At 71.6% G+C, this 43,624-nt stretch carries 44 protein-coding genes, 1 other RNA gene and 1 riboswitch; of the genes, 24 read left to right on the forward strand and 21 right to left on the reverse strand.

Going from position 1 to position 43,624, the window contains the following annotated elements:
• The coding region (locus tag ACILRF_RS01075; RefSeq protein ID WP_395670412.1) for a phosphate acyltransferase at positions 1-1,236 on the forward strand (1,236 nt) is incomplete at its 5' end.
• Positions 1,233-2,546, forward strand: a complete 1,314-nt coding sequence (locus ACILRF_RS01080; RefSeq protein ID WP_395670413.1) for an Hsp70 family protein — start codon at positions 1,233-1,235, stop codon at positions 2,544-2,546. The genes ACILRF_RS01075 and ACILRF_RS01080, both read left to right, overlap by 4 nt.
• Here the strand turns inward: ACILRF_RS01080 and ACILRF_RS01085 are convergent.
• A complete protein-coding gene (locus ACILRF_RS01085) occupies positions 2,533-5,373 on the reverse strand; it encodes a M16 family metallopeptidase (protein ID WP_395670414.1) in 2,841 nt (946 codons plus the stop codon). The genes ACILRF_RS01080 and ACILRF_RS01085 overlap by 14 nt on opposite strands.
• Positions 5,374-5,599: 226 nt before the next feature.
• Between ACILRF_RS01085 and ACILRF_RS01090 the strand changes: the two genes are divergently transcribed.
• Together ACILRF_RS01090 and ACILRF_RS01095 are read left to right on the forward strand one after the other, a co-directional pair.
• A complete protein-coding gene (locus ACILRF_RS01090; protein WP_395670415.1) occupies positions 5,600-7,801 on the forward strand; it encodes a TonB-dependent hemoglobin/transferrin/lactoferrin family receptor in 2,202 nt (733 codons plus the stop codon).
• A gap of 20 nt (positions 7,802-7,821) precedes the next feature.
• Positions 7,822-8,769, forward strand: a complete 948-nt coding sequence (locus tag ACILRF_RS01095; protein ID WP_395670416.1) for a DUF6607 family protein — start codon at positions 7,822-7,824, stop codon at positions 8,767-8,769.
• 36 nt (positions 8,770-8,805) lie between these two features.
• On the opposite strand, the gene ACILRF_RS01100 is transcribed toward ACILRF_RS01095, so the two are convergent.
• On the reverse strand, positions 8,806-9,648 hold the full coding sequence (locus tag ACILRF_RS01100) for a small ribosomal subunit Rsm22 family protein (protein ID WP_395670417.1): 843 nt from the start codon (positions 9,646-9,648) through the stop codon (positions 8,806-8,808).
• A gap of 128 nt (positions 9,649-9,776) precedes the next feature.
• On the reverse strand, positions 9,777-11,672 hold the full coding sequence (gene acs / locus ACILRF_RS01105; RefSeq protein ID WP_395670453.1) for an acetate--CoA ligase: 1,896 nt from the start codon (positions 11,670-11,672) through the stop codon (positions 9,777-9,779).
• Between the two features lie 165 nt (positions 11,673-11,837).
• Between acs and ACILRF_RS01110 the strand changes: the two genes are divergently transcribed.
• Together ACILRF_RS01110 and ACILRF_RS01115 are read left to right on the forward strand one after the other, a co-directional pair.
• Positions 11,838-12,347: a hypothetical protein gene (locus tag ACILRF_RS01110; protein WP_395670418.1), complete on the forward strand. Its 510-nt coding sequence runs from the start codon at positions 11,838-11,840 to the stop codon at positions 12,345-12,347.
• Positions 12,348-12,366: 19 nt separating this feature from the next.
• Entirely contained in the window at positions 12,367-13,110 is a 744-nt protein-coding gene (locus ACILRF_RS01115) for a creatininase family protein (protein WP_395670419.1), read from the forward strand.
• Here the strand turns inward: ACILRF_RS01115 and ACILRF_RS01120 are convergent.
• Genes ACILRF_RS01120 through tsaD form a run of 4 tightly spaced genes read right to left on the reverse strand, consistent with a single transcriptional unit; the run spans position 13,107 to position 15,860 of the window.
• Positions 13,107-13,469: a Rieske (2Fe-2S) protein gene (locus tag ACILRF_RS01120; protein WP_395670454.1), complete on the reverse strand. Its 363-nt coding sequence runs from the start codon at positions 13,467-13,469 to the stop codon at positions 13,107-13,109. The genes ACILRF_RS01115 and ACILRF_RS01120 overlap by 4 nt on opposite strands.
• 22 nt (positions 13,470-13,491) lie before the next feature.
• Entirely contained in the window at positions 13,492-13,782 is a 291-nt protein-coding gene (locus tag ACILRF_RS01125) for a YciI family protein (RefSeq protein ID WP_395670420.1), read from the reverse strand.
• 3 nt (positions 13,783-13,785) lie between these two features.
• Positions 13,786-14,775, reverse strand: a complete 990-nt coding sequence (locus ACILRF_RS01130) for an NAD(P)H-dependent glycerol-3-phosphate dehydrogenase (RefSeq protein WP_395670421.1) — start codon at positions 14,773-14,775, stop codon at positions 13,786-13,788.
• A complete protein-coding gene (gene tsaD / locus ACILRF_RS01135) occupies positions 14,772-15,860 on the reverse strand; it encodes a tRNA (adenosine(37)-N6)-threonylcarbamoyltransferase complex transferase subunit TsaD (RefSeq protein WP_395670422.1) in 1,089 nt (362 codons plus the stop codon). The genes ACILRF_RS01130 and tsaD overlap by 4 nt, the downstream gene beginning before the upstream one ends.
• 72 nt (positions 15,861-15,932) lie before the next feature.
• Here tsaD and hemC point away from each other — a divergent pair, with 72 nt between their 5' ends.
• On the forward strand, positions 15,933-16,889 hold the full coding sequence (hemC, locus tag ACILRF_RS01140; protein WP_395670423.1) for a hydroxymethylbilane synthase: 957 nt from the start codon (positions 15,933-15,935) through the stop codon (positions 16,887-16,889).
• A 125-nt stretch (positions 16,890-17,014) separates the two neighbouring features.
• Here the strand turns inward: hemC and ACILRF_RS01145 are convergent, their stop codons facing one another.
• From ACILRF_RS01145 to tkt, 5 genes are all read right to left on the reverse strand, one after another.
• The gene (locus ACILRF_RS01145) at positions 17,015-18,037 is read right to left on the reverse strand and encodes a class I fructose-bisphosphate aldolase (RefSeq protein ID WP_395670424.1); all 1,023 of its coding nucleotides are present in this window, start codon (positions 18,035-18,037) and stop codon (positions 17,015-17,017) included.
• Between the two features lie 14 nt (positions 18,038-18,051).
• Positions 18,052-19,248 (reverse strand): phosphoglycerate kinase, encoded by a 1,197-nt coding sequence (locus ACILRF_RS01150; RefSeq protein ID WP_395670425.1) that lies wholly within the window; start codon positions 19,246-19,248, stop codon positions 18,052-18,054.
• Positions 19,249-19,258: 10 nt separating this feature from the next.
• The gene (gene gap, locus ACILRF_RS01155; RefSeq protein WP_395670426.1) at positions 19,259-20,272 is read right to left on the reverse strand and encodes a type I glyceraldehyde-3-phosphate dehydrogenase; all 1,014 of its coding nucleotides are present in this window, start codon (positions 20,270-20,272) and stop codon (positions 19,259-19,261) included.
• 184 nt (positions 20,273-20,456) lie between these two features.
• Complete coding sequence (gene purT / locus ACILRF_RS01160; RefSeq protein ID WP_395670427.1) at positions 20,457-21,662, reverse strand: formate-dependent phosphoribosylglycinamide formyltransferase; 1,206 nt, start codon at positions 21,660-21,662, stop codon at positions 20,457-20,459.
• A 31-nt stretch (positions 21,663-21,693) separates the two neighbouring features.
• Positions 21,694-23,664 (reverse strand): transketolase, encoded by a 1,971-nt coding sequence (gene tkt, locus ACILRF_RS01165; RefSeq protein ID WP_395670428.1) that lies wholly within the window; start codon positions 23,662-23,664, stop codon positions 21,694-21,696.
• Between the two features lie 188 nt (positions 23,665-23,852).
• On the opposite strand from tkt, the gene ACILRF_RS01170 reads away from it, so the two are divergent.
• The 6 genes from ACILRF_RS01170 to ACILRF_RS01195 all read left to right on the forward strand — a co-directional run bounded on the left by ACILRF_RS01170 (position 23,853) and on the right by ACILRF_RS01195 (position 26,527).
• Entirely contained in the window at positions 23,853-24,128 is a 276-nt protein-coding gene (locus tag ACILRF_RS01170; protein WP_395670429.1) for a DUF4164 family protein, read from the forward strand.
• 1 nt (position 24,129) lies between these two features.
• A complete protein-coding gene (locus ACILRF_RS01175; RefSeq protein ID WP_395670430.1) occupies positions 24,130-24,468 on the forward strand; it encodes a cell division protein ZapA in 339 nt (112 codons plus the stop codon).
• 49 nt (positions 24,469-24,517) lie between these two features.
• Positions 24,518-24,679: non-coding RNA, 6S RNA (gene ssrS, locus ACILRF_RS01180), on the forward strand.
• Positions 24,680-24,707: 28 nt separating this feature from the next.
• Positions 24,708-25,277: a 5-formyltetrahydrofolate cyclo-ligase gene (locus ACILRF_RS01185; RefSeq protein WP_395670431.1), complete on the forward strand. Its 570-nt coding sequence runs from the start codon at positions 24,708-24,710 to the stop codon at positions 25,275-25,277.
• Positions 25,278-25,300: 23 nt separating this feature from the next.
• Positions 25,301-26,122 carry a YmdB family metallophosphoesterase gene (locus ACILRF_RS01190; protein WP_395670432.1) on the forward strand — a complete coding sequence of 274 codons (822 nt, stop codon included), beginning with the start codon at positions 25,301-25,303 and terminating at the stop codon, positions 26,120-26,122.
• Positions 26,123-26,176: 54 nt separating this feature from the next.
• Entirely contained in the window at positions 26,177-26,527 is a 351-nt protein-coding gene (locus ACILRF_RS01195) for a phage holin family protein (protein ID WP_395670433.1), read from the forward strand.
• Here ACILRF_RS01195 and ACILRF_RS01200 read toward each other — a convergent pair.
• From ACILRF_RS01200 to groES, 3 genes are all read right to left on the reverse strand, one after another.
• Entirely contained in the window at positions 26,472-26,993 is a 522-nt protein-coding gene (locus ACILRF_RS01200; RefSeq protein WP_395670434.1) for an endonuclease domain-containing protein, read from the reverse strand. The two genes, ACILRF_RS01195 and ACILRF_RS01200, sit on opposite strands and share 56 nt — an antisense overlap.
• A 139-nt stretch (positions 26,994-27,132) precedes the next feature.
• A complete protein-coding gene (gene groL, locus ACILRF_RS01205; RefSeq protein WP_395670435.1) occupies positions 27,133-28,776 on the reverse strand; it encodes a chaperonin GroEL in 1,644 nt (547 codons plus the stop codon).
• Between the two features lie 48 nt (positions 28,777-28,824).
• Complete coding sequence (gene groES, locus ACILRF_RS01210; RefSeq protein ID WP_395670436.1) at positions 28,825-29,115, reverse strand: co-chaperone GroES; 291 nt, start codon at positions 29,113-29,115, stop codon at positions 28,825-28,827.
• 355 nt (positions 29,116-29,470) lie between these two features.
• Here groES and ACILRF_RS01215 point away from each other — a divergent pair, with 355 nt between their 5' ends.
• Positions 29,471-30,226 carry a TSUP family transporter gene (locus tag ACILRF_RS01215; RefSeq protein ID WP_395670437.1) on the forward strand — a complete coding sequence of 252 codons (756 nt, stop codon included), beginning with the start codon at positions 29,471-29,473 and terminating at the stop codon, positions 30,224-30,226.
• 155 nt (positions 30,227-30,381) lie between these two features.
• Entirely contained in the window at positions 30,382-30,966 is a 585-nt protein-coding gene (locus ACILRF_RS01220; RefSeq protein ID WP_395670438.1) for a GNAT family N-acetyltransferase, read from the forward strand.
• Between the two features lie 3 nt (positions 30,967-30,969).
• Here the strand turns inward: ACILRF_RS01220 and tadA are convergent, their stop codons facing one another.
• Positions 30,970-31,419 carry a tRNA adenosine(34) deaminase TadA gene (gene tadA, locus ACILRF_RS01225; RefSeq protein WP_395670455.1) on the reverse strand — a complete coding sequence of 150 codons (450 nt, stop codon included), beginning with the start codon at positions 31,417-31,419 and terminating at the stop codon, positions 30,970-30,972.
• 12 nt (positions 31,420-31,431) lie between these two features.
• On the opposite strand from tadA, the gene ACILRF_RS01230 reads away from it, so the two are divergent.
• Together ACILRF_RS01230 and rsmD are read left to right on the forward strand one after the other, a co-directional pair.
• Positions 31,432-32,604, forward strand: coding sequence for a pseudouridine synthase (locus ACILRF_RS01230; protein WP_395670439.1), 1,173 nt, complete (start codon positions 31,432-31,434; stop codon positions 32,602-32,604).
• A 3-nt stretch (positions 32,605-32,607) separates the two neighbouring features.
• Positions 32,608-33,174: a 16S rRNA (guanine(966)-N(2))-methyltransferase RsmD gene (gene rsmD, locus ACILRF_RS01235; RefSeq protein ID WP_395670440.1), complete on the forward strand. Its 567-nt coding sequence runs from the start codon at positions 32,608-32,610 to the stop codon at positions 33,172-33,174.
• 3 nt (positions 33,175-33,177) lie between these two features.
• Here rsmD and ACILRF_RS01240 read toward each other — a convergent pair whose 3' ends face one another.
• Positions 33,178-33,429: a hypothetical protein gene (locus ACILRF_RS01240; protein WP_395670441.1), complete on the reverse strand. Its 252-nt coding sequence runs from the start codon at positions 33,427-33,429 to the stop codon at positions 33,178-33,180.
• A gap of 63 nt (positions 33,430-33,492) precedes the next feature.
• Here ACILRF_RS01240 and ACILRF_RS01245 point away from each other — a divergent pair, with 63 nt between their 5' ends.
• Positions 33,493-33,909 (forward strand): hypothetical protein, encoded by a 417-nt coding sequence (locus ACILRF_RS01245; protein ID WP_395670442.1) that lies wholly within the window; start codon positions 33,493-33,495, stop codon positions 33,907-33,909.
• A gap of 3 nt (positions 33,910-33,912) precedes the next feature.
• Here ACILRF_RS01245 and dmeF read toward each other — a convergent pair whose 3' ends face one another.
• The gene (gene dmeF, locus ACILRF_RS01250; protein WP_395670443.1) at positions 33,913-34,863 is read right to left on the reverse strand and encodes a CDF family Co(II)/Ni(II) efflux transporter DmeF; all 951 of its coding nucleotides are present in this window, start codon (positions 34,861-34,863) and stop codon (positions 33,913-33,915) included.
• Positions 34,864-34,940: 77 nt separating this feature from the next.
• On the opposite strand from dmeF, the gene ACILRF_RS01255 reads away from it, so the two are divergent.
• On the forward strand, positions 34,941-36,020 hold the full coding sequence (locus ACILRF_RS01255) for a CobW family GTP-binding protein (RefSeq protein ID WP_395670444.1): 1,080 nt from the start codon (positions 34,941-34,943) through the stop codon (positions 36,018-36,020).
• 63 nt (positions 36,021-36,083) lie between these two features.
• Here the strand turns inward: ACILRF_RS01255 and ACILRF_RS01260 are convergent, their stop codons facing one another.
• Positions 36,084-36,527 carry a biopolymer transporter ExbD gene (locus ACILRF_RS01260; RefSeq protein WP_395670445.1) on the reverse strand — a complete coding sequence of 148 codons (444 nt, stop codon included), beginning with the start codon at positions 36,525-36,527 and terminating at the stop codon, positions 36,084-36,086.
• 155 nt (positions 36,528-36,682) lie between these two features.
• Here ACILRF_RS01260 and ACILRF_RS01265 point away from each other — a divergent pair, with 155 nt between their 5' ends.
• The 3 genes from ACILRF_RS01265 to ACILRF_RS01275 all read left to right on the forward strand — a co-directional run bounded on the left by ACILRF_RS01265 (position 36,683) and on the right by ACILRF_RS01275 (position 39,361).
• A complete protein-coding gene (locus ACILRF_RS01265; RefSeq protein ID WP_395670446.1) occupies positions 36,683-37,654 on the forward strand; it encodes a WD40 repeat domain-containing protein in 972 nt (323 codons plus the stop codon).
• 67 nt (positions 37,655-37,721) lie between these two features.
• Positions 37,722-38,399, forward strand: coding sequence for a monofunctional biosynthetic peptidoglycan transglycosylase (mtgA, locus tag ACILRF_RS01270; RefSeq protein ID WP_395670447.1), 678 nt, complete (start codon positions 37,722-37,724; stop codon positions 38,397-38,399).
• On the forward strand, positions 38,396-39,361 hold the full coding sequence (locus tag ACILRF_RS01275; RefSeq protein ID WP_395670448.1) for a glycosyltransferase: 966 nt from the start codon (positions 38,396-38,398) through the stop codon (positions 39,359-39,361). Before mtgA ends, ACILRF_RS01275 begins: the two co-directional genes overlap by 4 nt.
• Positions 39,362-39,393: 32 nt before the next feature.
• Here ACILRF_RS01275 and ACILRF_RS01280 read toward each other — a convergent pair whose 3' ends face one another.
• Positions 39,394-39,672: a hypothetical protein gene (locus ACILRF_RS01280; protein ID WP_395670449.1), complete on the reverse strand. Its 279-nt coding sequence runs from the start codon at positions 39,670-39,672 to the stop codon at positions 39,394-39,396.
• A gap of 79 nt (positions 39,673-39,751) precedes the next feature.
• Here ACILRF_RS01280 and ACILRF_RS01285 point away from each other — a divergent pair, with 79 nt between their 5' ends.
• Entirely contained in the window at positions 39,752-40,615 is an 864-nt protein-coding gene (locus ACILRF_RS01285) for a dienelactone hydrolase family protein (RefSeq protein ID WP_395670450.1), read from the forward strand.
• A 52-nt stretch (positions 40,616-40,667) separates the two neighbouring features.
• Positions 40,668-40,909: riboswitch (cobalamin riboswitch) on the forward strand.
• A 90-nt stretch (positions 40,910-40,999) separates the two neighbouring features.
• Positions 41,000-42,796 carry a TonB-dependent receptor plug domain-containing protein gene (locus tag ACILRF_RS01290; RefSeq protein ID WP_395670451.1) on the forward strand — a complete coding sequence of 599 codons (1,797 nt, stop codon included), beginning with the start codon at positions 41,000-41,002 and terminating at the stop codon, positions 42,794-42,796.
• On the opposite strand, the gene ACILRF_RS01295 is transcribed toward ACILRF_RS01290, so the two are convergent.
• Positions 42,793-43,624, reverse strand: an 832-nt coding sequence (locus tag ACILRF_RS01295) for a bifunctional regulator KidO (protein ID WP_395670452.1), incomplete at its 5' end; no start/stop codon positions are given. The genes ACILRF_RS01290 and ACILRF_RS01295 overlap by 4 nt on opposite strands.

A 43,624-nucleotide genomic window follows, 5' to 3' on the forward strand; every position in this document is an offset into this window, starting at 1 on the left:
GCCTGCGCCAACGCCCTGGCCGAGCTGGCGCGCGAGGACGTGCCGGACGAGGTGGCGGCGGCCTATCACGGCACGCAGCTGAAGTTCGGGCCGCAGTACATCATCCCGACGCCGTTCGACCCCAGGCTGATCTGGTACATCCCGCCGTTCGTCGCCCAGGCGGCGATGGACACGGGCGTGGCGCGCAAGCCGATCGAGGACATGGACGCCTATCGCGCGGCCCTGGCCCAGCGGCTCGATCCCACGGCGGCGTTCCTGCAGAAGCTGCAGGGGCCGGTGCTGGCCGGGCCGCGCAAGCGGATCGTCTTCGCCGAGGGCGAGGAGCCGAGCGTGATCCGCGCCGCCTATGCCTTCCAGACCGGCGGGCTGGGCGATGCGATCCTGGTCGGCCGCGAGGAGCTGGTCCACGAGAACATGCGGCTGGTCGGGCTGGATCCGGCCGCGGTGAAGCTGGAGATCGTCAACGCCCGCACCTCGCAGTGGAACGACGCCTTCGTCGAGACCCTGTATGAGCGGCTGCAGCGCGAGGGCTATCTGCGCCGCGACGTGCAGCGGCTGATCAACCAGGACCGCAACTCCTTCGCCGCCTCGATGGTGGCGCAGGGGCATGCGGACGGGATGGTCACCGGCGTGACCCGCAACTTCGACCAGGCGCTGGAAGAGGTGCTGCGGGTCATCGACCCGGCCCCCGGCGGGCGGGTGATGGGCATGAGCGTGGTGCTGGCCAAGGGCCGGACGCTGTTCATCGCCGACACCAACGTCACCGAGATGCCGGAGGCCACGGACCTCGTCGAGATCGCCATCGAGGCGGCGCGGGCGGTGCAGGCGCTCGGCTACAAGCCGCGCGTGGCGTTCATCAGCTATTCGACGTTCGGCAATCCGATGGGCGAGCGCAGCGAGAAGGTGCGCGAGGCGGTGGCCATGCTCGACGAGTACGAGCTCGACTTCGAATACGAGGGCGAGATGCCGCCGGAGATCGCCCTGGAGCCGGCGCGGCGCGGCAACTATCCGTTCATGCGGCTGAGCGGCCCGGCCAACGTGCTGATCATGCCGGCCATCCACTCGGCGGCGATCTCGACCCAGCTGCTGAAGTCGATGGGCGGGGCGACGGTGATCGGGCCGCTGTTGCTGGGCCTCGCCAAGCCGGTGCAGATCACGCCGCTGTCGGCCTCGGTGTCGCGCATCCTGCACATGGCGACCGTGGCGGCCTACGACCGCCAGCTGCTGGACGAGTGAGCGCCGCCCCGACCCCCTCCTCGCTAAGTCTGGGGATCGACTTCGGGACGACCAACACGGTGATGGCGCTGGCCGGGCCGGACGGTCCGGCGTCGCTGGCGAGCTTCGCGGCGCCGGACGGCGAGCGGTTCGCCGTCCGCTCGGCCCTGTCGTTCCACGCGCCGCCGGAGCACCCGCGCGAGCGGACGGTGGCGGCCGGGCCGTGGGCCATCGAGGCCTACGCCGAGGACCCGGCCGAGACGCGGTTCATCCAGTCGTTCAAGACCTTCGCCGCGCAGGAGAGCTTCTCGGAGACCCAGATCCTCGGCCGGCGCTACCGGTTCGAGGACCTGCTCTCGACCTTCCTGCTGAAGCTGCGCGAGTACGGCGGGGCGGCGAGCCTGCCGGCCCGCGTGATCGTCGGCCGGCCGGTGACCTTCGCGGGCGGCAGTCCCAACGAGGCCCTGGCGCTCTCGCGCTACGAGGCGGCGTTCCGGCGGCTGGGGTTCGAGGAGATCCTCTACGCCTACGAGCCGGTCGGCGCGGCCTTCTTCTTCGCCCGCGCGCTGACCGAGGACGCGACGGTGCTGGTCGGCGACTTCGGCGGCGGCACCTCGGACTTCTCGGTGATCCGGTTCGAACGGGAGGCGGGCCAGATCCGCGCGACGCCGCTCGGCCGGTCGGGGGTGGGCGTGGCCGGCGACGCCTTCGACTACCGGATCATCGACCAGCTGGTCTCGCCCGAGCTCGGCAAGGGGTCGAGCTATGAGAGCTTCGGCAAGGTGCTGCCGATCCCCAACCGCTACTATTCGGCCTTCGCGCGGTGGGACCAGCTGGCGCTGCTGGCCGCCGGCCGCGACATGCGCGAGATCCGCAAGCTGGAGCGCGAGGCCACCGAGCCGGAGAAGATCGCCCGGCTGATCGAGGTGCTGGACGAGAACTACGGCTACCGCCTCTACCGCGCCGTCTCGGACCTCAAGGTGGCGCTGTCGGCGCGGGAGGCGGCGGAGTTCCGCTTCGAGGCCGGCGGCATCTCCATCGTCCGCGACGTGGCGCGCGGCGCGTTCGAGGGCTGGATCGCCCCCGAGCTTCAGCAGATCGAGACGGCGGTCGACCAGGCCCTGGTCGCAGCGCGGCTGGACGCGGCGACCGTCGACCGGGTGTTCCTGACCGGCGGCTCGTCCCTGGTCCCGGCCGTGCGCGACATCTTCCACCGGCGGTTCCCCACCGAGCGGATCGAGACCGGCGCGGAGCTGGATTCCATCGCCTCGGGCCTGGCGCTGATCGGGCGCGAGCGCGACCTGGGACGCTGGACGGCTAGGGCTTCCTGAGGCTCGGCCGGTCGAAGTCGACCTCGGCGGCGGGGATCACCTCCAGGTTTGGGCGGCGGGTCTTCAGCGCGTCGGTGAAGGCCTTGGCGTCGCCGGCGACGATGACGTGGGCGTGGGTCGGGTCGAGGACGCGGCGGGTGAAGGCCTGGACCTGCTCGGCGGACACCGCCTCGACCTTGCCGGTGTAGGCCGACAGCTCGCTGAGCGGCAGGCCGTCGAGGGCGTAGCCGCCGAGGATGTTGGCCAGGCCGCCGGTGGTCGCGACCTCCCGGCCGAAGCCGCCGACCAGCACCGACTTGCGGGCCGCCAGCTCCGCCGCGCTCGCCGGCTGGGCCGCCAGCTTTGTCATCTCGGCGGAGATCAGGTCCAGCACCTCGCCGGCCGACTCGTTCTTGGTCTGGGCGCTGGCCGAGAACGAGCCGAGGTTGCGGCCGGCCGCGAGGCGGGCGCGCGCGCCGTACGACAGCCCGCGCTTGACCCGGATCTCCTGGTTCAGGCGAGCCGAGAAGCCGCCTCCGAGGACGGTCGCGGCCACCATGCCGGGGTAGTAGTCGGGATCACGCCGGGCGATCGCGGGGCCGACCACGTTGACCGCCGCCTGGCCCGCGCCCGGCAGGTCGATGGCGACCGCCCGCGGCGCGTTGGCCGGCGCCGCCTGCGGCGGTTTCGGCAGGGGGGACCCCGGCTTCGCCCAGCCGCCGAACGCCTGCTCGGCCAGGGCGAAGCCCTGGTCCGGGGTGATGTCGCCGGTCAGCACCAGGACGGCGTTGTCCGGCCGGAAGAAGGTCCCGTGCAGGGCCCGCAGGTGGTCGGGCGTCAGCTTGGCCAGCGAGGCCGGCGTGCCGGTGCTGACGTGGCCGAAGGCGGTGCCGGCGAACACCACCGGCGCGAAGGCGAAACCGGCGAGGCTGCCCGGATCCTGGTAGGCGACCGACAGGCTGTCGACGGCCAGCTGGCGCCGACGCTCCAGCTCTTCGGCGGCGAAGGCCGGGTTGCGGGTGACGTCGGCCATCACCGCCATGCCCGCCGCCAGCTTGTCCGGCATGGCGTTGAGGGTGACGGAGGCCGACTCCAGGCTGGCGCCGGACGACAGGCTTGCGCCCAGGGCTTCGACCTCGCGCGCCACCTGCTGGGCCGAGCGGGTCGCGGTGCCCTCGGGCAGCATGTCGGCGGTCATGGCGACGGCGCCGGCCAGGCCCTGCGGGTCGGCCCAGCCGCCGGCGTTCACGGTCAGGTCGGCGGTGACCAGCGGCAGTTCGGAGGACCTGGCGACGATCACCCTCAGGCCGTTGGGGAGCGTGCGCTCGACCGGTCGCGGCAGGACCGGGGCGACCGGCGCGGCGATGGCCGGCGGCGCGACCCGCTGGCCTTCGGGCGCCAGGGTGACGATCGGGCCGCGGTAGTCGGCGACCTTGGCCGGCGGGGTCGGCGGCGCGGGCGGCGCCTGGCCGGCCGGCCGCTCGCTCTCCGGGCGGTAGCGGATGGTCATGCGGCCGCTCGGCGCCAGATACCTGCGGGCGACGCGCTGGACGTCGGCGGCGGTGACGGCGGCGAGCTCGGCCAGTTCGCGGTTGGCCTGGGCGGCGTCCCCGTCGACCATGAGGGCGTAGCCGAGGGCGAAGCCGCGGCCGTCGATGGTCTCGCGCTCGCGCAGCTTGCCGGCGATCAGCTCGTTCTTGGCCTCGGCCAGTTCGGCGGCGGAGGGCGGGGCGTCGCGCAGGCGGGCGACTTCGGCCAGCAGGGCCTTCTCGCCGTCGGCCAGGGTCTTGCCGCTGGCCAGGATCGCCCCGACCGCGAACATGCCGGGCTGGGCCGGCAGGTCGGCGGAGGAGAAGGCCTCGGTGGCCACCTGCTGGCGGTAGATCAGGCTGTCGTAGAGGCGCGAGGACTTGCCGGCCGACAGGATGGCGTCGAGCACGGTCAGGGCGGCGGCGTCCGGGCTGGACGCGGCCGGCCCCTTCCAGGTGATCGCCACCGCCGGCAACGGCACGTTGGAACCGTAGCCATCGAACACGCCCGGCTCGGTGCGCGGCGGCTCGACGACGCTGACCCGGCGGATCGGATCGGCCGGCCGCTTCAGCGACCCGTAGTAGCGGTCAATCCAGGCGTTCAGCTGCGCCTCGTCGAAGTTGCCGACGACGATCAGGGCGGCGTTGTCCGGCCGGTAATAGGCCTGGTGGAAGGCCCGGACGTCGTCGAGGGTGGCGGCGTCCAGCTCCTCGATCGAGCCGATCCCCGGCCGCTTGTAGGGGTGCGCCTGGTAGGTGGCCTGCGGCAGGTAGAGGCCGAACAGCCGGCCGTAGGGGGCGGCGAGGATCCGCTGGCGCAGCTCTTCCTTGACGACGTCCCGCTCGGACTCGAAGGCGGTCTCGTCGATGACCAGCGAGCCCATCCGCTCGGCCTCGACCCACAGCAGCCGCTCCAGGTGATTGGCCGGCACGACCTCGTAGTAGTTGGTGAAGTCGTCGTAGGTGGAGGCGTTGTTGAAGCCGCCGACGTCCTCGGTCATCCGGTCGATGCTCTCCGGCGGCAGGTTGCGCGTCGCCTTGAACATCATGTGCTCGAAGAGGTGGGCGAAGCCGGAGCGGCCCTGCGGGTCGTCCTTCGAGCCGACGCCGTACCAGACCTGGACGGTGACGTTCGGGGTCGTCCGGTCGAGCGAGGTGAAGACCTTCAGCCCGTTGGCCAGCGTCCGGCTCTTGTAGGCGATCGGCGGGACCTGGTCGGCGGCGGTCTGGCTGGTCGCGGCCTGGGCCAGGGCCTGGGGCGCGAGGGCGGCGGTCGCCAGGAGTACGCCAAGGGCGGCGGCGCGGGCGGTGCGGATCATGGCGGCTCCAGGCGAGGCGGGGAGACACACCTAAGCCCTCGCGTGCGGCCGGAAAAGGACGCGGCGCGCATTCCCCGCCCGACTCGGCTTGGCCGGATCGCCCTCTCCATGAAGGGGGGGAGGGGGTCGGGGAAGCCGCAGGCCCAGGCCGGAGCTCACAACCTGCTATTGATTCTAAGAATCACTCGCATTAAAGCGGCGCCAGCTTAGCTTTTGAGGGGGCTCCATGCGGGTCGGACTTTTCGCGGCCGTGTCGGCCATGGCGTTCATCCAGACGACGGCGGCCGTCGGACAAGAGGCGACTCTGGCCGCGGCGGCGACGGTCGATCCGCTCACCGTCATCGGAACCCGCACCGAAAAGCCGGCCAGCGCCGTCCCGGCCAGCGTCAGCGTGATCGCCGCCGAGGAGATCGAGACGTCCATCGCCACGGACATCAAGGACCTGGTCCGCTACGAGCCCGGCGTATCGGTGCGCTCGAGCCCGGCCCGGTTCGGCGCGGCCCTCGGGACCACGGGGCGCGACGGCAACGCCGGGTTCAACATCCGCGGCCTGGAAGGCAACCGGGTGCTGATCCAGGTCGACGGCGTGCGCACGCCGGACGCCTTCGGCTTCGGCGCCCAGTCGGTCGGCCGCGGCGACTTCCAGGACCTCGACCTGATCAAGCAGGTGGAGATCCTGCGCGGGCCGGCCTCGGCCCTCTACGGCAGCGACGGGCTGGCCGGCGCGGTCAGCTTCACCACCAAGGACCCGGCGGACATCCTGCGCGGCGACGCCCGTTTCGGCGGCCGGGTGCGCGGGGCCTATGCCTCGGCGGACGACAGCTACGCCGGCAGCGTCATGGCGGCCGGGCGGCAAGGCGACCTGTCGGCGCTGATCGCCTATTCGCACCGCCAGGGTCACGAACAGGAGACGCAAGGGACCAACGCGGCGGCCAACACCGACCGCACGACCGCCAATCCTCAGGACGTCCGCTCGCAAAGCCTCCTCGGCAAGCTGGTGTTCGAGCCGGCCGGCGGTCACCGCCTCCGCCTGACCGCCGAGCACTTCGAGCGCGAGGTCCTGGCCGACGTGCTGTCGGGCATCGCCAAACCGCCGCTGGCCGCGACCAGCGTCGTTCGCCTGATGGCCGACGACGACACCCGGCGCGACCGGGTCGGCCTGGATCACCGCTGGCAGCTATCCGGCGGGCCGGTGTCGCAGCTGTCGTGGAGCGTCTACGGCCAGTGGGCGGAGACCCAGCAACTCACCTTCGAGGACCGCAACACCGCCGCCGACCGCATCCGCCGCAACACTTTCGACAACCGGGTGGTCGGCGCGGCGGCGGAGATCCAGGGCAAGGTCGAGGCCGCCGGCCTGACCCATGAATGGGTGGCCGGGGTCGACGCCTCGATCACCCGCCAGGAAGGCGTGCGCGACGGCGCCGTGCCGCCGGCCGGCGAGCCGTTCCCGACCCGGGCCTTCCCCAACACGGACTACACCCTGGTCGGCGTCTTCGCTCAGGACGAGATCGCCCTGTTCGACGGCAAGCTGAGCCTGTTCCCGGCCCTGCGCTACGACTGGTACGAACTGGAGCCGAAGACCGACGCCCTGCTGCCGGGCTTCGTCGCCGTGGCCAAGTCCAGCGACGGGCGGCTGTCGCCGAAGCTCGGCGTGCTGCTGAAGCCGCGCGAGGAGCTGGGCGTGTTCGTCAACTACGGCCAGGGCTTCAAGGCGCCGTCGCCCAGCCAGGTGAACAACGCCTTCGCCAACCCGATCCAGAACTACCGCTCGATCCCCAATCCGGACCTGGAGCCGGAGACCAGCAAGACCATCGAGGGGGGCGCCCGCTGGACCACTCGGACGTGGTCGGCCGAGGTCGCGGGCTTCGCCGGCGAGTACGACAACTTCATCGAGCAGATCCAGGTCGGCGGCACCTTCACGCCGACGGACCCGGCGACCTATCAGTTCGTCAACATCGGCCGGGTGAAGATCCACGGCGTCGAGGCCAAGGGCCGTTTTTCCCTCGACAACGGGTTCGGCGGCTTCGCCGGGGCGGCCTGGTCGAAGGGCGACGCCATCGCCGCGGCCAAGACGGCCCTGCCCAGCATCGATCCGGTCAAGCTGGTCGCCGGCCTGACCTGGCGGTCGGCCTCCGGCGCGTTCGGCGGCCAGGCGGTGGCGACCCATGTCCTTAGGAAGGACGAAGACCGCCTCGGCGTCGCCTGCACGCCGACCTGTTTCGTGCCGCCGTCCTTCACCCTGGTGGACGTCACCGGCTTCTGGCGCGTCGCCGACGGGGCGACCCTGCGGGCCGGGGTCTTCAACCTGACGGACGAGACGTATTGGTGGTGGTCGGACGCTCGGGGCCTTTCCGCGACGTCCGTCAGCCGCGACGCCTACACCCAGCCGGGACGCAACGTCTCGGTCTCCCTCGCCATTGATTTCTGACCGGTTCGGAGCATCTGCCGATGACCACCCGCCGCACCTGCCTCGCCGCCCTCGGCCTGGCCTTCGCCATCCATCTCCCCGCCGTCGCGGCGGGGACGGCGCCGGAGCGTGACCGCGCCTCGATCCTGGCCATGGCCGGGGACTACCGCGTGCGGTTCGACATGCGAGAGACCACGCCCTTCGTCGCCGACTACAAGCCGCTCGAGCCGAAATTGAGCGGCGGCTACGAGTCGGTGCGGGTGATCGAGGACCGCGACGGCTTCATCAGCCTGCAGCACCTGCTGGTCGCCGAAGGGCCGGACGAGAAAGCGATGGTGATCAAGCACTGGCGGCAGGACTGGACCTACGAGCCGTCCGAGGTGCTGGCCTACGAAAGCTCCGGCCGTTGGACGCTGAAGCCGGTCGCGGCGGCGGCCCGCAAGGGCGCCTGGTCGCAGACGGTCTGGCAGACGGACGACAGCCCGCGCTATGGCGGCGTCGGCCGGTGGGCCTACGACCACGGCGTCGCCCGGTGGACCAGCGACGCCACCCTGCGGCCCCTGGCCCGCCGCGACGCGGTCCGCCACCCGGCCTACACCTGGTACGTCGGCCAGAACCGCCACGCCCTGACCCCGGCCGGCTGGGTGCACGAGCAGGACAACGCCAAGGTCGGCCTGCGCGAGGGCCGGCCCGTGACCTACGTCCACGAGGTGGTGACCAACAGCTACACGAAGTTCGACGGCTACAACGTGGGCGCCGCCGATGCCTATTGGGCTGCGACCAAGGCCTACTGGGCCGAGGTCCGCAAAGCCTGGGACGCGGCGGCGCGGCGCCGCAGCATCGCCGTCCGCGAGGAGGCGCAGGCCGGCTCGGTGACCGGCCCCAAGCTCATGGGCCTCGCCGACGAGATCGCGGCGGGCAAGCTGACGACGACCGACGCGCTCCCGCAGGCTCGCGCGTTGATCGGCGAGGAAACCGCGCGCCGGTAGGCATCTCCCTCCCATGAACAGGAGGGAGCTGGGCGATCAGGGCAGCACGTCGCCCCAGTCCAGCCGCCGGGCCTGCGCGTGGGCGGGCTTGTCCCGACGGGGGATGAAGCGCGGGGCGATGCCCTCGGGCGTGCAGACGCGGAATTCGATGCCCGGCTTGGCGGTCTTTGGCGGCGTGAGGATGCGGGTGTGGCGCGGGCCGACGGCGACAGCGGGACGCGCCACCGCCAGGTAGGCGAACTTCTCGTCTTCGAACGGGGCGTCGGCGCCCTTGGCGAGGCGGTGGTCGCGGGAGCGGGGGACGCGGACCCGGAAGTGGCACCAGTCGGAGCCGGCGATCGGGCAGGCGCCCTCGTGCGGGCAGGGGGCGAGCAGGCCGCCGCCGGCGGTGGTCAGCGCCGCGCGGGCGGTCCGCAGGCGCGAAAAGCCGGCCGGCGTGCCGGGCTCGACCAGAACGAGGACGCCGGCGGTCGCCCGCCAGAGGCGATCCACCAGCGGGCCGAGCGCGGCGGGGGCGATCTCGGCCAGGGCGTAGCTGGCGACCACCAGGTCGGCGGCCGGCAGGTCGGCGTCGGCGGTGAGGTCGGCGCGGGTGCGGCGCGAGGCGCGAAGCTGCGGCGGGCCATCCGCCGCCAGCCGTCCAGCCAGGTCGAGGAACGGGGCGCTGGAATCCAGCCAGGCGACCTCGGCGATCGCGCCCCAGGTCGCAAGCGCCGCCCAGCTGGCCGCCGCCGGGCCGGAGCCGGCGTCGAGCATCGTGCGCGGCGAGAAGGCCGGCGCGACCGCGGCGGCCTCGGCGAAGGCGCGAAGGCAGGCGGCATAGGTCCCGGGCAACCGGGCCAGGGAATAGGCCAGGGCGTCCTCGAGCCCGGTGATCACCCCGGCCGAGGCCTGGCCGGCGCGGTAGGCCGCCGAGGTGCGGGCCGTGCGTTCGGCGAGGTCGCGGCGCGAGATCCCCTGAAGCTCGCGATCCAGCGCCGCGCGCAGGCCGGAGGGCAGTTCGACGCTCAGCTTGCGACCGCCGCGGTCCGGCCGGCGACCAGGTCCTCGACGACGGCGGGGTCGGCGAGGGTGGAGGTGTCGCCGAGGTTGGCGAGGTCGTCTTCGGCGATCTTGCGCAGGATGCGGCGCATGATCTTGCCGGAGCGGGTCTTGGGCAGGCCGGGGGCGAACTGGACGACGTCGGGGGCGGCGAACGGGCCGATCTCGCGGCGCACCCAGCCCTTCAGCTCGGCCTGCAGGATGTCGGTCGGCGTGACGTCGGCCTTGAGGGTGACGAAGCAGTAGATGCCCTGGCCCTTGACCGGGTGCGGGAAGCCGACGACGGCGGCCTCGGCGACGTTGGCGTTGGCGACGAGGGCGCTCTCGATCTCGGCGGTGCCGAGCCGGTGGCCCGAGACGTTGATGACGTCGTCGACGCGGCCGGTGATCCAGTAGTAGCCGTCCTCGTCGCGGCGGGCCCCGTCGCCGGTGAAGTACTTGCCGGGATAGGTGGTGAAATAGGTCTGGATGAACCGTTCGTGGTCGCCCCAGACGCTGCGCATCTGGCCGGGCCAGCTGTCGGCCAGGCACAGGCCGCCGGACGTCGCGCCGGTGAGCACCTGGCCGCCCGAGTCGACCAGCTGCGGCTGCACGCCCGGCAGCGGCCGGGCGCAGGAGCCGGGCTTGAGCGGCGTTGCGCCCGGCAGCGGGCTCATCAGGATGCCGCCGGTCTCGGTCTGCCACCAGGTGTCGACGATCGGGCAGCGGCCCTCGCCGACCACCCGGTGGAACCACAGCCAGGCCTCGGGATTGATCGGCTCCCCGACGCTGCCCAGGAGGCGCAGGGACTTGCGCGAGGTCGCCTGCACGGGCCCCTCGCCCTCGCGCATCAGGGCGCGGATGGCGGTCGGCGCGGTGTAGAAGGTCGCCACCTCGTGCTTGTCGATCACCTCCCAGAACCGCGAGGAGGTCGGGTAGTTGGGCACGCCCTCGAACATCAGGGTCGTGGCGCCGTTGGCCAGCGGCCCATAGACCACATAGCTGTGGCCGGTGACCCAGCCGACGTCGGCGGTGCACCAGAAGACCTCGCCCGGCCGGTGGTCGAAGACCAGCTCGTGGGTGTGGGCCGCCCAGGCCAGGTAGCCGCCGGTGGTGTGCAGCACGCCCTTGGGCTTTCCCGTCGAGCCGGAGGTGTAGAGGATGAACAGCGGGTCCTCGGCCCCCATCGGCTCGGGCTCGCAGGTGTCGGGCACGCCCTGCTTGAGGTCCGAATAGTAGGCGTCGCGGCCGGGCGTCATCGGCACGTCGGCGCGGGTGCGGCGCACGACGATGACGTCGGTGACGCCGGGGCAGGTCTTCAGCGCCTCGTCGACGTTGCGCTTCAGCGGCACGGTCTTGCCGCCGCGCACGCCCTCGTCGGCGGTGATCACCACGGTGGAGCCGCAGTCCTGGATGCGGCCGGCCAGGCTGTCGGGCGAGAAGCCGCCGAAGACCACCGAATGCACCGCGCCGATCCGGCTGCAGGCCAGCATCGCCGCCGCCGCCGCCGGGATCATCGGCAGGTAGAGGGTGACCCGGTCGCCCTTCCCGACGCCCCGCCCCTTCAGGACGTTGGCCCAGCGGCAGACCTCGGCGTGGAGCTGGCGGTAGGTGAAGGCGTCATAGACCTCCGGGTCGTCGCTCTCCCAGATCACCGCCACCTGGTCGCCGCGCTCGGCGAGGTGGCGGTCGAGGCAGTTGACGCTGACGTTGAGCACGCCGTCGGCGTACCAGCGGATGCGGAAATCCTCGGCGTCGAACGAGACGTCCTTGATCGCGGTCGGCGGCGTCAGCCAGTCGAGGCGGCCGGCGACCTCGCGCCAGTAGCCGTCGGGATCGGCCGACGCCCGACGCGCCGCGGCCTCGTACCCCGCCGCGTCCATCCGCGCGCCCTCGGACCACTCCGCGGGAACCGGGAAGACCTCGTTATCGGACACGCGACGCTCTCCTTCAAAAGCTTGTGGATCACTAAGCGGGAAGGGCGTGCGGGCGCAACACGGGTGCGATGGGACGTTGCGGGGCGGCGGCGAGGCGGCCATGTTCCGGCGATGGTTCGTTTGGGCAGGGCGCTGCTGATCGTGGCGCTGTCAGCAAGCGTCGGGGCGTGCGAGTCCGGCGCCCGCAAGGACGCCGCGGCGGCGGCGCAGGCGCTGTTCTCGGCCGTGGTGGCGCGCGATCGGATGGCCTTCGAAGCCGCCGTCGACCGCCGGGCCGTGCGCGAAGATCTTCGCGGCCAGCTGGTCGAGGTGGCCCGGGCCCAGGGACTCGAGGTCGACGGCGGGCCGTCCGAGTTCGCCCTCGACCGGATGATCGGGCCGGACGCCTTCCGGCTGATCGACGGGTCGGGCATGCCGCTGATGACGCCGCCGAGCGCCGAGGCGGTGACGCCGCTGGTCGAGCTGGAAGGGCGGCGGCGGGCCTGCGTCAAGGACGCGGCGGGACTCTGCCGGCTGGTGTTCGCGCGCCAGAAGTCCGAGGATGGCGACCACTGGCGGCTGGTCGCCATGCCGGCCGGCGACCTGGTGGTGCGGCTGGACCCGGCGGTCGCCGCCGACTGAGCCGCAAGGAGGCCCCGTCATGCTGCTGCACCTGTCCACCTGGGCCGAGATCGAGGCGCAGCTGGCGAAGTCCAAGGCGGTGGTGATCCCCATCGGCTCCAACGAGCAGCACGGCCCGACGGGCCTGCTCGGCACCGACTGGCTGTGCCCGGAGATCATCGCCCACGAGGCGCAGAAGATCGCGCCGGGGCTGCTGGTCGCGCCGACCTTCAACATCGGCATGGCGCAGCATCACCTGGACTTCCCGGGGACCATCGCGCTGCGCCCCTCGACCTTCATGCTGGCGATCGGCGACTGGTGCCGCAGCCTCGCGCACCACGGCTTCGAGCAGCTCTATTTCCTCAACGGCCACGGCGGCAACGTGGCGACCATCGAGGCGGCGTTCTCCGAGCTCTACGCCGAGGCGAGCTATGCCGGGCGCAAGGCGGGGTACGCCTGCAAGCTGAAGAACTGGTGGGACCTCAAAGGGGTGATGCGGCTGGCCGCCCGGCAGTTCCCCGAGGGCCACGGCAGCCACGCGACGCCGTCGGAGATCGCGGTGACCCAGTGGGCCTATCCGCACGCCATCAAGTCGGCGAACTACGCGCCGCAGATCGCGCCGACCGGGCCGATCCGCGAGGCGGCGGACTTTCGCGGCCGCTACGCCGACGGCCGGATGGGCTCGGACCCCGGCCAGGCGACGCCGGAAAAGGGCGGCGAGCTGGTGGCGACGGCGGCGGCGGCGCTGATCGAGGACGTGGCGGAGTTCGAGCGCGAGGGCTAGGCCGTCCAGACCTCGCCGCCGCGCAGTTCCACCGGCCAGGGTGTCAGGGCCTCGCCCTCACAGGGGCCGACCACGCACTGGCCGTCGAGGGTGAACAGCGCCCCGTGGCCGGCGCACAGGATGTGGCGCTGGTCCCGCGTCAGGTAGCGGTCGTCGAACGGCGCCAGCGGCCAGCCGGCGTGCGGGCAGCTGTCGACGAAGCCGGTGACGGTGTCGCCGCGCCGGAGGACGAAGCCGGCGAACAGCTTGGCCTCGGCCCGGAACCGGAAGCTTTTCCCGCCGGGATCGGCGATCTCGGCCAGCGTGCACAGGCGCACGCCGGCCGCCGGACGGGCCGGGTTTTCGCTCACGCCCAAAATCGCGGCACGCCCAAAATCGCGCCTAGAGTTGCGGGCCGATGACCGCGCGGAAGCGGCTGATCTCGACGCGGTCCCAGAGGCCGGCCTTCGTGTAGGGGTCGGAGGCGTTGAAGGCCTTGACCTCGGCCTTGCTGTCGGCTTCGACGATGAAGAACGAGCCGGCCATGGCGTCGTCCTCGGACAGCAGCGGCCCGCCGAGCTTGAGGGCGCCGGTCTTGTGCTCGGCGGCCCAGGCCAGGTGCGCCTCGCGCGTCGCCATGCGCAGGTCGAGGGCGCCCGTCTTGTCGTGGCAGGTCAGGATGTAGAGCGGCATCTGTCAGCTTTCTTCGCGGAGAGGTCTCGAGAGCAGGCCGCGGATGGCGGCGTCGACATCCGCCTCCCCGGCCAGGATGGCGGCGACGGCGTCGCAGATCGGCGCATCGACGCCGAGCTTGTGCGCCAGCTGGCGGACGGCGGGGGCGGAGGCGACGCCTTCGGCGACCGACAGCTTGCCGGCCAGGGCCTCCTCCAGCGTCTTGCCGGCCCCCAGCGCCAGGCCGACGCTCATGTTGCGCGACTGCGGGCTGGAGCAGGTCAGGACCAGGTCGCCGAGGCCGCAGAGGCCGGCGACGGTCTCCGGCCGGCCGCCGAGCGCGACGGCGAGGCGGGTCAGTTCGGAGAAGCCGCGGGTGATCAGGGCGGCGTGGGCGGAGCGGCCGAGGCCTCGGCCCTCGACGATGCCGCAGGCGATGGCCAGCACGTTCTTCACCGCCCCCCCGGCCTCGGCCCCGATCATGTCGGCGGCGAGGTAGGGCCGGAAGGTCGGGGTGGCGAGCGCCTCGACCAGGGCCCAGCCGAGCGCCTCGTCCGGACAGGCCAGGGTGACCGCCGTCGGCAGACCGCGGGCGACCTCGCCGGCGAAGCTCGGGCCTGACAGCACGGCGGGCGCGGCCTGCGGGCAGGCCTCGGCCAGCACCTCGGTCATCAGCTTGAGCGTGCTTTGCTCGACCCCCTTGGCGCACAGGGCGATCGGCAGGCCGGGCCGGGCGTGGGGGGTGAAGGCCGCCAGGGTGGCGCGCAGGTGCTGGGCCGGCGGGACCGCCAGGATCAGGTCGCAGCCGGCGAGGTCGACGAAATCGCCGGTGGCGCGGATCTGCGGGTCGAGGTCGACGCCGGGCAGGAACAGGCTGTTCTGGCGCTCGCCGTTGATGGCCTCGACCACCTCCGGCTCGCGGGCCCAGAGGGTGGTCTCAAGCCCCGCCCGGGCGCAGACGCTGGCCAGGGCCGTGCCCCAGGCGCCGCCGCCGATCACACCGGCCGTCTTCATGCTTTCGCTCCCTTGCGGCCCGGGACATGGGTCGGGTTGGCGGCCGCCGCCGCGGCGTCCAACGGCCAGCGCGGCCGGGCGGCTGCATCCAGCGGGTCCTGAAGGCCGAGCGCCAGCCGCTCGGCGCCGGCCAGGGCGATCATCGCCGCATTGTCGGTGCAGTAGGCCAGCGGCGGGGCGTGGAACGAGAAGCCGCGGGCCGCGGCGGCGGTCTCCAGCCGGGCGCGCACCGTGCGGTTGGCGGCCACCCCGCCGGCCACCACGAAGCGCAGGCCCCGCCCGGCGTGGGCGGCGGCGTAGGCGGCCATGGCCCGGTCGCTGCGCTCGGTCAGCTGGGCGGCGATGGCGGTCTGGACGGCGGCGGCCAGGTCGCGGCGCTGGGGCTCGTCGGTCAGGCCCTCGGCGATGCGGGCGGCGGCGGTCTTCAGGCCGGAGAAGGAGAAGTCGCAGTCCTTTCGGCCGAGCAGCATGCGCGGGAGCACATAGCGGTCGGGATCGCCGCCCTCGGCCAGCTTCTCCAGGGCGGGGCCGCCGGGATAGGGCAGGCCGAGGGTCTTGGCGATCTTGTCGAAAGCCTCGCCGGCCGCGTCGTCGATGGTCGAGCCGAGCCGGCGGCAGGCGCCGACGCCCTCGACCTCGAGCAGCTGGCAATGGCCGCCGGAGACCAGCAGCAGCAGGAAGGGATAGGCGACGTCGGACCCGAGGCGCGCCGAGACCGCATGGCCCTCCAGGTGGTTGACGGCGACCAGCGGCAGGCCGCGGGCGAGGGCGACCGCCTTGCCGAACGACAGGCCGACCATCACCCCGCCAACCAGACCCGGCCCGGCCGTGGCGGCGACCCCGGTCAGGTCCGCGTAGCCGACGCCGGCCTGGGCCATCGCCGCGCGGGCCAGCTCGTCGATCCGCTCGACGTGAGCGCGGGCGGCGATCTCCGGCACCACGCCGCCGAACGGCGCGTGCTCGGCGACCTGGGTTCCGACCACGGACGACAGGACCTCGGCCCTTCCGTCTTCCAGGCACACGACGGCGGCGGCGGTTTCGTCGCAACTCGTCTCAAGGCCAAGGACGGTTTGGGTCAGGGTCATCCGGTTGCCGGGGGGCGCCGGCTCCTGTAGCAGGCGCTTCTGTTCTTGAGGCTTGCAGGTAGACCGCCGACCGTGCCCACGCAACCGCCCGTCCGGATCGGGGCCCGAGGCTCCCGCCTGTCGCTCGCCCAGTCGGGCACGGTGCAGCGCCGCATCGCCGCCGCCCTCGGCGCCAACCCCGAGGATCCGGCCGAGGTCGAGCGGGTCGCCCCGCTGATCGTCATCACCACCACCGGCGACCGGGTGCAGGACCGCCGGCTGCTGGAGATCGGCGGCAAGGGCCTGTTCACCAAGGAGATCGAGGAGGCGCTGCTGGACGGCCGCATCGACTGCGCGGTCCACTCGCTGAAGGACGTGCCGGCCGAACGGCCGCCGGGCCTGGTCATCGCCGCCGTTCCGGAGCGCGAGGACCCCCGCGACGCCTTCCTGAGCCGCGGGCCGGAGCGCCTGGAAGACCTCCCGCAAGGCGCGCGGCTCGGCACCGCCAGCCTGCGGCGGCAGGCGCAGATGCTGCACCGGCGGCCGGACCTGGATGTCCAACTGCTGCGCGGCAACGTCGATACCCGGCTGGCCAAGCTGCAGGCCGGCGAGGCCGACGCCATCCTGCTGGCCTATGCCGGCCTGCGCCGGCTCGGCCTCGGCCATCTGCCGCAGAGCCTGATCGATCCCAAGGAATGCCCGCCGGCCCCCGGCCAGGGCGCGCTGGCGATCGAGACCCGCGAGGCCGACCAGGACCTGCCCTGGGTGCAGGCGCTGCGCCACCAGCCGACCGCGCTGGCGGTCGCCGCCGAGCGCGGGGCGCTGATGGCGCTGGAAGGCTCTTGCCGCACCGCCATCGGCGCCCACGCCTGGCTGGAGGGCGGCTCGTTGAAACTGATCGTCGAGGCGCTGTCCTCGGACGGCGCGCGCCGCTTCCGCCATGCCGGCGAGACGGAATACGCCCAGCTCGCCGACCCGTTCGGCTCGGCCCACGATCTCGGCTGGTCGCTGGGCCTGGCCGTGAAGGCCGACGCCGGGGACGCGATCTAGGGCCCGGAGCCCTCTCCCTCTCCCTCTCCGCTTCGCGGGAGGAGAGGAGGTAATGCGTGGCGCTGCCGCCTCCTCTCCCCCCGAGCGCAGCGACGAGAGGGAGAGGATGAAGGAGAGGGCCTAGATCAGGCCGCCTTTTCGAGCGCGCCTTCCCACTGACCGAGGCTGGCGAGGCCGTTCATCCGGGCGCGGTGGGCGAAGGCGGCCTGGGCGGCGGCGACGTTCTCGGTCTTGCCCGACCAGGCCTTCTGCGGCGCGGCCTGCAGGGCGCGGCCGTAGGAGAAGGTCATCTTCCACGGGAAGCCGCCGATGCGGTTCATGGCGTCGAGGTGGGCGGTGGCCTCCTCGTCCGACTGGCCGCCCGACAGATAGGCGATGCCCGGCACGGCCGACGGGACGGTGGCCTTCAGGGCGGCGATGGTGCGGGTGGCGACTTCCTCGACCGAGGCGCGCTTGTCGCACTTCTTGCCGCAGACGACCATGTTCGGCTTCAGGACGATGCCTTCCAGCGCCACGCGCTGTTCGAACAACTCCTGGAACACGGTCTGCAGGACCCAGCGGGTGACGTCGTCGCAGCGGCCGATGTCGTGGGCGCCGTCCATCAGGATCTCGGGCTCGACGATCGGGACGATCTGGTTGGCCTGGCAGATGGCGGCGTAGCGGGCCAGGGCGTGGGCATTGGCCTTGACCGCGCCCCAGGTCGGGATGCCGTCGGCGATGTCGATGACCGCGCGCCACTTGGCGAAGCGGGCGCCGCGCTCATAGTCCTTCTTCAGACGCTCGCCGAGGCCGTCGAGGCCCTCGGTGATCGTCTCGCCCGGGAAGCCCGGCATCGGCTTGGCCCCCTTGTCGACCTTGATGCCCGGGACCGAGCCGGCCTGGGCGATCAGCTCGACCAGCGGCGTGCCGTCGGCGGCGTTCTGATAGAGCGTCTCTTCGAACAGGATCACGCCGGAGACGTGGTTCTTCATCGCCTCGGTCGAGCGGAACAGCAGCTCGCGATAGGCGCGGCGGTTGTCCTCGGTGTTCTCCACGCCGATGGCGTCGAAGCGCTTCTGGATGGTGCCGTGGCTTTCGTCGGCCGCCAGGATGCCCTTGCCGGGCGTCACCATCTTCTCGGCGATGTCGTTCAGAGCCGCGAGATTCATCGAAGAGTTCCCCATCAAGAGCTAAGGGCCGCCACGCCGGGCAGCTCCTTGCCTTCCATCCATTCCAAAAACGCGCCGCCGGCCGTGGAGACGAAGGTGAAGTCCCCCGTGGCCCCGGCGGCGTTCAGCGCCGCGACCGTGTCTCCCCCGCCGGCGACGGCGACGAGCGCACCCGAGGCGGCCCGCCGCGCAGCTTCCTGCGCAGCTTCAACGGTCGCCTTATCAAACGGTTGCACTTCGAACACGCCGAGCGGGCCATTCCAGATCAGGGTCTTGGCCTCGCCCATGGCGGCAAGGATTTCCCGAAGCGTGTCGGGGCCGACGTCGAAGATCTTCTCGTCGGCGTCGATGGCGCCGCCGGCCAGGGGGGCGACGCGCGAGACGGCGCCGGGCGAAAGCTCGCGGGCGACGACGGCGTCGGTCGGCAGGATCATCTTGCAGCCGGCGGCCTCGGCCTTCTGCAGGATCTCGCGGGCGGTGTCGGCCATGTCCTTCTCGCAGAGCGAGGCGCCGATGTCGTAGCCCTGGGCGTAGCGGAAGGTGTTGGCCATGCCGCCGCCGATGGCGAGGAATTGCAGCTTGCCGACGAGGTTGTTGAGCAGGTCGAGCTTGGTCGAGACCTTGGCCCCGCCCACGATCCCCATCACCGGCCGCTGCGGCTTGCCGAGCGCCAGCTCCAGGGCCTCGAGCTCGCGGCGCATCTGCTCGCCGGCATAGGCCGGCAGGACGCGCGCCAGACCCTCGGTGGAGGCGTGCGCCCGGTGGGCGGCCGAAAAGGCGTCGTTGACATAGAGGTCGCCGTTGGCGGCCAGCGCCTTGGCGAACTCCGGATCGTTCTTTTCCTCGCCCGCCTCAAAGCGGACGTTCTCCAGCAGCAGGACGTCGCCGTCCTTCATCGCCGCGACGGCGGCGCGGGCGGCGTCGCCGGCGCAGTCGTCGGCGAAGGCCACCGGCGCGCCGATCAGCGCCGCCAGCGGGCCGACCACGGGCCTCAGGCTCATTTCCGGGACGCGCTTGCCCTTCGGCCGGTCGAAGTGGGCCAGGAGGATGACCTTCGCCCCGCCGGCGCGCAGCTTCTCGATGGTCGGCAGGGCGGCCCGCAGGCGGGTGTCGTCGCTGACGGCCCCGTCCTGCATCGGCACGTTGAAGTCGACACGGACCAGGGCGCGCTTGCCCGAGAGGTCCGCATCATCGAGCGTCTTGAAGGTCATCTCTCGCGGCTCAGGCGATCAGCTTGCCCAGGGCGACGGCGGTGTCGCTCATCCGCGTGGAGAAGCCCCACTCGTTGTCGTACCAGGACAGCACCCGGGCCAGCTGGCCCTCGATCACCTGCGTCTGCGGCAGGGCGACGGTCGAGGAATAGGCGATGTGATTGAAGTCCACCGAGACCAGCGGCTCATTGGTGACGCCCAGCACGCCCTTCAGCGGCCCGTTGGCGGCGGCGGCCTTCAGCGCCTCGTTAATTTCGTCCTTGGTGACGCTGCGGCCGGGCACGAACTTCAGGTCGACGACCGAGACGTTGGCGGTCGGCACGCGGATCGACGAGCCGTCGAGCTTGCCGGTCAGTTCCGGGATGACCAGGCCGAGGGCCTTAGCGGCGCCGGTCGAGGTCGGGATCATGGACATCGCCGCGGCGCGGGCGCGGTAGAGGTCCTTGTGCATGGTGTCCAGCGTCGGCTGGTCGCCGGTGTAGGAGTGGATCGTGGTCATGTAGCCACGTTCGATGCCGCACAGCTCCTGCAGGACCTTGGCCACCGGGGCCAGGCAGTTGGTGGTGCAGGAGGCGTTCGAGATGATGGTGTCTTCGGCGGTCAGGGTGTCGTGGTTGACGCCGTAGACGATGGTCTTGTCGACGTTGTCGCCGGGGGCCGAAATGATCACCCGCTTGGCGCCGGCCTCGAGGTGGGCGGCGGCCTTGTCACGGGCGGTGAACAGGCCCGTGCACTCCAGGGCGATGTCGACGCCCAGGTCCTTGTGCGGCAGCTCGGCCGGGTTGCGGACGGCGGTGACCTTGATCTTGCCGCGGCCCACGTCGATCGTGTCGCCGTCGACGGTCACCGTGCCGGGGAAGCGGCCGTGCACGCTGTCGTAGCGCAGCAGGTGGGCGTTGGTCTCGACCGGGCCGAGGTCGTTGATCGCCACGACCTCGATGTCCGTGCGCGCATTCTCGATGATCGAACGCAGGACCAGGCGGCCGATGCGACCAAAACCGTTGATGGCGACGCGAACGGGCATGTGGCGGATCTCCTCAGGGCCGCGTCGGCGCGGCCAAGCCTTGTTTTCGCGGGCGTTTCTTTAGGCCGTTAGACCCGGAGTCAACCCCGCGGCGGGTCGGAGGCGTATGACAGCGCAGGACAATCGCCGCCCCCGGACGATCCGCGCGTTCACAACCTCCCAAAGCGGCGCTTGTTCCGCCAGCTTAACCCGTGACGGGCTTTATCTTTCCAGCCGCCTCGGCGGCGCGGGCGCGGGCCTGATCGACGTCCGCGCCCCTGGCGACCGCGACGCCCATCCGCCGGCGCTCGTGGCTGGTCGGCTTGCCGAACAGGCGCAGGTCCGCGCCGGGCACGCTCAGCGCCTCGGCGACTCCGTCGAAGGCGATCCCCTCGGCCTCCATGCCGCCATAGATCACCGCGCTGGCGGCGGGATCGACGAGGCGGGTGTCGACCGGCAGTCCGAGGATGGCGCGCGCGTGCAGCTTGAACTCGCTCATCCGCTGGCTGACCAGGGTGACGAGGCCGGTGTCGTGCGGCCGCGGGCTGACTTCCGAGAACCAGACTTCCTCGCCCTTGACGAACAGCTCGACGCCGAAGATGCCCTGGCCGCCGAGGGCCTCGGTGACGGCGGCGGCGATGTCGCGGGCCTTGCGCAGGGCGGCGGGCGTCATGCCCTGCGGCTGCCAGCTCTCGACGTAGTCGCCTTTGACCTGTCGGTGTCCGATCGGGTCGCAGAAGCTGGTGGCGATGCGCCCGTCCACCAGGCTGCGGACGGTCAGGAGGGTGATCTCGAAGTCGAAGGCGATGCGGCCCTCGACGATGACCCGGGGCTGCTCGACCCGGCCGCCCTCCAGGGCGTAGCGCCAGGCCGCGGCGATGTCCTGCGGCCGCTCGACGTAGGACTGGCCCTTGCCGGACGAACTCATCACCGGCTTCACGAAGCAGGGGAAGCCGGTCACCTCGGCGGCCGCCTGGGCCAGCTCGGCCTCGGAGGAGGCGAAGGCGTAGGCGCTGGTCGGCAGGCCCAGCTCCTCGGCCGCCAGCCGGCGGATGCCCTCGCGGTTCATGGTCAGCTGGGCGGCGCGGGCGGTCGGGATGACCGTCGCCAGGCCCTCGGACTCGATGCGGACCAGCTCGTCGGTGGCGATGGCCTCGATCTCCGGCACGATCAGGTGCGGGCGTTCGGCCTCGACGACGGCGCGCAGGGCCGCGGCGTCGGTCATGGCGATGACGTGGGCGCGGTGGGCGACCTGCTGGGCCGGGGCGTTCGCGTAGCGGTCGACGGCGATCACCTCGCAGCCGAGCCGTTGCAGCTCGATGGCCACTTCCTTGCCGAGCTCGCCCGAGCCCAGCAGCATGACCCGCACGGCGCTGGGCGACAGCGGCGTTCCCAAACGAATGTCACGCATCGCCAAAGCCCCCCGTCGTCGTGAATCTAAGTCAGTCGAGCCGCGCCTTGGCCGCCGCCACCACCGCCTGGGCGGTGATGCCGAAGTGCTCGTAGAGCGCCTTGTCCGGCGCGCTGGCGCCGAAGCCGGTCATGCCGACGAAGCCGCCGTCCGTGCCGATGAAGCGGTCCCAGCCCTGCCGGACGCCGGCCTCGATGGCGACGCGCACCGGCGTCTCGCCGATCACCGCGTCCTGGTAGTCGCGCGGCTGGGCCTCGAAGAGCTCGAAGCAGGGGACGGAGACGACTCGGGTCCCGACGCCGTCGGCCTCCAGGGCGTCGCGGGCGGCCAGGGCGACGGGGACTTCCGTGCCGGTGGCGAAGATCGTCACCTGGGCCGGCTTGCTCGCGGCGGCCAGCTGGTAGGCGCCGCGGGCCGACAGGTTCTCGCCAGCGGCGTCGCGCACCGCCGCCGTCTTCTGGCGGGAAAGGGCGAGGACCGAGGGGGTGCGTTCGGCGGCAAGGGCCAGCTTCCAGCACTCGGCGGTCTCGATCAGGTCGGCGGGGCGGAAGACGTTGACGTTGGGCATGGCCCGCAGGCTGGCCAGGTGCTCGACCGGCTGGTGGGTCGGGCCGTCTTCGCCGAGGCCGATGGAATCGTGGGTGCCGACGTGGATGGCGCGCACGCCCATCAGGGCGGCCAGGCGGATCGCCGGCCGGGCGTAGTCGGAGAACACCAGGAAGGTGCCGCCGTAGGGGATGACGCCGCCGTGCAGGGCCATGCCGTTCATCGCGGCGGCCATGCCGAACTCGCGCACGCCGTAGTTGACGTAGCGGCCGGCGTAGTCGGGCGTATCGAGGACCGGCGTGCCCTTGACGAAGGTGTTGTTCGAGCCGGTCAGGTCGGCCGAGCCGCCGACCAGTTCGGGGATCTCGGCGAAGATCTTCTCCAGCACCGTGCCGGAATGCTGGCGGGTGGCGGCGGCGGGCTTCGCGGTCGCGGCCTCTTCCAGCGCCGCGTCGAGGCGGGCGAAGGCGCCGGCCGGCAGGGCGCCGGCGTGGGCGCGCTCGAACTCGGCGCGATGAGCCGAGGCGGCAAGGCGGGCTTCCCAGGCCTTCAGCGCCTTGCGGCCCCGACGGCCGGCGGCGCGCCAGGGCTTGTAGACCTCGTCCGGCACCACGAACGGCTGGTGCGGCCAGCCGAGGTTGTCGCGGGTCTTGACGACCTCGTCCTTGCCCAGGGCCTTGCCGTGCACGTCGTGGGTGCCTTCGTAGGTCGGCGAGCCCTTGCCGATCTTCGTGCGGCAGGCGATCAGCGTCGGCTTGTCCTGGCGGACGGCCCACGAAAGGGCGCGCTTGATCTGGCCGACGTCGTGGCCGTCGATCGCCTTCACCGCCCAGCCGGCGGCCTTGAAGCGGGCGATCTGGTCGGTGGCGTCGGACAGGCCGACGGCGCCGTCGATGGTGATCTCGTTGTCATCCCAAAGGACGGTCAGCTTGGCGAGCTTGAGCCGACCGGCGAGGCTGATCGCCTCGTGGCTGACGCCCTCCATCAGGCAGCCGTCGCCGGCCACGACCCAGGTGCGGTGGTCGACGAGGTCGGCGCCGAAGCGGGCGGCCAGGTGACGCTCGGCGATGGCCATGCCGACGGCGGTGGCCAGGCCCTGGCCCAGAGGTCCGGTGGTGGTCTCGACGCCCGGGGTGTGGCCCCACTCGGGGTGGCCGGCGGTGTTGGAGCCGAGCTTGCGGAAGTTCCGGATCTGCTCGAGGCTCACCGCCTTGACGCCCGACAGGTGCAGCAGGCTGTAGAGCAGCATCGAGCCGTGGCCGGCCGACAGCACGAAGCGGTCGCGGTCGGCCCAGTCCGGACGGGCGGCGTCGTACTTCAGGAACTGCGACCACAGCACGGCCGCGACGTCCGCCATCCCCATCGGCATGCCGGGGTGGCCCGAGTTGGCCTCCTCGACGGCGTCCATGGAAAGCACGCGGATGGCGTCGGCCATGATCTTCAGGGGCGCAGGCATTCTGGTCCGGGTCTTTGGGGGCGTTAAGGAATGGCGCGCGGGGTCGCACGCGCGGGCGCCAGGGTCAAGGTCGCCGCGCCTTTGTCACAGCCCGCCCTGTCGGCCGCCCCATATAAGCCGTGGATTCACAACACAGGCGGCGCAGGTCTATAGATGGACGGCCTGACCCTTGGATCGGAGGACGGCGGATGAATGCGGCCGAGAGCGCGCTGGAACTGGCGGCCAAGCGGCTGGAGCGCGCCATCACCCTGCTCGAGCAGCGGCTGGGCGAGCGGGCGAAGAGCGCCGACCCCGGCGACCTGTTCGACCAGGACCGCGCCCGGCTGGCCGCCGAGCTCGACCAGGCCCGGGCCCGCGAGCGCGACCTGGAGGCGGCCGGGGCCGAGGCCTCCGAGGCGCTGGGCCGGGCGATCAGCGAAATCCGCGCGGCGCTGAACGGCGCCGCCCCGCAAGAGGAAGCCTGAGATGGCCCAGGTCCAGATCGAGGTGAACGGCCGCCCCTATGCGGTCGGCTGCGAGGACGGCCAGGAGGCCCACCTCATCGAGCTCGGCAAGCTGTTCGACCGCCAGGTCCGGCAGGTCGGGGCCGACATGGGCCAACTCGGCGACACGCGGCTGTTTCTGATGGGCGCCCTGCTGCTGGCCGACGAACTGGCCGACGCCCGCAACCGGCTGAACGGCCTGCAGGCCGAGCTTGCGCGGTTGCAGTCGGAGCGGGCCCGGGTCGAGAGCCGGGCGGCGGCGGCGCTGGAATCGGCGGCGGCGCGGATCGAGAAGCTGGCCTCGGGCGACCTCGCGGCCTGAACGGACGGCTTGAGATCGAGGCTCCCGCAACCTACCTTAGCGACCGGCGGGTCTGCTGCGGCTCGCGTCGAAGGCGACATATCCCAGCGACCTTAATTCTCTCTGAGGGAGCTGTCCCTGCCCCGGGCCGTGGTCTGGGGCAACACGGCGCCCACCTGGTCTATCCAGGTCGAGGGGATGAAACAGTCCTTCACGGCTTTCGCGGCGCCGCCACCCTTTCCCCTGTATAACCGCCGGCGATGACGGCTCCGTTCGACAAGACCGCCCTGCGCGCCCGGCTGCGGGCCCAGCGGCGCGATCTGGCGCGCGCCTTCCCGGGGGCGGCGGAGGCGGCGGCGGCGCGGCTGCCGATCGCACGGCTGCCGGCGTTCCGCAGCTTCAGCGGCTACCACGCCCTCGGCGCCGAGCTCGACCCGCGGCCGCTGATGCGGCGGCTGGCGCAGGCCGGCGCGGTCCAGGCGCTGCCGGCCGCGACGGCGCGGGATGCGCCGCTGGCCTTCCGCGCCTGGCGCGACGGCGAGGCGCTGGAGCCGGACGCGTTCGGCATACCCAGTCCGTCGGCGGCGGCGCCGGCGATCCGTCCCGACCTCGTCATCGCTCCGATCCTCGGCTTCACCCGCCGCGGCGACCGGCTGGGCCAGGGCGCGGGGCACTACGACCGCACGCTGATGAACCTTCGCGCCGTCCAGCCGGTTTTCGTCCTCGGCCTCGCCTATGCCGGCCAGGAACTGGCCGAACTGCCCGCCGAACCTCACGACGAGCGGCTCGACGCGATCCTGACCGAGACGGACTACATCGAGGTCGGCTAAGGACCGCGCATGAGACCTGTTCAATGAGATTGGCCTTCTTCGGAGATGTCGTCGGCCGCGCCGGCCGCGACGGCCTGGCCGACCACCTGCCGGCCCTGCGCCGGTCGCTCGACCTCGACTTCGTGATCGTCAACGCCGAGAACGCCGCCGCCGGCTTCGGCATCACCGAATCCACGGCCCGCGAGCTGTTCGACGCTGGGGCCGACTGCCTGACGCTCGGCAACCACTCCTGGGACCAGAAAGAGGCGCTGACCTACATCGTCCGCGAGCCCCGCCTGATCCGGCCGCTGAACTATCCGCGCCTCGCCGACGCGCCGGGCCGCGGCGCGCAGCTCCTGGAGACCGACCGCGGCCAGCGGGTGCTGGTCGTCAACCTGCTCGGCCGGGTGCACATGGACAGCCTCGACGACCCCTTCGCCGCCGTCGACAAGGAGCTCGACGCCTGCCCGCTGGGGATGGCGGCCGACGCCGTGGTGGTCGACATCCACGCCGAGGCGACGAGCGAGAAGATGGCCATGGGCCACTTCTGCGACGGCCGCGCCAGCCTGGTGGTCGGCACCCACACCCACGTGCCGACCGCCGACGCCCAGATCCTGCCCGGCGGCACCGCCTACCAGACCGACGCCGGGGCCTGCGCCGACTATGACAGCGTCATCGGCAACCAGAAGGAAGAGCCGCTGCGCCGGTTCACCACCCGCATCTCCGGCGGCCGCTACAAGCCGGCCGAGGGGCCGGCGACCATCTGCGGCGTGTACGTCGAGACCGATCCGGCGACGGGGCTGGCGCGTCGCGTGGAGCCGATCCGCCTCGGCGGCCGGCTGGCCGAGCACGTCCCGGCCGTCTAGACGGGGGTCACAAAGTCGGGCGAAGCTGCGCTCTCCGCAGGGGAGACCTCGAGCATGGCCAAGTTCATCGTCCGGGCGATCTTCGCCGCCCTGGGCCTCTGGCTGGCGGCCCGGCTGGTCCCCGGCGTGCGCGTCGACGACACCGGCAGCCTGATCCTGGCGGCGGTGCTGCTGGGCATCGTCAACGCCTTCGTGCGGCCGGTGGTGTTCGTCCTGACCCTGCCGGTCACCGTGCTGACGCTCGGGCTATTCCTGCTGGTGGTGAACGCGGCGATGATCGGGCTCGTGGCCCTGGTGCTGGCCGGCTTCCACGTCGACGGCCTCCTGGCCGGCGTGCTGGCGGCGGTGGTCACCGGCGTCGTGAGCTGGATCGGCGGCATGATCCTCCGCGACGACCGGGGGTAGGCCCTCTCCCTACCCTCTCCCTCTCTTCGCTACGCTCGGGGGAGAGGAGGCGGGGCGCCGCGTGAACTCCTCTCCCCACGCGAAGCGGAGAGGGAGAGGGTAGGGAGAGGGCCGACGGCCTCTCGCCACCACAGGCGTCGAGGATCGTGCGACAGACGTCGTCGCGGCTTTCCAGGACCTCGAAGTTCCAGAACCGGATCACGCGCAGACCACGACGTTCGAGGAAGGCGGTCCGGCGGGCGTCGTAATCGACCGTCTCGGAATGCTGTCCGCCGTCGAGTTCGACGACGAGCCGCGCTTCTCGACATAGGAAGTCGAGGAAGTAGGGCCCAAGCGGGACCTGTCGTTTCCATTTCCAGCCGCCCAGGCGCCCCGCACGCAGGGCGTTCCAGAGCCGCGCCTCGGCGGTGGTGTGACCACGGCGCAAATCGCGGGCTCGGGCGGTGATCTGCGTCGGGGTCAGCAAGGCCCTCTCCCTACCCTCTCCCTCTCGCTTCGCGGGGGAGAGGAGGAGCTAAATCGAACGAATAGGGAACATCAAGGGCAAAGAAAAAGGGCGGGGCCTTGCGGTCCCGCCCTTCGTCATTTTGCCGATGTGACCGGACTTAGAAGTCCATGTCGCCCATGCCGCCCGGCATGCCGCCGGGGCCGCCGGCCGGGGCCGACTTCTTGGGGGCCTCGACGATCGCCGCTTCGGTGGTGATCAGCAGGGCGGCGACCGAGGCCGCGTCCTGCAGGGCCGTGCGGACGACCTTCGCCGGGTCGATGACGCCGGCCTGCACGAGGTCGACGTACTCTTCCGACTGGGCGTTGAAGCCGAAGGTGGCCGAGGCGTTCTCGAGCACCTTGCCGACCACGATCGAGCCTTCGACCCCGGCGTTTTCCGAGATCTGACGGATCGGGGCCTGCAGGGCGCGGCGCACGATGGCGACGCCGGCTTCCTGGTCGTCGTTGTCGCCCTTGAAGCCGTCGAGAACCTTCGAGGCCTTCAGCAGGGCGACGCCGCCGCCGGGGACGATGCCTTCTTCCACGGCCGCGCGGGTCGCGTTCAGGGCGTCGTCGACGCGGTCCTTCTTTTCCTTCACTTCGACTTCGGTCGCGCCGCCGACGCGGATCACCGCAACGCCGCCGGCCAGCTTGGCCAGACGCTCTTGCAGCTTTTCCTTGTCGTAGTCCGAGGTGGTGTCCTCGATCTGACGCTTGATCTGGCCCACGCGGGCCTCGATGCCGTCCTTTTCACCCGCGCCGTCGACGATGGTGGTGTCGTCCTTGGTGATGGTGACCTTCTTGGCGCGGCCGAGCATGTCGATGGTGACGTTCTCGAGCTTGATGCCGAGGTCTTCGCTGATCAGCTGACCGCCGGTCAGGATCGCGATGTCTTCCAGCATCGCCTTGCGGCGGTCGCCGAAGCCCGGAGCCTTGACGGCGGCGACGCGCAGGCCGCCGCGCAGCTTGTTGACCACCAGGGTGGCCAGGGCTTCGCCCTCGACGTCCTCGGCGATGATCACCAGCGGACGGCCCGACTGGACGACGGCTTCCAGCACCGGCAGCAGCGGCTGCAGCGAGGACAGCTTCTTTTCGAAGAGCAGGATGAGCGGCTCTTCGAGGTCGGCCTCCATCTTGTCGGCGTTGGTGATGAAGTAGGGCGACAGGTAGCCGCGGTCGAACTGCATGCCCTCGACGACGTCGAGCTCGGTCTCAGCGGTCTTGGCTTCCTCGACGGTGATGACACCCTCGTTGCCGACCTTTTCCATGGCGCGGGCGATCATCTCGCCGACTTCCAGGTCGCCGTTGGCCGAGATGGTGCCGACCTGGGCGATTTCCGAGTTCGTCGTGACCTTCTTGGCGTTGGCCTTGATCTCTTCGATGACCTTGGCGACCGCCTTGTCGACGCCGCGCTTCAGGTCCATCGGGTTCATGCCGGCGGCGACCGACTTCAGGCCCTCGACGACGATGGCCTGAGCCAGCACGGTCGCGGTGGTGGTGCCGTCACCGGCCTTGTCGTTGGTCTTCGAGGCGACTTCGCGGATCAGCTGGGCGCCGAGGTTCTCGAAGCGGTCGGAGAGTTCGATCTCCTTCGCCACCGAGACGCCGTCCTTGGTCGAGCGCGGGGCGCCGAAGGACTTCTCGATGACCACGTTGCGGCCCTTGGGGCCGAGGGTCACCTTCACCGCGTTGGCGAGGATGTTGACGCCGCGCAGCATGCGGTCGCGCGCGTCGGAAGCGAAATAGACGTCTTTAGCAGCCATCTTGGGATCTCTCTTTGAAAGGGGGAAAGCGCGGGAGCGGTGCGGGCCTTAGGCCTCGAGCACGCCCAGGATGTCGCTTTCCTTCATGATCAGCAGGTCTTCGCCGTTCAGCTTGACCTCGGTGCCGGACCACTTGCCGAACAGGATGCGGTCGCCGGTCTTGACGTCCAGGGCCTGGACCTTGCCGTTTTCGTCGCGCGCGCCGGGGCCGGTGGCGATCACTTCGCCTTCCTGCGGCTTTTCCTTCGCGGTGTCGGGGATGATGATCCCGCCCTTGGTCTTCTCTTCTTCCTCGACACGCCGGACGAGGACCCGGTCACCCAGGGGACGAAACGCCATTTTGGTATCTCCGTTCGAGACGGTTGGAATTGGACGACGTCAGCGCGCAGGGGGCTGTTAGCAGCCGCGGTCCGTGAGTGCTAACGTCGGCGTGGCAGGTAGGAAAAAGCCCTGTGGGAGTCAAGCGGCCCGGCGTTCAAGCGTGGCGGTCGCAGGCGTCTCCTGACCAAAGGGTAACTTGGCGCAGGCGCCGGCCCTGCCTATTCTTATCAAATGAGATGGCTGTTGACGCTCGCGCCGATCGCGGCCCTGCTGGCCCTGGTGATCCTGCTGGTCCTGACCGCAACCGCGCCGCCGCTCTATTCGTGACGGCAAGTCGCTACACTTGAGCTGCGGGGACGGGTAGGAGGTCGGGGTGACCCTGCCCGCCGCGCTGTTCCTCATCTGCACCGCCTTCGTCACCGCCTGTATTTCCGGCGTGTTCGGCATGGCCGGCGGTCTGGTGCTGATGGGCGCCCTGGCGTTCGTCATGCCGGTCAGCGCCGCCTTCGTCACCCACGGCATCCTGCAGTTCGCCTCGAACAGCTGGCGCGCCGTGCTGCACCGCCGGCACGTGCGCTGGGGCATCGTCGTCGGCTATGCGGCCGGCTCGCTGGTCGCGGCCCTGGCGGTCTCCCTGGTGGCGGCGACGCCGTCGAAGCCGGTGCTCTACCTCCTGCTCGGCCTGCTGCCGGTGACCGCCTGGCTGCCGACCCGGTGGATCAACCTCGACGCCTCGCGTCCGGCCCAGGGCGTGCTGTCCGGCGTCTGCGTGACGGGGGTGAACCTGACAGCCGGAGTGGCCGGCCCCCTGCTGGACATCTTCTTCGTGCGCACCGCCCTCGGCCGCCACCAGATCGTCGCCACCAAGGCCGCCACCCAGGTCTTCGCCCACCTGTCGAAGGTGATCGTCTATGGCGCGCCGCTGCTGACCAACGGCAAGACCGGCGGCCTGCCGCCGCCATGGCTGTTCGCCATCGCCATTCCGCTGTCGCTGGCCGGGACGCTGGCCGGCGGGCGGATCCTCGACCGGATGAACGATGTCGATTTTCGCCGCTGGACCCGCTGGCTGGTGACCGGCGTCGGGGTTTTCTACCTGGCGCAGGCCGCGCAGCTGTTCCTGGCCGGCTGAGGCCAAAGCCCCGCGCGGCGGGCAAAAAAAACCCGGGGCCTCGAAAGGTCCCGGGTGGGAAGTCATAGGGAGGAAACGCCCAGGATGGGCACGCTTTCAGGTATGTCGTCGGATCCGGCGTTCAACCCCGCCGCGGAATTTTTTTGGATACCCGGATGACGATTGAGTTCGGCCCCCTGGAGAACCGCCACCTGCGCCTGGAGCCGCTGGCCGAGCGGCATCGCGAGGACCTGCGCCACGCCTGCGCCGCCGACCCCGACATCTGGGCCAGCCACTACAGCTTCTCGATGCTCGGCGATCACTTCGAGGCCAATTTCGCCAAGCTGGCGTCGGGTACGCTGACCGGCGCGGACCAGGCCTATGCGGTGGTGGTCGGCGGGGTCTGCGTCGGCATGAGCAGCCTGCTGCGCATCGACCTCGCCAACGGCGCGGCGGAGATCGGCGCCACCTACTATCGGCCCGACATGCGCGGCGGGGCGGTCAATCCGGCGGCCAAGCGGCTGCTGTTCGCCCACGGCTTCGAGAGCGGGCTGGGCCGGGTCTATCTGTGCGTCGACGCCCTCAACGCCCGCAGCCGGGCGGCGGTGCTGAAGCTGGGGGCCGTACAGGAAGGAATCCTGCGGCGCGACCGGGTGATCTGGACCGGGCGCAAGCGCGACACGGTGGTGTTCTCGGTGCTGGAGGACGAGTGGCCGGCGGTGCGGGCGCGGCTGGACGCGCGGCTCGCCGCCCTTCCTTGAGGCCTAGTCCAGGCGGGCCTTGCGGCGGGCGCGGAAGAAGCCGCGCAGCAGGGCCGCGCTCTCTTCGGCCAGGACCCCGCCCACGATGAGCGGCCGCCAGTGGCAGGTGGGCTGGTCGAAGAACCGCGGGCCGTGGACCACCGCGCCCCCCTTCGGGTCGTCGGCGCCATAGACCACCCGGCCGATGCGGGCATGGCTGATGGCTCCGGCGCACATGGCGCAGGGCTCCAGCGTCACCACCAGGGTCAGGTCGGTCAGCCGATAGTTGCCGCGCGCCTGGGCCGCGGCGCGCAGGGCGACGATCTCGGCATGGGCGGTGGGATCGTGGGCCCCGATCGGCTCGTTGGCGCCGACCGCCACCACCTCGCCCGTCGCCGGATCGACGACGACGGCCCCGACCGGGGTCTCGCCGGCGTCGGCGGCGGCTTGCGCGGCGCCCAGGGCGATGCGCATGTAGGAGAGGTCATGGTCCACGATCCGCAACGAACCGGCGCCGCGCCTGCCGGTCAAGCCCGCACGCCAGAACGCATCGCCAAGGCCCTGGCCCGCGCCGGAGTCGGCTCGCGCCGGGACGTGGAACGCTACATCGCCGAGGGCCGCATCGCCCTGAACGGCGAGGTGCTGACCTCGCCGGCCGTGAAGGTCGAGCCGGGCGACATCCTGACCGTCGACGGCCAGGTGGTCGAGGACGCCGAGCCAACGCGGGTGTTCCGCTACCACAAGCCGGTCGGCCTTCTGACCAGCCACAAGGATCCGCAAGGGCGGCCGACGGTGTTCGAGCACCTGCCGCCGGGCCTGCCGCGGCTGATCTCGGTCGGGCGCCTGGACATCAATTCCGAAGGCCTGCTGCTGCTGACCAACGACGGCGAGCTGGCCCGCGCCCTGGAGATGCCGCAGACCGGCGTCGCCCGCCGTTATCGCGCCCGGGCGCGGGGCCGGATCACCCAGGACCGGCTCGACAAGCTGAAGGACGGCATCACCGTCGAGGGCGTCCGTTACGGCGCGATCGAGGCCAAGCTCGACAAGGCCAAGGAGGGGCCGCAAGGCGCCAACCTCTGGATCACCGTCACCCTGTCGGAAGGCAAGAACCGCGAGGTCCGCAGAGTGCTCGAGGCGCTCGGCCTGCAGGTGAACCGGCTGATCCGCATGGCCTATGGGCCGTTCGCCCTGGCGACCCTGCTGCCCGGCCAGATCGAGGAGGTCGGCCCGCGGGTGATCCGCGAGCAACTCGCCGACCATATCCCGCCGGAGAACCTGCCGCAGGGCGACCGGCCGCAGTTCAAGACGGTGTCGGCGCCGCTGGCCGTCCAGCGGCGGGTGCGTGATCCGGGCGAGGCGGGCGCCCGGCCGGCCCGCGCCGCCGACCCCGGCCGCCGCCGGAGCGGGGCGCCGGCGGACGGCGAGGCGCCGGCCAAGAAGACCTACAAGCCCGGCTGGGCGAAGGCCAAGCCGAAGGCCCGGCCCGGGCCGCCGAAGCCCGGAGCCAAATCCTCCGGCCCGAAGTCCGGCGGCAAGCCCCAGGTCAAACCCCAGGGCAAGCCGGCCGCCAAGGCGCCGACCATCGTCTCGGCGCGGCCGCCGGGCCGGCCGCCGGCTCGTCCCTCCCGGCCCGGCGGCGGCCCCAGGCGCCGCGGCTGATCCATGCGCATTGTTTCCGGTGAACTCCGCGGCAAGGCCCTGGCCACGCCGCCGGGCCAGGGCACCCGGCCGACATCCGACCGGGCGCGGCAGGCGATCTTCAACATCCTCGAGCACGCCGCCTGGTCGCCGGGGGTGGCGGACCTTCGGGTCATCGACCTCTTCGCCGGGTCGGGGGCGCTCGGCTTCGAGGCGCTGTCGCGGGGCGCCGCCTTCTGCCTGTTCGTCGAGACCGACGAGACGGCGCGCGGGGCGATCCGCGAGAACGTCGACGCCTTCGGCCTGTTCGGGCGCACGCGGGTGCATCGGCGGGACGCGACTCAGCTCGGCCTGCGGCCGGGCGCCGACGGGCCGGCCTTCGACCTCGCCTTCCTCGATCCGCCGTACGCCAGGGGGCTCGGCGAGGTGGCGCTGGCCAAGCTGGCCGAGGGCGGCTGGCTGGCGCCTGGCGCGACGGTGATCTTCGAGCGCGGCGCGTCCGAGCCGGACTTCGCCGTCGCCGGATTCGAGCCGCTGGACGCCCGCGACTATGGGGCGGCGCGGGTCAGCTTCCTGCGCTACGCCGGTTAGGGATCAGCCCGCCGGCGGCGGGTCGCGCAGCGAGCGGGCGAGGATTTCCAGGGTCAGGCGCGCGGCCTGGCGGGTTTCGTCCTGCTCGCCGCGCTCGAAGGTGACGAGGCCGGCCTCGAACAGCTGGTCGAGGTCCTCGCCGCTGAGGATGCCCTTGCGCTTCAGGGTCGACAGCACGCCGACGGTGACCGCGTGCAGGGCGGCCAGCATGCCGGCCCGCTCGGCCTCGGCGGAAATGGCGTCGTCGTCGTCCATGTGGCGCAAACCCCTGAAATGCTGTCATCTCCTGTTCACCTGCGGGCGGTCAGGAGTCCAGCAATGCTTGGATTTGGCGAGGCCAAGGTGCGCGAGATCGGGTGGCATGCGGCGCGATGGGCGGCGGCGGCGGGCTTGGCCCTGGCGCTCGCGCCCGCCGCGCAGGCCGGGCCGCTGGAAAGCGTCGCCGCGGCGTTCGGCAACACCATCCTCGCCACCTATCCCGACGGCCGGAACCAGCGGATCTGGCTGCACCCCGACGGCCGCTACGACGGCATCGGGCGGCGGGGCAAGCCGTCGTCGGGACGCTGGAGCCTCAAGGACGACAAGGTCTGCCTGAAGCAGTCCAAGCCGTTCCCGGCCCCGATCTCCTATTGCACCGAGTTCCCGACGGCCGGCGGCGTCGGCGCCACCTGGATCAGCAAGGACATCGCCGGCATTCCGATCCAGCTGACGCTGATCGAAGGGATCGCGCGCTAGCCCCTAATGGCTGTGGCCGTGGTGGTGGTCGTGGCCGCAGCCGGCGGGTCGCACCTCGATGGTCACATGGCTGAGCCCGGGCAGGCCGGCCAGCCGGGCGCGGTAGGCCTGGGCTTCGCCGGCGCCGGCGACCACGGCGATGACCGCATGATGGCCGGGGCCGAGCCGCCACAGATGGAGGTCGACCACCGCCTCGCCGCCGGCCTCCAGCCGCTCGCGCACTTCGGCGGTGAGTTCGGCGCTGGGGTTGATGTCGAGGAGGGCGGCGCCCGCCCGCCGCAGCAGCCGGATCGAGAAATGGGCCACCAGGGCCGCGCCGACGAGGCCGGCGGCCGGGTCGAGGAAGCTCCAGCCCAGGGCCTGGCCGAGCGCCATGGCGGTCAGGGCGACGACCGACACCCCGGCGTCGGCGACGAGGTGCAGATAGGCCGACGACAGGTTGAGGTCGCCGTCGCGGTCGTTGCGCTCGGCATGCAGCCGGGTCGGGCGCAGCAGCCAGACGCAGACCAGGTTGAGGGCGAGGCCGGCCGCGGCGAGCGGCAGGGCGCCGTGGTAGTCGACGGCGAGCGGGTCGAGCAGGCGCTTCAGGCTCTCGGTGGCGATCAGCACGGCGGTGACCGCCAGGACGACGGCGTTGGCGAACCCGGCCAGATAGCCGAGCTTGCCAGTGCCGAAGGCGAATCTGGGGTCGGTCGCGTGGCGGCGGGCCAGGGCGTAGGCCCCGGCCGACACCAGCAGGGCGGCGACGTGGGCGGCCATGTGCAGGCCGTTGGCCAGCAGGGCCATCGAGCCAAACGCCAGGCCCCCCGCCACCAGGCCGACCAGGGTGACCGCGCAGATCGCGGTCACCGCCCAGGTGCGGCGCTCGTTCCGCCGATGATCGGCGCCGAGGTAGGTCTGGTCCTGACGGAAGGCGTCGAGGCCATCGACCTGGGGAGAGGCGGGGCTGGTCATTGGTGTTACGATATAACACCTCTTGCGGAGAACGCTACGGCCAAAGGCCACTTCATCTCGCGGCCCCGCATGGCTACATGACCGGCATGAGTGAAAAAACGCCCGTGACCGTGCTGACCGGCTACCTCGGAGCCGGCAAGACCACGCTTCTGAACCGCATCCTCTCCGAAGACCACGGCAAGCGCTACGCCGTCATCGTCAACGAGTTCGGCGAGGTCGGCATCGACAACGACCTGATCGTCGGCGCCGACGAAGAGGTCTTCGAGATGAACAACGGCTGCGTCTGCTGCACCGTGCGCGGCGACCTGATCCGGGTGGTCTCAGGGCTGATGAAGCGCCAGAAACTCAAGACCGGGGGCGGCTTCGACGCGATCATCGTCGAGACCACGGGCCTCGCCGACCCCGGGCCGGTGGCCCAGACCTTCTTCGTCGACGACGACGTCAAGGCCAAGACCCAGCTCGACAGCGTCACCACGGTGGTCGACGCCAAGCACCTGCCGCTGCGGCTGAAGGATTCCAAGGAGGCGGCCGAGCAGGTGGCCTTCGCCGACCAGATCATCCTCAACAAGACCGACCTCGTCTCCGAGGCCGAGCTCCAGGAGGTCGAGCGGGCGATCCGGACGCTGAACCCCCTGGCCCCGATCCACCGCGCCCAGCGCTCGAACGTGCCGCTGGAACAGGTGCTGGGCCGCGGCTCCTTCGACCTGGAGCGGATCTCGGCCCTCGAGCCCGACTTCCTGAACCCCGGCCACGGCGAGGCCGGCCACGTGCATGACGAACATTGCCATCATCACGACCACGACCACGGCCACGATCACCACCATCACGATCACGGCCACATCCACGACCACGTCGCCGAAAGCGGCATCCGCGGGATCTCTCTGACCTCGGACCGGCCGTTGAACGGCGCCCGGGTCACCGCCTGGCTGAACGACGTGCTGCAGAAGCAGGGCCCGGACATCCTGCGGGCCAAGGGCATCCTCGACATCGCCGGCGAGGACCGCCGCCTGGTCTTCCAGGCCGTGCACATGATCCTGGAAGGCGATTTCCAGCGCCCCTGGCGCGACGGCGAGCCGCGCTATTCGCGCATGGTGTTCATCGGCCGCAACCTCGACGAAGCCGCCCTGAAGGCCGGGTTCGCGAGCACGGTGGCCTGAGCCCAGACAGCAAAAAGCCCGCCCGGCGGACCGGGCGGGCTCTCTGAACCTTGAACGGAGAGCTTAGAGCTCTTCGTTGATCAGGGCGACCTGGTAGAAGCCGTTGCCCTGCAGGGTGTTCATCACCGACATGAAGTCGCCGTAGCGGACCGTCCGGTCGGCGCGGATGTACACGCGCTGTTCGGTCGGAGCGGTGGTCGGGTCTTCGACCCGCAGGACCGCCGCCAGATCGTTCGGCAGGGTGTCGAGGCTGGTGGCCTTGTCGGCGATGTAAAGGGCGCCGCCTTGCTGGATGTTCACCAGCACCGGCTCCTTGACCACCGTACCCGGCGGCGGCGGGATGGCCGGCGGCAGGTCGAGCTTGATCGACACCGTCGCAGCCGGGATCGACACCATGAAGATGATGAGGAGCACCAGCATCACGTCCACGAAGGGCGTGACGTTGATGTCGCTGTTCTGGCCGAGGTCGAACTTCGCGCCGCCTCCGCCACCCAGCTTTGCACCCATGCGCTTGTTCCTTCCCTGGGGCGTCCGCGCGCCCGTCTTTAAAGTCTCAAGTCCTTTGGCAAGGCCTTGCCGGAAAGTAAAGGCCCCAACCGAAGAACCCTGTTCGCCTAGTAGAGAGCCTTCCGATCCGGCCTCGCTCACTCTAGGGAAAGCGTATGACAGTCCATGCTTTCGACGCCTACGTCACCGCCTGCCTTTTCGACCGCACGGGGACGCCCGCCTACGCGCTGGGCGACGGATCGGTCCGCTTCGGCGGCGGCGAGATTCTGCAGGCCCATGACGGGGCGGTGCTGAGCGCAGCGGCGCATCCGTCGGGCGTCGGCGTGGTCACCGGCGGCGACGACGGGCGGCTGGTGTGGAGCCGGCCCGGCGCGCCGCCGGAGGCGTTGGCCGAGATCCCCGGGCGCTGGATCGATTCCCTGGCGACCTCGGCCGAGTCAGGGCTGATCGCGTTCGCGGCCGGCCGCGAACTGCACGTCCGCGACGTCGCCGACGCCGGTTTCGCCCGCACCTTCGGCCACGAGAAATCGGTGGCCGCCGTCGCGTTCGACCCGAAGGGCCGGCGGATCGCGGTGGCGACCTATGGCGGCTGCGCTCTGTGGTACGCGCGCATCGCCGACCAGAAGCCCACCTTCCTGAAGTGGGCCGGCAGCCACGTCGCCTGCGCCTTCTCCCCGGACGGCAAGTTCGTGGTCTCGTCGATGCAGGACAACCAGCTGCACGGCTGGCGCGTCGCCGACGAGAAGAACATGCGGATGGGCGGCTATCCGGCCAAGGTGAAGAGCCTGGCCTTCGTCTCCAAAGGCGCGCTGATGGCGACGTCGGGCGCCAACGGCGTCGTCTGCTGGCCGTTCGCCGGCTCCGGCGGCCCGATGGGCAAGCAGGCCGTCGAGGTCGGCTATGAAGAGAGCGCGCTGTCGACGGTGGTGACGGGCCAGCCGGGCGGCAGCTGGGTCGCCTGGGGCCTCGACGACGGGCGGGTCAAGGCCTGCGACCTGGCCGGCCAGCGGGTCGTCAACCTGAAGGCCGAGAAGGGGCCGCCGATCACGGCGATCGCCATGACGCCGGACGGCCGCTACGTCGCCTGGGGCGACGAGGACGGCGGGGCCGGCCACGCCGAGGTCTAGCGCCCCGCCTTGACGTCGCGGCGGGGCCGCGCACCCTGACGGGCGAATCTCTGCGGGGAGGGGACCTTTGCGGCGCATCGTGACCGGACTGCTGATCCTGGTGCTGGTCCTCGGCTTCATCGGCCCGGTGCTGGCCGTGGCGCTCTACCGGTTCGTGCCGCCGCCCCTGACCTTCCTGATGGTCCAGCGGGCGGTGGAGGGGCGCGGGTTCTCGCGCGCCTGGGTCCCGCTGGAGGACATCTCCCCGACCCTGGTGCGGGCGGTGATCGCCGCCGAGGACGCCCGCTACTGCCGGCACATGGGGTTCGACCTCGAGGCCATCGAGAAGGCGCTGGCGAGCAATGCTCAGGGCGGCAAGGTGCGCGGCGGCTCGACCATCAGCCAGCAGACCGCCAAGAACGTCTTCCTGTGGCCGAAGCGCGACTGGCTGCGCAAAGGGCTGGAAGCCTATTTCACCGTGCTGATCGAGGTCGGCTGGGGCAAGCGGCGCATCCTCGAGGTCTATCTGAACTCGATCGAATGGGGTCCGGGCGTTTATGGGGCGGAGGCCGCCGCGCGGAAGAACTTCGGCAAGTCGGCCAAGACCCTCACGCCGGCCCAATCGGCGCGGCTGGCGGCGATCATCCCCAAACCGCTGTCCTGGAAGGCCGCCAAGGCCGGGCCCTACGTCAAGCGGCGGTCGGGGGCGATCAACCGCAATGCGCGGGCCGTGCTGCGCGAGGGACTGACGGACTGCGTGCTTTGAGCCGGATCGTCTACCTCGGCTTCCCGACCGGCGAGATCGCCGGCGGGCAGAAGATGGCCTTGCGCCACGTCGAGGCGCTGCGCGACCTCGGCTTCGAGGCGGTGTTCTGGCGGCTGGGCGACAACATCATGCCGACCTGGATCGCACATCGCGCGCCGGTCGAGGTGGGGACCAAGTTCCGGCCGGACGACGTGCTGGTGGTCCCGGGCGATGCGCCCAACGCCCTGGCCCATGTCGCCAAGCTGACGGCGCAGCCGGCGGTGATCTTCTGCCAGAGCTGGATCAGCCTCGGCGCGGTGGGCCTCGCGCCGATGGCCGCGTGGCCGCAGGACCGGCCCTTGACCGTGCTGACGGTCGGCCGGTCGCTGTTGGACACGGTCACGCGGGCCTTTCCGCGCGCGCAGGTCGAGCTGACGCCGTGCTTCGCCGACGAGCGGCTGTTCGCGCCGGGCGGCGAGGCGGCGATGCGGATCGTCGCCGTGCCGCGCAAGCGACCGTTGGAGCGGGCGGCGATCGGCGCCTTTTTCCGTCACCTGCATCCGCGCCACGCCGACCTCGCCTGGCAGGACGTCGACAAGGCTCCGGAGGCCGAGCTCGCCGCCGCCTTCGCCGGCGCGGCCCTGCATTTGGCCCTGCCGCGGTTCGAATCCGTCGGCCTGACGACCCTGGAGGCGATGGCCAGCGGCTGCGTCTGCGCCGGGTTCACGGGGATCGGCGGGCGCGAATACGCCACGGCCGACAACGGCTTCTGGGTCGGCGAGGACGATTGCGAGGCCGCGGCCGACGCCCTGGCGCAGGCGGCCGACCTCGTCCGCACGGGCGGGCCGGGCCTGGCCCGGATGCGCGAAGCCGGGTTCGAGACGGCGCGGCAATGGTCCTACGCGCGGTTCGTCACGGCGCTGGAAGAGGTGTGGATGCGGCTCGCCCCGCAGGCGCGGCGGCGGGCGGCGGCGTTGGACTGACGCGCTCGCCGGAGCGGGAGAGCCTGCCGCGCCTAGTCGTAGATGATCAGCCCGATCCCATGCCGCCGGGCGCTCGCGAAGGCATTGGCGAAGTCGGCGGGCACCGCCCCTTCGTCGGTGATTTCGCCGGCGCGTAACGCCTGCACGTCGGTCCAGCCGCGCTGGTCCAGCGCCGCCGTCCCTGTGGCCTCGGCCTCCTCGCCCGTGTCCGCCGCGACGAAGGCGAGGACGGTCAGGCGCGCCGGATCCGGCGGCTCGACGCCTTCCAGGGTCACGACGAACACCGGCTTCACCGCGGACCCTCTCGACACGCGCCCCTCGACATCAGGCCGAAACAAAGGTCACGATTTGCCGGGGCGTCGCAACCGCCCGGAGCGCCAGGAGCAAGCCATGTGTGACGACCATATCCACCAGGGCCTGGTGGAAGACCCGACCGTTTCGCGGCGCGCCTTCGGCCTGATGGGCGTGGCCGCTGCGGGGGCGGCGACCGCGGTCCAGGCCCAGGCCCGGGTCGTCGAGAAGGACGTCGAGGTGAAGACCGCCGACGGGACCGCCGACGCCGCGCTCTATCACCCGGAAGGCCGCGGATCGTGGCCGGCGGTGCTGATCTGGACCGACGTGCTCAGCCTGCGGCCCGCCTTCCGCGAGATGGGCCGCCGGCTGGCCGGGGCGGGCTATGTGGTGCTGGTCCCCAACGTCTATTACCGCAACCGCCGCGCGCCGGTGGTCGACGGGTCGTTCAACTTCTCCAATCCCGAGGACCGGGCGAAGATCGCGCCGTTCCGCGCGGCCCTGACGCCCGAGGCGGTGGACCGCGACGCCCGCGCCTATGTCGCCTACCTGGACGCCCAGCCGCAGACCGACCGGCGCCGCAAGGTCGGCGTCCAGGGCTATTGCATGGGCGGGCCCCTGACCTTCCGCACGGCGGCGGCGCTGCCGGACCGGGTCGGGGCGGCGGCGAGCTTCCATGGCGGCGGCCTGGTGGCCGAGGGGCCGACGAGCCCGCACCTGCACGTCGGCAAGTCGCGGGCCAGCTACCTGGTGCTGATCGCCGACAACGACGACAAGCAGGAGCCGCAGGCCAAGGTCACGCTGAAACAGGCCCTGGACGCCGCCGGCCGGCCGAACAAGGTCGAGGTCTACGAAGGCGCCGGCCACGGCTGGACCGTGCGCGGCAGCCAGGTCTACGACGAGCCCAAGGCCGAGCGCGCCTGGGCCGAACTTCTGGCGCTCTACAAGGCGAACCTGGGCTAGCGCCCTGCGAGCGGGCGCGCGCGCTCTTGCCGGCGCCGCCCGGATGCGTCTAAAGCGCCGCCGTGAAGGCGGTCTTCCGGGACGATCCCGGAGGCTAAGAGGGAACAGGGATGCAAGGCGCTCGCGCCTGAATTCCCGGCTGTGCCCGCAACTGTGAGCGGCGAGGGCCGCGTCCGTCCTCTGCTCGTCCCTGTCGGGACGGGAGAGGCGCCACTGGGAGACTTCCCGGGAAGGCGAGGGCGCAGCCTGACGACCCGCGAAGCCAGGAGACCTGCCGCCTTCCGTCGCTCGTCCGTGGCCCGGGACCAGGCCGTCGGCGCGGGAAGGCGCACACCCGCGTCCTCCGTCGCAGCGACTTCGCTGTAACCAACGGAGGCGCCTGAAATGCGCAAGCTTCTACTCACGTCCGCGGCCCTGCCGCTGCTCTCCCTGTCTGCCCTGTCGTCCCCCGTCCTCGCCGCCGAGGCGCTGGACGAGGTGGTGGTCACGGCCACGCGCCTGCCCACCGCGCCCGACCTCGTCACCGGCGCCCGGGTCGTCGCGCGCGAAGACCTGGCGGCGCGGCAGACGCCGTTCCTGGCCGACGTGCTTTCCACGATCCCGGGCGTTTCGATCGCCCGCACCGGGGCCTTCGGCGGGATCGGCGCGATCCGCATCCGCGGGGCCTCGCCCGACAAGACGCTGGTGCTGATCGACGGCGTGCCGGCCGGCGATCCGGCCGATCCGGCCGGCGCCTTCGATCCCGGCTCGCTGCAGACGGCCGACCTGGAGCGGATCGAGGTGCTGTCGGGGCCGCAGGGCTCGCTGTGGGGCTCGGAGGCGATCGGCGGCGTCATCGCCATCACCACCCGCGAGATCGACGGCTGGCGGGCCGAGGCGGAAGTCGGCTCGATGGCGACGGCCCGCGGCTTCGCCGGGATCGGCACGGCAGGCGAGACCTATGCGCTGTCGGCCAGCGTCACCGGACTGCGCACGGACGGCGTCTCGAAGGCCGCGTCGGGGCGCGAGGACGACGCCTTCGAGGCGGTGACCGCGAACCTCGCCGGCCGGCTCGAGGCGCCCCACGGCGTGCGGCTCGACGGCCGTCTGCGCTATGGCGCAAGCTCGGTGGAGATCGACGGCTTCCCGGCTCCGAACTACGTGCTCGGCGACACGCTGGACCGGAACAAGAGCCGGGCGTGGTCGGGCTTCGGCCGCGCGGCCTTCGCGGCGGCCGGGTTCGCCCACCAGCTGAGCGTCAGCCTCTATGACCTGAAACGCGAGAACATTTCCGACTTCCCGAGCGACTTCGGCGCGGACCGCCAAGTGCTGCGGTGGACCGCGGCGCGGGGGCCGGTGGTGGTCGGGGCGGAGCGGCAGGAAAGCTCGGCCGACCTGTCCGGTCGGGTGAAGGAAGACCTGTCGGTCACCTCGGCGTTCGCCACGGGCCGGCTGGCGGCCGGTCCGCTGACCCTGACGGCGGCGGTTCGCTACGACGATCCGGACCATTTCGACGCCAAGACGACGGGCCGGCTGTCGGCCGCGGCGCGGCTGCCGGCCGGCTTCACCCTGACGGCCGCGGCCGGCCAGGGCTTCAAGATCCCGAGCATCAGCCAGTACGCCTGCGACTTCTGCTTCGCCCCGCCGGTGGCGCTGCGGCCGGAGGCGGCGGAGGGTTACGACCTGCGGCTCGGCTGGCGCGGCGAGCGGGTCGCCGCGGCGGTGACGGCCTATCGGCTGAACGTGACGGACCAGATCGCCTATGTCGCGGCGCGCTATGTGAACATCGCCCGCACCCGATCGGAGGGGATCGAGGCGGAGGTCGAGGCGCAGCTCAGCGACGCCGTGCGGTTGAAGGGATCCTACGCCCGCACCGACGCCATTGATCGGACCAGCGGGGCCAGCCTGCTGCGCGTGCCGGACCATGCCGCGTCAGCGGCGCTGCTGTGGGAAGAGGGCCGCTGGTCGGGCGCGGTCACCGCGCGGGCCGAGTCCAGCCAGGCGGACACCGATCTCGACGGATTTTCGCCCGTGACCCGCAAGAGCTTCGTCACCGCCGACGTCGCGGCGGCCTATGCGCTGAACGACCGGGTGACGTTGACGGCGCGGCTCGAGAACTTGGCGGACCGCCGCTACCAAGAGACCTTTGGCTACGGCGAGCCGGGGCGGGCGGTGTTCGTCGGGGTGCGGCTGAGGAACTAAGCCGCGGCCCAGGCGCGGGGGTCGAGCGCGGCCGGATCGTTGATCGCCATCTCGTCCCAGTCGAGGTCCGGGGGCGGGCTCATGGCGGCGGCGACCACCGCGCTCATCTCGGCGGCCGAGGCGACGCCGACCAGGACGGTGGACGCCTCAGGCCGTGAGAGGGCGAAGCCGAGGGCGGCCTGCAGCGGATCGGAGCGGCCCTCGGCGATCAGCCGGCGGGCGCGCGAGATGCGGCCGGCGGCGGCCTTGAGGTGGCTGGGCGCCCGGTCGGGCGGCAGGAACAGGAGGCCGTTGAGGAAGATCGAGCGCAGCTGCACCTCGACCCCCATCTCGGCGAGGGTCGACAGCGTACCGTCGACCAGCAGCCGCTGGTCGAGCAGCGAGGCCGGGGCCTGGACGACGTCCGGCTTGAAGCGCCGGGTCAGGCCGACCGGGTCGTCGGAGGCGTAGACCGAAACGCCGATCTTGCGGCACAGGCCGGCGTCGCGCAGGGCGCGCAGGCGGTCCCACAGCATCGGGCCGTTCGGCGAGAAGAGGTCGGTGGCCGACGGGGCCAGGATGGTGTCGACGCGGTCGACGCCCAGGCGCTGGATCTGCGCGCGCAGCTCGGCCTCGGCGAAATCGGGGCCGCGGTCGGGACGGACCGTGGTGACGGTGATGCGGAACGGGTTCGGCTTCGGCGTGATGTGGCCGAGGGTGGTTTCCTGCGCCGCCGGGCAGCGGCTGACCTCGAGCACGCCGACGCCGGACCGCGCGGCGATCGACAGGATGTCCCGCGCTTCGGCGTCGCGCGGACGCCCGCGGAAGGCCGCCTGGTCAAGGCCGAAC

Source organism: Phenylobacterium sp. (assembly GCF_044236515.1).
Taxonomy (GTDB): domain Bacteria; phylum Pseudomonadota; class Alphaproteobacteria; order Caulobacterales; family Caulobacteraceae; genus Phenylobacterium.

What these genes read in the sequence shown, in the direction of transcription:
- ACILRF_RS01085 (WP_395670414.1), bottom strand. Translation starts at nt 5,373, where the DNA reads ATGATCCGCACCGCCCGCGCCGCCGCCCTTGGCGTACTCCTGGCGACC.
- ACILRF_RS01090 (WP_395670415.1), top strand. Translation starts at nt 5,600, where the DNA reads ATGCGGGTCGGACTTTTCGCGGCCGTGTCGGCCATGGCGTTCATCCAG.
- ACILRF_RS01095 (WP_395670416.1), top strand. Translation starts at nt 7,822, where the DNA reads ATGACCACCCGCCGCACCTGCCTCGCCGCCCTCGGCCTGGCCTTCGCC.
- acs (WP_395670453.1), bottom strand. Translation starts at nt 11,672, where the DNA reads ATGGACGCGGCGGGGTACGAGGCCGCGGCGCGTCGGGCGTCGGCCGAT.
- ACILRF_RS01110 (WP_395670418.1), top strand. Translation starts at nt 11,838, where the DNA reads ATGGTTCGTTTGGGCAGGGCGCTGCTGATCGTGGCGCTGTCAGCAAGC.
- ACILRF_RS01115 (WP_395670419.1), top strand. Translation starts at nt 12,367, where the DNA reads ATGCTGCTGCACCTGTCCACCTGGGCCGAGATCGAGGCGCAGCTGGCG.
- ACILRF_RS01125 (WP_395670420.1), bottom strand. Translation starts at nt 13,782, where the DNA reads ATGCCGCTCTACATCCTGACCTGCCACGACAAGACGGGCGCCCTCGAC.
- ACILRF_RS01130 (WP_395670421.1), bottom strand. Translation starts at nt 14,775, where the DNA reads ATGAAGACGGCCGGTGTGATCGGCGGCGGCGCCTGGGGCACGGCCCTG.
- tsaD (WP_395670422.1), bottom strand. Translation starts at nt 15,860, where the DNA reads ATGACCCTGACCCAAACCGTCCTTGGCCTTGAGACGAGTTGCGACGAA.
- ACILRF_RS01145 (WP_395670424.1), bottom strand. Translation starts at nt 18,037, where the DNA reads ATGAATCTCGCGGCTCTGAACGACATCGCCGAGAAGATGGTGACGCCC.
- ACILRF_RS01150 (WP_395670425.1), bottom strand. Translation starts at nt 19,248, where the DNA reads ATGACCTTCAAGACGCTCGATGATGCGGACCTCTCGGGCAAGCGCGCC.
- gap (WP_395670426.1), bottom strand. Translation starts at nt 20,272, where the DNA reads ATGCCCGTTCGCGTCGCCATCAACGGTTTTGGTCGCATCGGCCGCCTG.
- purT (WP_395670427.1), bottom strand. Translation starts at nt 21,662, where the DNA reads ATGCGTGACATTCGTTTGGGAACGCCGCTGTCGCCCAGCGCCGTGCGG.
- tkt (WP_395670428.1), bottom strand. Translation starts at nt 23,664, where the DNA reads ATGCCTGCGCCCCTGAAGATCATGGCCGACGCCATCCGCGTGCTTTCC.
- ACILRF_RS01170 (WP_395670429.1), top strand. Translation starts at nt 23,853, where the DNA reads ATGAATGCGGCCGAGAGCGCGCTGGAACTGGCGGCCAAGCGGCTGGAG.
- ACILRF_RS01175 (WP_395670430.1), top strand. Translation starts at nt 24,130, where the DNA reads ATGGCCCAGGTCCAGATCGAGGTGAACGGCCGCCCCTATGCGGTCGGC.
- ACILRF_RS01185 (WP_395670431.1), top strand. Translation starts at nt 24,708, where the DNA reads ATGACGGCTCCGTTCGACAAGACCGCCCTGCGCGCCCGGCTGCGGGCC.
- ACILRF_RS01190 (WP_395670432.1), top strand. Translation starts at nt 25,301, where the DNA reads ATGAGATTGGCCTTCTTCGGAGATGTCGTCGGCCGCGCCGGCCGCGAC.
- ACILRF_RS01195 (WP_395670433.1), top strand. Translation starts at nt 26,177, where the DNA reads ATGGCCAAGTTCATCGTCCGGGCGATCTTCGCCGCCCTGGGCCTCTGG.
- groL (WP_395670435.1), bottom strand. Translation starts at nt 28,776, where the DNA reads ATGGCTGCTAAAGACGTCTATTTCGCTTCCGACGCGCGCGACCGCATG.
- groES (WP_395670436.1), bottom strand. Translation starts at nt 29,115, where the DNA reads ATGGCGTTTCGTCCCCTGGGTGACCGGGTCCTCGTCCGGCGTGTCGAG.
- ACILRF_RS01220 (WP_395670438.1), top strand. Translation starts at nt 30,382, where the DNA reads ATGACGATTGAGTTCGGCCCCCTGGAGAACCGCCACCTGCGCCTGGAG.
- tadA (WP_395670455.1), bottom strand. Translation starts at nt 31,419, where the DNA reads ATGCGCATCGCCCTGGGCGCCGCGCAAGCCGCCGCCGACGCCGGCGAG.
- ACILRF_RS01230 (WP_395670439.1), top strand. Translation starts at nt 31,432, where the DNA reads ATGGTCCACGATCCGCAACGAACCGGCGCCGCGCCTGCCGGTCAAGCC.
- rsmD (WP_395670440.1), top strand. Translation starts at nt 32,608, where the DNA reads ATGCGCATTGTTTCCGGTGAACTCCGCGGCAAGGCCCTGGCCACGCCG.
- ACILRF_RS01240 (WP_395670441.1), bottom strand. Translation starts at nt 33,429, where the DNA reads ATGGACGACGACGACGCCATTTCCGCCGAGGCCGAGCGGGCCGGCATG.
- ACILRF_RS01245 (WP_395670442.1), top strand. Translation starts at nt 33,493, where the DNA reads ATGCTTGGATTTGGCGAGGCCAAGGTGCGCGAGATCGGGTGGCATGCG.
- dmeF (WP_395670443.1), bottom strand. Translation starts at nt 34,863, where the DNA reads ATGACCAGCCCCGCCTCTCCCCAGGTCGATGGCCTCGACGCCTTCCGT.
- ACILRF_RS01255 (WP_395670444.1), top strand. Translation starts at nt 34,941, where the DNA reads ATGACCGGCATGAGTGAAAAAACGCCCGTGACCGTGCTGACCGGCTAC.
- ACILRF_RS01260 (WP_395670445.1), bottom strand. Translation starts at nt 36,527, where the DNA reads ATGGGTGCAAAGCTGGGTGGCGGAGGCGGCGCGAAGTTCGACCTCGGC.
- ACILRF_RS01265 (WP_395670446.1), top strand. Translation starts at nt 36,683, where the DNA reads ATGACAGTCCATGCTTTCGACGCCTACGTCACCGCCTGCCTTTTCGAC.
- ACILRF_RS01285 (WP_395670450.1), top strand. Translation starts at nt 39,752, where the DNA reads ATGTGTGACGACCATATCCACCAGGGCCTGGTGGAAGACCCGACCGTT.
- ACILRF_RS01290 (WP_395670451.1), top strand. Translation starts at nt 41,000, where the DNA reads ATGCGCAAGCTTCTACTCACGTCCGCGGCCCTGCCGCTGCTCTCCCTG.